Origin of the sequence: Ruegeria sp. HKCCA5929 (assembly GCF_013034525.1) — a bacterium.
Lineage (GTDB): Bacteria > Pseudomonadota > Alphaproteobacteria > Rhodobacterales > Rhodobacteraceae > Ruegeria.
Map to the genome: position 1 here is coordinate 115,344 of NZ_WQGE01000008.1, position 49,364 is coordinate 164,707.

A 49,364-nucleotide genomic window follows, 5' to 3' on the forward strand; every position below is an offset into this window, starting at 1 on the left:
GCCGGAAGGGCATCAAAGGCCAGGCCGGGGCGGATATCCACATCAACGTCGCCCCAGGATTTCCTGAAAGCCTCAAGAACCGGGAAAAGCCATTCAAAACAGGCGTGGCATTCAATGGCGATATGCATCCGCCCGGTACGCCCGTCCCGCAGCGAAGAAAATTCATGCTGAGCGGCCTCAACCTGCGGCAGGATCTGTTCAGCCAAGCGAAGCAAGCGCAACCCGGCGGCCGACAGTTTCATGGGTTTCGAGCGACGCAGAAAAAGCTCGACCCCCGCCTGATCCTCTAATCCTTTGATCTGATGGCTTAACGCAGACTGAGTAATGTTCAACTGGTCTGCTGCACGCGCCAGCCCACCGCATTCATGGATCGCTTTGATGGTACGCAGGTGCCGGAATTCAATATGCATTTCGAACAGCATTCATGTTGTTGTTGAATAATATGAGTTTGTCTCACATTGCCTGCCATGACACAAGAGGCTCAGATGATCCAGCGAGGCCGTTATGTCCAAACCTGAAATTTCCTTTGAGTTCTTTCCCCCAAAAACTCTGGAAGCCTCATTCCGTCTTTGGGACACGGTTCAGACTTTGGCCCCCCTGGACCCTCGCTTCGTGTCCGTTACCTATGGCGCTGGTGGCACAACGCGCGAGCTGACACGTGACGCAGTTTCGACCCTTCATAAGTCGTCGGGCCTGAACGTCGCTGCACATTTGACCTGCGTCGATGCCTCACGGCAGGAAACGCTGGAGATCGCCGACACATTCGCACGCGCCGGTGTGCAAGACATCGTTGCCCTGCGCGGCGACCCGCCAAAGGGTCAGGACAAGTTCGTACCGCACCCCGACGGGTTCGCCAGTTCGGTCGAGCTGATCGAAGCGCTGGCCGAAACCGAGATGTTCAGTATTCGCGTCGGTGCCTATCCTGACAAACACCCCGAAGCTGCCGATTTGGCTGCGGATGTGGATTGGCTGAAGGCCAAGCTTGACGCGGGCGCGGACGAGGCCCTGACGCAGTTCTTCTTCGAGGCAGAAACCTTTTTCCGGTTCCGTGACGCCTGCGCCAAAGCGGGCATCGACAAGCCGATTGTGCCCGGCATTCTGCCGATCGAGAACTGGGCAGGTGCCCGCAATTTCGCCAAGCGCTGCGGCACACATATTCCAGTCTGGGTGGAACAGGCTTTCGAAAAGGCAGTACGCGACGGACGCGAGGATCTGCTGGCAACCGCGATCTGCACCGAGCTGTGTTCAGATCTGATCGAAGGCGGCGTGGACAAGCTGCATTTCTACACACTGAACCGCCCGGAATTGACCCGTGATGTATGCTTTGCGCTTGGCATCACGCCGCGCGTTGAACTGGAAAACGTCGCCTAAGTCGGAAAAACTCAACGATTCGCCCGGGTTACGCTCACCTCGGGCGACTTTCGTTCTATTTTGTGTGAACTGTTTCACACTCATATTCGCAAAATTGCAGTTTTACAGGACAATTGAATCGCAAGATCGCGATTGTTGTCTGCACCCCCGCAAATCCACCCCGGAATTTGACAAAACTATGACCTGGGCGACACTGGGGGCGTGTAGTTTGTAACGAGTGTTTTGAGTATGGAACCTGTAGATAAAGTGCGGGCGCGCACTGATGCCCTTGCAGATTTGGGATTACCCCCATCTGCCAGTTCCAATGAAATCAGAGAGGCGTGGCGGCAGATCGCCTTTCATTCGCATCCCGATCACCGGGATGGGGACAGTTCCGGGTTCTCGCGCGCCAAGGCCGCCTATGATTTCTTACGCAACGAAGGATTGACGAAAAAGGGCGGTGGCAAAGCTGGCCAGGCTCAACCGCGTCGTCCGCGTTTGAAAAAGCGGATCATTGAGTTGCCGCAGGAAGACATCGCCGCCTGCAAAGCAATGCTGAGCCCTGAGGAAGTCTTGTCTCATGAGCACAGCCCAGCAGATGCGTTTGACGTACCCGAAGCGTGCATTTCGGACCATGTTCCAGATGCGGTAGGCTGTTACGGGCGGCATTTGACCTATTTCGTCACCACACCCGTGCATCACGGTGCAAATCGTGTGGCCTTGCCAACAACAGTCCTGAGCGGTGCGCGGCATACCGAGGCAGAGATTCTGAGCTTTCAGTCCAAGGACACCGGTGCCGGAGAGGTGGTGATCCCGGACACGATTTGCGAACGCAAATTTCCTGGCGCCAAGAGCGTGAAGATCCGGTTTGATGCCGATCAGGACATCCGCGATCAATTCTGGCTGGCGGGCTGAATGCAAAAAAGCCCGGCCAGATCAGCCGGGCTTTGAATTTTTCAATCCAAGGCGTCGATCAGTTTGTGACCGGGCCTTCCGAAGTGAATTTCGGGATCACACTTGTCGATGCGTCCGAGGACTCGATGCCCGGCCAGTTGCCTTCAGCGATGTTGATGTTGCCGGGCACATCTTCTTCCCAAAAGCCAACAACCACATCGGTGATGTTCAGGTACAGCTTGTCATCGACAATGCGCCACAAGTTGGGATTGGCCGGAACCTTACCGCCTTTTGACACGCCATAAGCACAGTGGCCATCATATTGCGGCGCATAGAAGGCCGGGTTTTCCAGGAACGTGTCGCGGTTTTCTTCGGTCGCAAAAGCCCAGGTTGCACCGTTGTATTCCGCTGTAATGTCGGCTTTTCCGCGCACGGCTTCGGGCTGCGATTGGCCGACCGGAACCTGATCCAGGCTGCGATATGCAACCACGTCGTAGCCCGAGACAGCAAAGCCGGTGCCATCAACATATTGAGGCCCGGCAAATGCCGGAACCGCCAGAGCCATGGCCGCAGCGAAGGTCAATGCAAAGCGTTTCATGTGGTCTATCCTTTTCGGGTCAACTGTGTCCGTGATGCCGTTGTGGCAGGTCTGACAAGACAATATGCGATTCCCGTGCAGTTCGTAGTCCCCCTAACGCCGCTGTGACCCGACACGAGAAAACGTGAGAGTTTGGACGGAGATTGTTACAGAATAAGCCAACAGCAGCGGGTTGGACTCGGCGGTTTGCAATATTAGCTTTAAGACAGCCCTGATAACGGCAAGAAAGGCAAGAGATGAGCGACCAATCCCCGTACACCCCCCCAGCGGTCTGGACCTGGGACAGCAAAAGCGGCGGCCAGTTCGCCAATATCAACCGGCCGATTGCCGGTGCGACCCACGACAAAGACCTGCCGGTCGGACGCCACCCACTGCAACTGTACTCGCTGGCCACACCCAATGGCGTGAAGGTTACGGTCATGCTGGAAGAACTGTTGGCGCTGGGTCACGAAGGTGCTGAATACAATGCCTGGCTGGTCAATATCGGCGAGGGCGATCAGTTCAGCTCAGGCTTTGTCGGAGCCAACCCAAATTCGAAAATCCCGGCCCTTTGGGACCGGTCCGGGGATACACCCACGCGCGTGTTCGAAAGCGCTTCGATCCTGTTTCACCTGGCTGAAAAGTTCGGCGCGTTCCTTCCAGCGTCGGGCCCTGAGCGCACCGAGGTGATGAACTGGGTGTTCTGGCAAATGGGCAGCGCGCCATATCTGGGCGGCGGGTTCGGCCATTTCTACGCTTACGCGCCCGAGAAGTGGGAATACCCGATCAACCGCTTCGCGATGGAGACCAAGCGGCAGCTGGACGTTCTGGATCGGGAATTGGCGCACAAGACCTATATTGCTGGTGACGAGTACACGATTGCCGACATGGCGATCTGGCCTTGGTATGGCCAACTGGTATTGGGCCGTCTTTACAGCGCCGCCGAGTTTCTGGACGTTGAATCGTACAAAAACGTCATGCGTTGGGCCAAGGAAATTGACGCCCGTCCGGCGGTTCAGCGCGGGCGTATGGTCAACCGCGCCTTTGGCGAGCCGCATACACAGCTGCACGAGCGCCACGACGCCAGCGATTTCGAGACCCGCACGCAGGACAAACTGGAACCAGCGGCGGAATAACTAATCCCGCTAGCACAACAACACGCGGCGCGGTCTGCGCCGCGTGTATGCGTTTAGATTTTTATTTCAGAATTGGCGGATTGTCCGGGTTACTGCCGGGGGCCTCTCTTACCTGCTTGACGCTTTTGGGCTCGGGCAGATTAAAGCGAAGTCCAACCTTGGCCAACAACGCAGCAGCAGGCTCGCCGGCGGTGAAAAAACCGACATCCATCGCGCCCGCTTCGATCCCGGAAAAGGTCAACGCCTCGGACGCGGCCTTGGCAAGCGCGGGCTCTGCCCCATCGAGCACGTCGACAAAACCCAACAAATGCCCCTGCGCGCCAGCTTCTGACTTGGTGGCTACCAAATAGGCCGCAGTGGCCAACCCGCCTGCGGTTGCCAGTTTGGTATCCAAAGCGGTCAGCAAATTATCAGGCAAACCAGACGGCGGCATGAACTCAGCCAGTTTTTCCTCGACCTCTTTTGGACTGTGTTGCAGCGTTTCGGCCAACCAACCCAATGCTTCTGCCGGGACCAGCATCGAGGATGGCGCAGTTTCCAGATTCAGGCCTAGCCCGATCCCCTGCCCTGCCAGCATCCCGGAAAGCACCCGCCCCGAAAGCGCCACGTAAGGTACAGGCCGACCTGCGAACTGCGCCAACCGTTCCTCTCGGTCAAAAGCCAGCACAAAGCGCCCGTCCGCAACGTCGAATAATTCGGGCGAGATATTCTCGTCCTGCGCTTCCTCGGTCAGCATCAGGAACAGCTCGCTGTCGGCCAGCCGCTCAAAAAATCGCAACCGGTCGGAATCGTTTTGCGGATCTGCCTGCATCGCGGCATGTGCTGCGTCCAACGCCGTGGGTTCAGTCATTCAACACCTCTTGGACCCGCGCGCGCAGAACCGGTAAAAGCTCGGCCTCGAACCACGGGTTTTTCTTTAACCATGCCGTATTGCGCCAGGACGGATGAGGCAAGGCAAAGACCCGCGGCGCATGGTCCTGCCAGCTTTGGACGGTGCTTGTGACCGAACCGCGTACGCCAAGGTGGTACTTATGCGCATGCCCCCCGACCAGGACGGTCAACGGCACCTGGCCCAGAACGCTCATCACCCGATCATGCCAGGTGTTTCGGCACAGGGCGGGCGGCGGAAGGTCGGCGCTGCGGGCATCATAACCGGGAAAGCAGAACGCCATGGGTACAATCGACACGCGGTCGCGGTCATAAAAGATCGTCTCATCAATCCCCAACCAATGCCTCAATCTGTCACCCGACGGGTCGGTGAACGGCCGCCCCGACTCATGCACGCGTGCACCCGGCGCCTGCCCTGCGATCAGAATTGGCGTGCCAGACCGAAACCAAACAACCGGGCGTGGTTCATGCGCCGTTGCTGTTTGTGAAAACCTGTCTGCGCACAGGCGACAGGCCCGAATTTCGTCGGCTAAGCTGTCCATCGGATGTCAAAACCTCTTTTGGCCCATGCGTCACGACGGGGAACATAAGGCCCGCCGGACACACCGCCAATCAGGTTGTCACAGGTTTTACCTCAACGCATTGATCATTTGTTTCATAATTCGACATAATGTAGCCAACATGGAACGGTAAAAATAACCTTCTCCGGCCGTCCCAAAGAACGGCAACACAACGGATCACGAGCAGCAGGCCCCGAATGTTAGAGTTCGACAATGTCAGCAAGTCCTTCTGGACCGGAACCCGCCGCAAGGTGATTCTGGATCAGGTCTCGTTCCGGGTCGAACTGGGCACGTCACTGGGGGTTCTGGCCCCGAACGGCACTGGAAAAACCACGCTAATCAATATGATGGCTGGTTTGGAAAAACCAGACGAGGGCGTGATCCGACGCGAATGCCGCGTTTCTTTCCCCATGGGGTTCACAGGTGGTGTGTCGGGGAAGCTGTCCGCTCTTGAGAATGCGCGCTACATCGCCAAGATCTATGGCATGGACCCGGATTATATCGAAGCCTATTGCAAATGGCTTTGTGGTCTGGGCGAATATTTCGATCAACCGCTGGCGACCTATTCTTCGGGGATGCGTTCCCGGTTCACCTTCGCTTTGATGCTGGCGTTGGATTTCGACATGTATCTGATCGACGAAGGGATGCCCGCATCAACGGATGTCGAGTTCAACGAAAAAGCCGGCTCGATCCTGAAAGAGAGACTGCGCACCACAACTCTGGTCATCGTATCACACAGCCCGTCCGTGTTAGAAAAGTTTGCCCAACAAGCCGCCGTCCTTTTGGACGGGCAATTGTACATGTTTGAATCCTTGGAAGAGGCTAAGCAGTTATATGACTACGAATCCCAAGGTTAGAAAGTACAACTGGCGCCGCACCCAGCAGGCCGACGGTTCCGCCGAAGCGCGGTCCGACGCAATTTCGCGCATTCGCAACGCAACGCAAGGCCAACCTGCTGCGGATCAGGCGCAGCCAGGAACACAGTTGGACGACATCAAACGCGAAGGTTTGACGGGGCGCCAATTGCGTATTGCGCGACGGTTGGCGCAGAAACATGGGCTGGCTGCGACCTCGGATTATGATGCGGTGCGTTTGTTGCGTCAAAAGGGCATTGACCCGTTCCAACGCACCAATCTTCTGGATCTTGCTGCCGCCAGGCCCTCGGCCAACGCCGAAGAGAACAACACCAAGGACAAGGTCAGTATCAAGCTTCCGCAGGCTGTGGGTGCGAAAAAGTCCAATTTACCAGGACCCGAGCTGAGCCCCGCTGAACGACGCAACCTTGAGATCGGGGAAATCCAGAAAGACATTGCACGCAGACGCAGGCGCAAACTGTTTGCCTTGTTTGCACGGCTGGCCGTCTTTGTATTTCTGCCGACCTTTGTCGTGGGTTTCTATTTCTACCGCATCGCGACCCCGATGTATGCCAGCGATTCAGAGTTTTTGATCCTGCAGGCAGACGGTGGACCGGGCAGTGTTGGCGGTTTGCTGGCGGGAACCCAGTTTGCCACAACGCAGGACTCGATCTCCGTGCAGTCCTTTCTTGAATCGAAAGAGGCGCTGCTGTTGCTGGATCAGGATGCGGGTTTTTCGGACGTCTTCAAACAGGACTGGATCGACCCGGTTCAAAGGCTGGCCGCCGATGCGTCACTTGAGGACGCGTACAAACTGTTCAACCGGATGATCACCATCGGCTACGATCCAACCGAAGGGGTTATTCGGATGGAGGTCGCGGCCCCGGATCCACAGACCGCGACCGAGTTCTCGGAGCGTCTGATCTCGTACGCCGAAAACAGGGTGAACGCGCTTTCCGGTAAAAAACGTGAAGACCAGATGCGTGATGCGGTTGAAAGCTTTGAGGCGGCTCAAGAGGCGCGCAAACAGGCGCAGGAAGAGCTGATTGAACTTCAGTTGCAGGGTGCTGTGTTGGATCCGGAAAACGTAATCGCCAGCCTTCGAAGTCGCATCAACGAGATCGAGATACTGGTTCAGGACAAAGAGTTGGAGCTAGCGGCTTTGCAGGACAATCTGCGCCCGAACAAAGCCAAAGTAGATGGCGTTCAGGCTGACATTGCCCGGCTGGAAAAGGTGCTGGAAGATTTGAATGCCCAAATGCAGGACGCCTCTGCCGGCGAAAATTCGCTGGCCCGGCTAAGCGTGCGCATACAGATCGCCCAGGCCGATCTGGCGGCTCGGGATATGATGCTGCAAACGGCAATGCAGCAAATGGAAACAACCCGGTCCGAGGCCAACCGGCAGGTTCGGTATCTGACTGTTTCGGTGAACCCTATTCCCAGTCAGGAACCCAGCTATCCGCGCAAGTTTGAAAATACGATTTTGGCATTCCTGTTATTTGCTGGTATCTACCTCATGATCTCGCTTACTGCGTCGGTCCTTCGTGAACAGGTATCCTCATAAGACCCATGAAACATGTAAAAATCTCCGACCTGACGGTCGGCAACGACCTACCGCTGACCATCATTGCTGGCCCCTGCCAGCTTGAAACAGCCGACCATGCGCAAATGATTGCAGGCAAGATGAAAGAAGCCTGTGACGCCGTCGGTGCGCAATATGTGTTCAAGGCGTCTTACGACAAAGCGAACCGGACGTCTCTGTCAGGCAAGCGTGGTATGGGAATCGATGCGGGCCTGCAGGTTCTGGATGACATTCGCAAAACGATGGGCATCCCGGTCCTGACAGATGTCCATACCGAGGCACAATGCGCCCTCGCAGCCGAGGCTGTGGATGTTCTGCAAATTCCTGCCTTTCTGTGTCGTCAGACCGACATGCTGCTGGCCGCTGGCAATACCGGTGCCGTGATCAACGTGAAAAAAGGCCAGTTCCTTGCCCCGTGGGAAATGCCAAACATCATTGCCAAGATCGAAAGCACGGGAAACCAGAACATCTTGCTGACCGAACGCGGTACGTCGTTCGGGTATAACACCTTGGTGGCCGATATGAGGTCATTGCCGCAGATGTCCCAGACCGGGTATCCGGTGGTGATGGACGCGACACACTCGGTGCAACAACCCGGTGGGCAGGGCGGCTCTTCCGGCGGTCAGCGAGAGTTTGCCCCCGTGATGGCGCGCGCAGCGGTCGCCGTCGGCACAGCTGCTGTGTTCATGGAGACGCATCAGGACCCCGACAACGCACCGTGCGACGGGCCCAACATGATTTACCTCGACCAAATGCCCCAACTTGTTGACACATTGATGCGCTTTGATGCGCTTGCCAAAGCGAATCCTATTCAAATTTAACGATTGAGACTTGTTATGACCAAACCCCTCCCCGAGGTGACACCCAACACCTGGAGTTTTCTACGCGACGCGATGATTAAGCCCACCGGGTTTCGCGAGTATGACGCGCGCTGGAAATACCCCGAAGAGATCAACCTGCCCGGCATGACCGCGCTTGGACTGGGTCTGGGCACCCAGATGCGCAAACGTGGGATTGAACCCGTGATCGCCGTTGGCAACGACTACCGCGATTATTCGCTGGCCATCAAAAACGCGTTGATCCTTGGTCTGATGCAGGCAGGAATCCGCGTTAAAGATATTGGCCCTGCGCTCAGCCCGATGGCTTATTTCGCGCAGTTTCATCTGGATGTGCCTGCTGTTGCGATGGTTACGGCCAGCCACAACCCCAATGGATGGACCGGCGTAAAAATGGGCTTTGATCGCCCACTGACCCACGGCCCGGACGAGATGTCGGAGTTGCGTGACATCGTGCTGAACGGTGAAGGCCAACAGCACGACGGCGGATCATACGAGTTCGTCGAGGGTGTGAAGGAAGCTTACATCGATGACCTCGTCGGTGATTTCAAAATGTCTCGCCCGCTGAAGGTGGTCTGTGCCACTGGCAATGGCACTGCCTCAGCCTTTGCGCCCGAAATTTTCGAGCGGATCGGGGTCGAGGTCGTGCCCAGCCACAACCGGCTGGATTATACCTTCCCGAACTACAATCCGAACCCCGAAGCGATGGAGATGTTGCATGACATGTCCGACACGGTGAAATCCAGCGGAGCTGATCTGGCGCTTGGGTTTGACGGGGACGGCGACCGTTGCGGCGTGGTCGATGACGAAGGCGAAGAGATTTTCGCCGACAAGGTGGGCGTGATCATGGCCCGCGATCTGGCCAAGCTGTATCCCGGATCGACTTTTGTCGCGGATGTGAAATCCACCGGCTTGTTTGCCAGTGATCCCGAATTGCAGGCTTTGGACGTCAAGGCGGATTACTGGAAGACTGGCCATAGCCACATGAAACGGCGCGTTAAGGAAATTGGCGCTTTGGCCGGGTTCGAAAAGTCAGGCCACTACTTCCTGGCCGAGCCTGTGGGTCGTGGATATGACTGCGGAATGCGCGTGGCTGTTGAGATCTGCAAACTGATGGACCGCAACCCGGATCAAAGCATGTCGGACCTGCGCAAGGCGCTGCCCAAGACCTGGTCGACCCCAACCATGTCACCTTACGCCGCAGATACCGAGAAGTACGATATCCTTCAGCGCTTGGTCGACAAGCTGGTCGCCAAAGGCGATGCGGGCGAAACCTTTGCTGGGCGCGCAATCAAAGAGGTTGTCACCGTCAACGGCGCGCGAGTCATTCTGGACAACGGCAGTTGGGGGCTGGTTCGGGCCTCGTCCAACACCCCTAATCTGGTGGTTGTGTGCGAGAGCAGCGAAAGCGAAGCTGAGATGCGCGCGATCTTTGCCGACATCGATGCTGTCATCCGAACCGAGCCGGGTGTTGGCGATTACGACCAGACCATCTGAATGTATCGGCTTGGAGCATCATCGTGCTCCAAGCCAAACAAGGTCAATCTCCGCCAAGCAGCTTGAGTAGACCTTTCTTGGCCTCGTCTTCCAGCTTCTTCTTAAGCGCATCTTCGATTTGATTGCTGTCGGTGATGGTTGTATCCAACTCACTCCCGACCTTCTCAAATACCTTCTGCTTGGCATCGTCTTCCAGTTCCTTGACCTTCACATCTGCCGCCGCCTCGATGACCTTGGTCAGGTCCGGCTTGATCGACGGGTTGCTCCACGGACCAACAATACGAACCGGCACCGAGATACCCTGTCCGGAATTGGCCCGAAGCGCTACGGGCGTGAAAAGGTAATCAATATCCCGCGCGCCAAGCCCAACTTGGCCCGCCCCATCAGCGCGATAGTTCTTCAGCGACATCAGCAGGTCATTGTTCGTCAGCACGCCCTGATCCATGGTGAAGCTGCCGGTCAGGCTGTTGAATACGGTCGTTCCACCCGATCCGGTCCCACGTCCCATCAGACGGTCCAGATCGAAACCGGAAATCACTCCTGACCCGACATCCAGGTTTCCCTTGCCGCTGAGCGAACGCATGATCTGATCCTCAGACTGGCCAACGCCCAGAAACTCCAGACTGCCCGCAGCCATGCCCGACAAGCGTTCAACACCGGCCAGTGTGGTCAACGCCTGTTTCAGATCGATACCGCTGGCCGAGATTTTGCCACCAACAGACAGGCCATTGCGATTATTGGCGACCACCTGCCCGTTCAACTGACCTGCAAACAGTATGGCCGGATGCATTTCCAATACCGCCCGAGAGCGATCCAGAGACAGAGTCAGATCGCTTTTGCCAAATTCCATTCCCGGGACAGCGATCGAGTTTGCCGTCAGGCGGATTTTCCCGTTCGCCAGTGCCAGAGCGGAGGCGTCAATTGGGTCTTGCGACCACCCGTCTACTGCTGAGGTACTCGGCTGAGATACACCGCTCGGCGCTGCACCTGATTCTGAGATCCGCGAAAGATCCAGATCACCCGCATCCAACCTGGCTACGATCTGTGGTGGGTCCGAAATGGTAATATCTGCCTCACCCAGAAATCGGTTGTCATCCAGTTGCGCGGTCATATCCCGTAACGATATGCGCCCGTCCTGCGTATAGGTCATATGGGCGGCGATGTCGGCCTTTTTACCCAAACCCGGCGGGATATGCACACCGGCCTGACCAAAAGCCGCAAACATCTTTTCGCTGTCCCGAGCCTCGACCCTTGTTGTACCGTCCATTTCACCGGCCAGATTGACACGTCCATCGAAACCGATCTCACCCCCTGGCGCAGCCAAAGACAGTTCCAGCGCCGTGACGTCGCCATTGGAAAAGGCAGGCAGATCCGGGATTTTCAAGTCAACTTCAACGGCTCCGCCGGGCACAGCCATTGTGGCTTGCATGATCATGGGAGATGTGACCTCGGGCCAGCTTGCGGCCAGTGTCACACCAGAAAAATCCATTTGTGTGACACCATTCTCGACGAAAATCAGCTGCGCGTTTGTCAGCTCTAGTTGGTCCAGGGTGACCTCACCCGTTGTTTCCGCAGGCACAGCGGCCCCAGAGGTTTCGGCAGGTTGGGTAGAACTCGGGGCGCCAAATTGCCAGTTCGCCCGCCCCTGTGATTGCTCCAGACGCAATATCGGGTTTTCAGCAAACACGCGTTTGATACGCAGATCTCCATTCCACAGCGCAGCAGCGTCCACACCGACGGCAAGACTGTCTGCACTCAGCATTGGCTCGGACGCTGCCCAGCTAGCATTGCCAAAACGTACCGGGCCGGTTTCCATTCCCAGCACGGGCCAGAAGGACAAGCGCACATCCCCGCTCAATGTCAAATCACGCCCGGTTTGCGCCTTCACCTGCTCGGCCAGAATCGCGCCCAGCTTGTCCCCGGGCATCAGCAAAAGCGCGCCAATGACGAGCCCGGCAACAGCCACAACAACAAATAGAATGCGCATCAGCCACTTCATGATCTGCTCTCCGCCTCTTGGCTTATCTTTGCCGTGATCATTCAAATCACACGTCACATTTGCAAGGGGAAGCGTTCCCCACTATATGCCGCGCCATGACAACGAACCCGCCAAACCTCCGCCCCGACCTGGCGCCCGCCGCCAGGATCACCGAGACGCCCCGTTCCAACCAGCCGACCATCGGCATGGTGTCGCTGGGTTGCCCCAAGGCGTTGGTGGACAGCGAACGCATCCTGACCCGGCTTCGCGCCGAAGGATACGGTATTTCGCCCGATTATGCCGGGGCCGATGCCGTCATTGTGAACACCTGCGGGTTTCTGGACAGCGCCAAGGCAGAATCGCTGGACGCAATCGGAGAGGCACTGGTGGAAAACGGCAAGGTCATTGTAACCGGCTGTCTGGGGGCGGAACCGGACTACATCCGGGAACATCACCCCCGCATCATGGCCGTCACTGGACCGCATCAATACGAACAAGTATTGGATGCGGTACACGTCGCCGTGCCGCCCTCACCCGATCCGTTTGTCGATCTGCTGCCTGCCAGCAGCGTGCAATTGACCCCGCGCCATTACAGCTATCTGAAGATCTCGGAAGGCTGTAATCACAAATGCAAGTTCTGCATCATCCCAGATATGCGCGGGAAACTGGCCAGCCGCCCGGCCCATGCGGTTCTGCGTGAGGCTGAAAAGCTGGTCGATAACGGTGTGCGCGAGTTACTGGTGATCTCGCAGGACACATCGGCCTATGGGCTGGACCGGAAATATGATGTGAACCCGTGGAAAAACCGCGACGTGCGCAGCCATATCACCGATCTGGCGCAGGAGCTGGGACAGTTGGAGGCGTGGGTGCGCCTGCACTATGTTTACCCCTACCCGCATGTCCGCGAGTTGATCCCACTGATGGCGGATGCGGGCTGCAACGTGCTGCCTTATCTGGATATTCCCTTCCAGCACGCGCACCCCGACGTTTTGAAACGTATGGCCCGCCCGGCCGCCGCAGCCAAAACACTGGACGAAATCCGGGCCTGGCGTGACATCTGTCCGGACATCACCCTGCGATCGACCTTTATTGTCGGTTATCCGGGTGAGACCGAGGCCGAGTTCCAAACTCTGCTGGACTGGATGGACGAAGCCCAGCTAGATCGCGTCGGCTGCTTTCAGTACGAAAACGTGGATGGCGCGCGGTCGAACGACCTGCCCGATCACGTCCCGGCCGAGGTCAAGCAAGAGCGCTGGGATCGCTTCATGGAAAAGGCCCAAGCGATTTCCGCAGCCAAACTGGAGGCAAAAGTCGGCCAAACCTTGCAGGTCATCGTGGATGAGGTCGATGACGAAGCCGCCACCTGCCGCACCAAAGCGGACGCGCCCGAGATTGACGGCAACCTGTTCATTGATGAAGGGTTCGAAGCACTTAATCCTGGCGACATCGTAACGGTTGAGGTGGACGAGGCCGGAGAATACGATCTTTGGGGCAAGCTCGCTTAGAACTGTTTCGCCTGCCCGTTTCACCACAGATGGGCAAAGCGTGAAGCGAGTTTATTGGTCCAACGCACCTAAAGACGCGATCTTAGACAGAAATCCATAAACGGAGGGTTTCATGTCTGGATACGACAAACTCGGCCTGAACGGCGTGGTTTTCCTGTTGGCCATGTTTTGCCTTGTAACACCTTCTTCCGCACAAACGGCGTCGGGCGGTCCAAACGGCTTGATCGTGGTTAGCGATAAGCAGCTCAGCTTTCACAAGACCGGCCACCTCAAGATAAAGCGCTATTATCTTGCGCCAAAATCCAAAGCACATGTCAAACAGCCGAAGGTGCACCACAAAAAGCACCACAGAACATATCGCTTTCACAGCCCGAAACGGCGGGTGATCGGGCATGTGCCCTACGGGCAGATCAAACGGCACAAGTTCAGTTCTTTCAGGTTCAAACACAAATACGGTTTCAGGAAATACTGAACCGCTGAATGGTGAGCACTTAGTACCAGCAAAAAAGCCGCCTCAAAGACGGCTGTCCATCGAGTAGTGGTGCAGGCGGCCCGGTCGTGGACCGCCTGCAAAAAGCTTACTGAGTAACCGGGTTACAGACAGTCTGGCCTGCTTCGGTTGTCGCCAGCTCATAGCCGCCCGGACAGCTGGGTGTGCCGGCTTTGTCATAGCTGGGTTGTACATAAACAGGTGTCGGTTCTTCCTGCTGCGCGCAAGCAGTCAGAATCAGGGCAAATGCGCCAACGGCAGCGAGTTTCAGTTTCATGTCCGTCAATCCTCTATTACTTTTCTGATATTGCCCAACTTTTCGGGGCCACATCCAGAATACGGGCTGAGCTTCGATCTGGCAACTGAATCGATCACGTCTTTGTGAGTCAAAGCGATTCCATGCCGGTTTTAGCTTTGGGAAAGGGCATTTACCGCTTCGAAACTACCTTTTTGGCCGCACTGCTCTACACTGTTGTCACGACATCAGCCAAAGACGGAGAAGCCACATGTCAGACGCGCCAAATATTGCCCAGAAATCACCGATTCCGGTCGAGGTTGTCGAAGGGAAGACCTATTTTTGGTGCTCATGTGGAAAATCTGCGCGACAGCCGTTTTGCGACGGGTCCCACAAAGACAGCGCATTTGAACCAATAAAATATACGGCGGATGCCAGTAAAAAGGTCTTTTTCTGCGCGTGCAAACATAGCGCAAAGCAACCGCTATGCGATGGCAGCCATAGTAAATTGTGATCAGGTCTTCAGACCATTCAGGGTCTCGGCATTTGCGCAAAAATCCGGGGCCTTTTCGACCAATGCCTGTTGATCAGCCAGCCACAAAGCGCATTGGCCGTCACAACTTGAAGCCCGACACCGTGTGACCAATTCTGCATAGCCCTCTGGTGTCAAACGACCGTCCGCCATCACCTCGGTTAATGAAATGCCCATACATCGCGAGACAGACCGCGTTAGCCAGAAATGCTTTTCAATTTCGCCCAGCGGGACCTGTGCCATCACACGTTCTCCAGCTGTTGCGCCTTAAGTGCCGCGAATCGCTCTCGGTTGGGGCAGCTGCTTGGAGCTTCATCGATCTGCCCCCTCTGCTCCAGCCATTCCGGGCAGTCATGAGCCCAGGCGCAACCCCGGCATTGTTGTACGATCTCGGCCCATTCTTCGTGATTCAAATGACCCTTGCGGTATGCCCCGGCCAGATCAGTACCGGTGGCTTGCCCCATTCGCAGCACAAGCCGCAAATGGGTCATGATGTTGCCTAGACGTGGCATGGCAAACCTTTAGGTTAAGGCATTAATTTATGGAGTAATTCCTGGTTCCGGCAATACTCAGGCGCCCGCTGTGCGGTTGCCGCCTGGCTCAACATAGCCTGACAATGTTGTGGGTTCGGGCAGTCTGTGCACCGTAAAACTGCCTCGGAAATCTGATCCACTGAAACCGAACCGCCAATGGCCGCTTCTTCAAGATCGATGTCCAGCATGCTGGCCATATCGTCCACCAAACCGGCGTGCAGTCGCAAGGTCTCTCGGGTGGGCATGGTGTTTTCCTTTCCCTTTCGCGCTTTGGCAAAAGGGTAGCGAATTTGCACCTTCAAACATTGACACAGGTCAAGATTGGACGCCGATGTGATCCAGATAGGCGCGGGTCGCATCCTGAACCCTGCGAAACCGGTCGCCGCCCAGTTTCTTGCCGCCATACCAACGGGTGACAATGATCACATGGTTCTGCAATTCCGCCCGTTCGATCATGCGCAGGATCACCATACCCGCCCCGCTTTCCCCATCATCCGCCTTAAGCGCGCCGGTCGGCAGAGTCGCGGCCCACGTGTTGTGGGTCGCCTTGGCATAGGTTTTGTCCGATTTCAGATCATTCAGAACACTGTCGATATCGGCCCGCGAAGCAACTGTCGCCCCGGACACCGCGTATTTCGAGCCGCGATCTGTCAGGATCACCCCAAGACGCACAAGGTCGCTCACTGTGTCAGGCCCAACTGTGCTGCAGTTTCAAGCACGATCTGAACGCGCTGCTCATTGGGCGGGTGGGTTCCCAGAAATTTGTCGCCGGGATCCGGGATCCGGTCAAAAAACTTCGCCCCAACCAACGGGTTGTATCCTGCATTGTAGGTGATGATCGTACCCAACTGGTCTGCCTCCAGCTCGAAATCCTTCAGGTAAGCTTGAACGCCAACCTTGGCCCCCAGCTTTTGCGCCTCTTCTATGGCGGCTGCATCACCGCCGCGCAACTGTTCTCGCCTGCCGAATTCTGCGGCGCTGGCGCTGGCGTTTTCACTTTGCCGGGCAATGTGCCCCAACACATGGTGGGCCGCTTCATGACCCATGACAAAAGCAAGCTCATCCGCGTTTTGCGCGGACCGGATCATAGACCGCGTGAAAACAATCACCGGTTGCCCGTTTTCGTCCAGAGTCTGATACGCGTTTGCCGGTGCCCGCGGGTTTAGATCAACCAGGATCCTAAACTCGCAATTCTGGCGCCTGGGTTGTTTCAGACATTGTTTTCGTGCTTCCGCACCAACAGCCTGGCTAACCTGCTGAAAGGTCTGCGCCGTCGGTTCGGCACCCGACGCATCACCCAGCCAGTCCTCGGGCGATTGTACACTGAAGACACCTTGTGCACAGGCCGACAACAGCAGTAACAGCGGTAAAACAAAGCATCTGCGCATGATACATCCTTTGGGCCAATCGGGCCGCCATTTCAACATAGTACGCCCCGTCAGCTGATGCCACTGCGCCGCTGGCAAGGAACGGCTTGCATTGCGCCTCGGCGACTTGCACTGTGGACACATGTTTTCGATTGAGCATGAATTCGACTCGACGGTCATTACACTTGTGGACGAAGGTGAAAAACCTTTGCAGGAAGATGTCGTGATCAACAATTTCGCCGAATGCGTCACGCTAGAGCAGCTGGATCCACGCACTGAACAGGTTCAGAAGATCACGCTGTCGCCGGAACAGGTACGCGATCTGGCTGCCGCGCTGGACCTGCCCGAAGGCGTTTATCAGATACGGGAAACCGGACCTCAGGGGTCATAGAGAAACACCTTGTTTCGCGCGGTCTGCCCCTGTTTCAGCGTCAGCGTCGAAGGGGCAACTCCAAGACATTTGGCGAGCAAACTCAGAACTGCCTGATTGGCCTTACCGTTCTGGGGCGCGGCCGTCACAAACATTTTGATCTGATCTTCTTCACAGATCACTCGATCCCGCGCTGCCTTGGGCGTCACCCTGACGCTGAATACCCTCCCGGGCGTTGCCAGCGCGCTGAGATCGGGCAGATCACGCAGTTTGGATTTCGCCATTGTCACCTCTTTTCCTTCAAAACCTTGCATGACAGGCGTCGGAATGAAAATGATCCACGCAATGTATCGGCACACCCTTGAATTGGGCGGGTTGCCGACCAAGATACAGAGTCGTGATGTAAAGGAAGTTAACATATGTCCCTGAAAAGCCCCGCCGCTCTGGAGTTTTTACTGTCGCGCCGGTCCCGCCCCGCCAAGACATTGATTGCTCCGGCCCCAACACGGGACGAATTGCTGCCCTTGCTCACCGCTGCGGCGCGCAGCCCCGATCATGGTAAGTTAGAGCCTTGGCGCTTCATCGTTTTGGAAAAGGGTGCCATGCCGCGCTTGGCAGATTTGACCGAAGCATGTGGTCAAAAGCTGGGGAAAAGCCCCGAGGACATCGCCAAAGCGCGCAGCCAGTTCGACATGGGGCACTTGGCGGTTGCGGTGATCGAAGTGCAAAAACCGTCCGAAAAGATCCCCGCTATCGAGCAAACCTATTCTGCCGGAGCTGTCTGTCTGGCCCTGCTGAATGCTGCGCTGGCGGCAGGATGGGGCGCAAACTGGCTATCGGGCTGGCAAACCCATGACCGCGACTTCTGCACCCAGGCGCTTGGACTGGCAGACAACGAAAGCGTGGCCGGGTTGATCCATATCGCGACCGAAGGATCGGCCCCGCCCGAGCGCCCCCGACCTGATGTGGCGGCCTTGACGGAATGGGTCAGCGAATGACAATCCTGAACGCCTTTTTCAACGCACTTGGCCAGATCGGAGACCCGAAATTCCGGGGGGTCTTGTTAAGGGGTGTCGGATTGACGATCCTGCTCCTGATCGCTGCCAGTGCCGGGGCAATCTGGTTGATCAACTGGTTGTCAGGCAATGAGATTTCCCTGCCCTTCATAGGTGCTGTCCCCTGGCTGAACGACGTTCTGAACTATTCTGGAATCGTGCTGGTCCTGATTTTGCCGGTTTTCCTGATGGTGCCTGTGGCCTCGGCCATCACGTCGATCTTTCTGGATGAAGTGGCCCAGGCGGTTGAGGACAAGCATTTTCCAACCTTGCCACCCGCGCGGCGCATCCCAGTGTCCGAAGCACTTATGGACGGTCTCAGCTTTCTTGGCGTGCTGATTGTCGCCAACCTGCTGGCGTTCATTCTCTATGCGATTTTCACCCCGCTGGCGCCCTTTATCTTCTGGGCGATGAACGGCTTCCTGCTGGGGCGGGAATATTTTACGTTAGCAGCCATGCGTCGGGTCGGGCGTGAAGGCGCGCGAAAGTTGCGCGCCAAGCATTCAACAACGATCTGGGTGGCGGGTACCTTAATGGCGGTTCCGCTTTCGGTACCGCTGGTCAATCTGGTGATCCCAATTATCGGGGCAGCCACGTTCACCCACATCTATCACGCAGTGTCAGGCCCACGGGCCTGACATTGGGTCAGCGGGGCTCTAGCTGGTTCAACCAGTCGAAATCCCGGACCGAGATCAATCCCGACAAAATAATACCTGCAATGATGGCCCACAAAACCACGGAAATACCGGTCGTGATCCACATCTTTTTCTTCATGTGATGCACTTCCGGGGCACCAGCATGAGTGCCCGGAACGATATCGCCCAGATCGCCTTGTGTTTTAATGCGAACGGGCAGCACGATCAGCAGCGTCAGGAACCAGATGACGGCGAACAGTACAAGTGCGGCAGTGATGGTCATTTCAAGCCCTCCGGCGCTGGGGGGTTATACCTGCTCAAGCTCGACAAGGCAGCCGTTGAAATCCTTTGGATGCAGGAACAAAACCGGCTTGCCATGAGCCCCGATCTTGGGCTCGCCCGAGCCAAGAACGCGGGCACCGGTTTCCTTCAGATGATCCCGGGCGGCGATAATGTCCTCAACCTCATAGCACACGTGATGAATGCCGCCCGACGGGTTCTTTTCCAGGAAGCCGTTGATCGGGCTGTCTTCACCTAACGGATATAGAAGCTCGATTTTGGTATTGGGCAGTTCAATGAACACAACCGTGACGCCGTGATCCGGTTCGTCCTGCGGTGCGCCGACCTTGGCGCCCAGCGCATTGCGATATTGCGCCGAAGCTGCTTCAAGATCCGGCACGGCAATGGCGACGTGGTTCAGACGTCCAATCATATCTCACTCCTGATGTCCTGCGTTGCATGGGTTATGGGGGCTGTTAGGCCAAAGGACAAGTGCGCCAAATCGCGCGTTAACGTCGTGTTAGCCAGAAGTTCCTAGCGTGAAGCATCTGCTGGATAGGAGAGCTGCCATGGACGATTCGGGCCTACTTGCCACCACCACCGTCACGCCCACCGCAACGCGGCCCTTGCTGGGTCAGACCATTTTGGTTGTTGAAGACAGCCGATACGCGTGCGACGCAATCCGACTTATGTGTCTACACAGCGGCGCACGTATTCGCCGCGCGGATTGTCTAAAGTCGGCCCGACGACACCTGCAGATCTATCGCCCCTCGGTCATATTGATCGATATGGGTCTGCCAGATGGGTCCGGGGCCGATCTGATCGCCGAACTGTCCGAGGCAACGCCCCGTATCAGCGTCATCATGGGCCTGTCAGGCGATGATGCCAACGAAAGTCAGGCACTGGCTGCCGGAGCGGATGGATTTTTGGCCAAGCCGCTAAAATCAATGTCCTACTTTCAGAAATCCATTCTGGAGCGGTTGCCCGAGGATCGGCGTCCAAGCGGGTTACATGCAATCCGGGACGAGGTCATCAAACCGGACCCGTTGGCCTATCAGGATGACATGGCCCATATCGCTGATTTCCTGACCGGACCCAACGATCAACACACTCTGGATTATGCCGCCCAGTTCCTCCAGGGCGTCGCACGAGAGGCCGGTGATAAACCGCTGGCCGAAGCTGCGCGCAAACTGGCTCTGTCACGTGCAAGCGGGGCACCGCTCACGGCACAGGCGGCGCAAGTCGCTGGGATGGTGCAGAACCGATTGGAACAGCGGGAAGCGATTTGAAATGATTACGGCTTATTTCATTACCGCAACACTTCTGTGTGTCTGGGCTTATCGTCAGACGCGCCAGACGGCACGCAGTATTCGGGTCAATCGGGATCATCTGGAAAACCCGCTGGACTGATCCGCGGAACGTTTCCTGCCGCCAAATGAAAATCGCCCGCTTACTGCGGGCGATTGTTCTTAGTCCTGGGGGATGATGCGCAGACCAAGTTCCATCAACTGATCTGAAGTTGGATCAGAGGGCGCATCCATCATAAGGTCTTCGGCACGCTGGTTCATCGGGAACATCATGACTTCGCGGATATTGGCCTCATCGGCCAACAGCATAACAATCCGGTCGATGCCTGCCGCGCAGCCCCCGTGCGGCGGTGCGCCGTAGTGGAAAGCGTTGAACAGAGCGCCGAAGCGGGACTTGACCTCATCCTCGCCATACCCCGCCAGTTCAAAGGCTTTCAGCATGATCTCAGGCTTGTGGTTCCGGATCGCGCCCGAGACCAGCTCATACCCGTTACAGGCCAAGTCATACTGGTATCCGCGCACGTCCAGAGGATCACCATTCAGCGCCTCCATGCCACCTTGCGGCATCGAGAACGGGTTATGTTCAAAATCGATCGCGCCAGTTTCTTCGTCTTGCTCATAAATCGGGAAATCCACGATCCAGGCAAAGGCAAAGCGGTCTTTCTCGGTGAGGTTCAGTTCTTCACCGATCACATCGCGGGCCTTGCCAGCGACCTTTTCAAAAGCTTTCGGCTTGCCGCCCAGGAAGAACGCGGCATCGCCGACGCCAAGACCCAGTTGCTGACGGATCGCTTCTGTGCGCTCGGGGCCGATGTTCTTGGCCAGCGGGCCAGCGGCTTCCATGCCTTCACCCTGATCGCGCCAGAAGATATACCCCATTCCCGGCAGACCCTCTTTCTGGGCAAACGCGTTCATGCGGTCGCAGAATTTGCGGCTGCCACCCGTGGGCGCGGGGATCGCGCGGATTTCAGTGCCGTCCTGCTCCAACAGCTTTGCGAAGATCGCAAAGCCCGACCCGCGGAAGTGGTCCGAGACCACTTGCATTTTGATAGGGTTCCGCAAGTCGGGTTTGTCGGTGCCGTACCACAACGCCGAGTCCTTGTAGGAAATCTGCGGCCACTCCTGATCGACCTTGCGACCACCGCCGAATTCTTCGAACACGCCGGTCAGAACGGGTTGAATCGTGTCGAACACGTCCTGCTGCTCGACAAAGGACATCTCAAGGTCAAGCTGGTAGAAATCGGTGGGCGAGCGGTCTGCGCGCGGGTCTTCGTCACGGAAGCAAGGCGCGATCTGGAAATACTTGTCGAAACCCGACACCATGATCAGCTGCTTGAACTGCTGCGGGGCCTGCGGCAGGGCGTAGAATTTACCGGGATGCAGACGCGACGGTACCAGAAAGTCACGCGCGCCTTCGGGCGAGGATGCTGTGATGATCGGCGTCTGATACTCGCGGAAGCCCTGATCCCACATACGTTTACGCATGGATGCCACAACGTCCGAGCGCAGGGTCATGTTCTGTTGCATCGCTTCGCGGCGCAGGTCCAGATAGCGATAGCGCAGGCGCGTCTCCTCGGGGTATTCCTGATCGCCGAACACCATCAGCGGCAGTTCGTCGGCCGCACCCAGAACCTCCAGCTCTCGCACATAAACTTCGATCTCGCCGGTCGGCAGCTTCGGGTTCACCAAGTCGGCATCGCGTGCTTTGACGGTACCGTCGATGCGGATACACCATTCGGACCGCACTTTCTCCAACTCGGCAAAAGCAGCACTGTCGCCGTCGCAAAGTACCTGCGTCACGCCGAAATGGTCACGCAGGTCGATAAACAACACGCCACCGTGATCTCGGACCCGATGCACCCAGCCGGACAGGCGGACAGTTTCACCGACATTGGCGGCGGTCAGAGCGGCGCAGGTGTGGCTGCGATAGGCGTGCATGGATCATATCCCTTCGGGCGCAGAATTCGTCGCGCCGATACACCCTGTCAGGCCCGGAAAGTCAAGGCGCGTCGCCCCGTCAAAACGGCCTTTGCACGTTGCCCGAGTAGAAATAGACACCCAGTCCCACTGCAAAGATGATATTGCCCGCGATTGCGTGCAACAGAACTGCATAAAAGAACGACCCGCGCCGTCGGTACGCCCACGTGAACAGCAACCCGCCCGCAAAGGTCATCACGGCGACGATCCAGCTCCAGTACATCAGATGCGCGAACGAGAATATGGCCGCGTTCAGCAAATAGGCCGCGCGTCCGTCTGGCAGGATCGCGTGATAGCGGCGGAAGAACAAAGGACGGAACAGCAGCTCTTGCGGCAGGGCTGACAAAAGCGGATAGCCAATCCAGATAAAGACCAGCATCTCGGGTCGGTGAATAGCCAGGAAAAACGCTGCATCCGGGCGTGTGATCTGGATCAGGCCGGTACAGAAGACGGCCATAACAACCGTGAACAGCAGTACTTCTCGCAAGGACCAGTTGGCCCACTCATACCGCAGTTCGGACCATTGAAAGCCCGGTGTCTGATGCAGCAATACGATGCCCAGCCCGGTCAGCGCGAACAGCGCCGGAAACATCCAGTTCGGTGGAAAGAGTACGGCAATCAGCAGTGGCAGTCCGATATAGAACAGCCCAAACTCCAGCCGCAGCCGCAACTGCGCCACAGGCGGGCCGATCAAAGTGCTGTCTTTGGTCACGTATCTATCAGCTCCACCCGGATCAACCCGCGCAATGAATTGCCCATATACACAGTCCGCGCGTTCTGTAGATCGGTCAAGGTCAGCACGGCCTCGGTCACTGTTTCTTTATCCAGCAGCTCTTCACGCAAAATACCCGGCAACAACCCGCAGGACAGCGCAGGTGTCAGAAACCGACCGTCGGTCATTTCAGCAAACAGGTTGGTGATGGTGCCTTCGCATAGCTCGCCAAGTTCGTTTTGGAACAACAGCTCGTCTGTATTTTCCGGCAGCGAGGCACGTGCCTTGTCATACAGCGCGCGGTGGGTGGTCTTGTGCCGCAACCACAGGTCGTTCGATGCCAGACATTCTTTGGACACGGCCACGCGCCAAATCGGCGGGTTTTCAGCCAAGTCACCAGTCGTCAGCTCGAATGCGCCGCTCGCATCCAGCGTCAGTCGACAGCGTAGTGGCGCATCCCCCTCGGCAGCGGCCAAGGTCTCACTTGCGGCATCCAAGTTGAAAGGAAGATCGAAAACCCGTGCCGTGCGGGCCATACGCGCCAGATGGCGGTCCTGCCGCACAAACCCCTGATCCGGCCGGAAAGCCAGTGTTTCGATTACGCGGAAATCAGGCTCATTTGACGGGCAAAGCGGGCTTTCCATAGCGCCTCCTCGTATTCTGAAGGGGCGGTGCTGTCCCAAACGAGACCACCACCCACATTCAGCGTGGCGTGATCATCCTCTCGCATCAGGGTACGAATGGCCACATTGAACTCGGACCGGCCATCCGGCGCGGCCCACCCGATAGTCCCACAATAGATGTCACGCGGCCAGGGTTCCAGGTCGGCCAGAATTTCCATCGCGCGAATCTTGGGTGCGCCTGTGATCGAACCGCACGGAAACAGCGCTGTCAGAATCTCACCCAGCCCTACATATTTGTGCAACTGAGCACGCACCAGCGAAACCATCTGGTGCACAGTGGCGTAGGTCTCGACCTTGAACAACTCGGGCACGTGAACAGATCCGGGCAATGCCACACGGCTGATATCGTTGCGCAGCAAATCTACGATCATCAGGTTCTCGGCGCGATTCTTTACGTCCGTGGTCAGAAAGGCCCGGCGCTGCGCGTCTTCTTCCGGGTCATCGCTGCGCGGTTGGGTGCCCTTCATTGGGCGGGTTTCGATCTTGCCCGCCTCATCTGTGCGAAAGAACAGTTCGGGCGACCGGCTGAGCAAATCGGGCAATCCGTCCTGTTGCACCAACGCTCCGTGGCCAACCGGTTGCCCTGCAGCAAGTGCTGCATACAGCGTTTCGCTGTCGCCCGAGACCGTCAGATCGATCGGAAAGGTCAGGTTGGCTTGGTAAATGTCGCCAGCACCGATAGCATCGTGTACGGCCTGAAACGCCTGCGTATAACGCGCCTCGTCCCAACGGGGTTCAAAAGTGCTGACCTCTCCTGCTGCTGCTGGCAGGGCAACACGATCCGGCGCGTCGTATACTCCAAAGCACAACAAAGGCAGGCGGCGATCTTTGGGCAACAGGTTCAGCAACCGGGGTTCCAGCGCATAACCAAGCTCGTAACTCGCATACCCCGCCACCCAGGAACCACCTGCGCGCACCTCATCCAGCGCCGCCAAAGCCTGGGGCACCTCTTCCGCAACATCCGCGCGGATGATTTGAGACGGACGCTCGAACCGGGTTCCACGCCCGGCCGGTCCTTGATCGAAACGAATACGCAATTGCATCCTCATTTGCCGTGTGGGGCGATATAGAGAATACTCTGCCAAGGGAAAGGGGGGAAAGCGGCAATTTCGCTTCTGTTTCCGATACCCCTTGAACCTTTTTGCGCGGTCCCTATAACGCACGACAATTTGGGCGCTTGGGCGGTGCCCGCGACTCATGCAAAATCGAAGGGGCCAGACCATGCCGAAGAGAACCGACATTCAGTCGATCATGATCATCGGGGCGGGTCCCATTGTTATCGGACAGGCTTGCGAATTCGACTATTCCGGTGCTCAAGCCTGTAAGGCGCTGCGCGAGGAAGGCTACCGGGTCATTCTGGTGAACTCGAACCCCGCCACGATCATGACGGATCCCGGGCTGGCGGATGCCACCTACATCGAGCCGATCACACCCGAAGTTGTCGCCAAGATCATCGAAAAAGAACGCCCCGACGCCCTGCTCCCCACTATGGGCGGCCAAACCGGCCTGAACACGTCGCTTGCACTGGAAGAGATGGGTGTTCTGGACAAGTTTGGTGTCGAGATGATCGGCGCCAAGCGCGACGCCATCGAAATGGCCGAAGACCGCGCCCTGTTCCGTGAGGCGATGGACCGGCTGGGACTGGAAAACCCCAAGGCGACCATCGTAACCGCGCCCAAACGTGAAGACGGTTCCACCGATCTGGATGCCGGCGTGCAGATGGCGCTGGACGAGTTGGAAGAGATTGGCCTGCCCGCCATCATCCGCCCCGCCTTTACCTTGGGTGGCACAGGCGGTGGCGTGGCGTATAACCGCGAAGATTACATCCACTTCTGCCGCTCAGGTATGGATGCTTCGCCCGTCAATCAAATCCTCGTCGATGAAAGCCTGCTGGGCTGGAAAGAATACGAGATGGAGGTGGTGCGCGACACTGCCGACAACGCGATCATCGTCTGTTCCATCGAAAACGTCGATCCGATGGGCGTGCATACGGGTGACTCGATCACCGTGGCCCCTGCCCTGACGCTGACGGACAAGGAATACCAGATCATGCGCAACGGCTCGATCGCCGTTCTGCGCGAGATTGGGGTCGAGACCGGTGGCTCGAACGTGCAGTGGGCGATCAACCCCGATGACGGCCGTATGGTCGTGATCGAGATGAACCCGCGCGTGTCGCGGTCTTCGGCATTAGCTTCCAAAGCAACCGGTTTCCCGATTGCGAAGATCGCCGCAAAGTTGGCGGTGGGCTATACGCTGGACGAGTTGGACAACGACATCACCAAGGTCACACCTGCGTCGTTTGAACCGACCATCGACTATGTCGTCACCAAGATCCCGAAATTCGCCTTTGAGAAGTTCCCGGGATCCGAGCCCTACCTGACCACCGCGATGAAATCGGTGGGTGAGGCAATGTCCATCGGTCGCACCATCCACGAATCGATGCAAAAGGCGTTGGCTTCGATGGAGTCGGGCCTGACCGGCTTTGATGAGATCGAAATCCCCGGCCTGAACGTGGGCGTGTGGGACGAAGCCGACGACAAGGCTGCCGTGATCAAGGCGATCAGCCAACAGACACCTGACCGCCTGCGCACCATCGCGCAAGCGATGCGTCATGGTCTGACCGATGACGAGATCTTTGGCGTCACGAAGTTCGACCCGTGGTTTCTGGCCCGCATCCGCGAGATCATCGAGGCCGAGCGTCAGGTGCGCAAAGACGGTCTGCCGATGACCGAAGACGGTATCCGCAAGCTGAAAATGCTGGGCTTCACCGATGCTCGTTTGGGCAACCTGACTGGCCGTGAAGAAGACAACGTCCGCCGCGCCCGCCGCAATCTGGGCGTCTCAGCCGTGTTCAAACGCATCGACACCTGCGCCGCCGAATTCGAGGCGCAGACGCCCTATATGTACTCGACCTACGAAGCACCCATGATGGGCGAGGTTGAATGCGAGGCACGTCCGTCTGACCGCAAAAAGGTCGTCATTCTTGGAGGCGGCCCGAACCGGATCGGTCAGGGCATCGAGTTCGATTACTGCTGCTGCCACGCCTGTTTCGCGTTGACCGAAGCTGGGTATGAAACCATCATGGTCAACTGCAACCCCGAGACGGTTTCGACCGACTATGACACCTCGGATCGTCTGTATTTCGAGCCTCTGACGTTTGAGCACGTCATGGAAATCCTGACGAAAGAGCAGGAAAACGGCACGCTGCACGGCGTCATCGTTCAGTTCGGCGGCCAAACACCGCTGAAACTTGCCAACGCGCTTGAGGCCGAAGGCATTCCGATCCTCGGAACCACCCCGGACGCCATCGACCTGGCCGAAGACCGCGAACGGTTCCAGGCGTTGGTCAACGATCTGGGCCTGAAGCAGCCCAAGAACGGCATCGCGTCTACCGACGAACAAGCGCTTGAGATCGCCGAAGAAATCGGCTTCCCCCTGGTCATTCGCCCCTCTTACGTGCTGGGCGGCCGCGCAATGGAAATCGTGCGCGATATGGATCAGCTGCGGCGCTACATCAACGAGGCCGTTGTGGTTTCAGGCGACAGCCCCGTTCTGCTCGACAGTTATCTGGCCGGTGCCGTGGAGTTGGACGTCGACGCGCTGTGCGATGGCACTGACGTCCACGTCGCGGGCATCATGCAGCATATCGAAGAGGCTGGCGTGCACTCGGGCGACTCGGCCTGTTCGCTGCCGCCCTATTCGCTGTCCGCAGAGATCATTGACCAGATCAAGGATCAGGCGTTCAAGTTGGCCAAAGCGTTGAACGTTGTTGGCCTGATGAACGTGCAGTTCGCGATCAAGGACGATGAGATCTATCTGATCGAAGTGAATCCGCGCGCCTCACGCACCGTGCCATTTGTCGCCAAGGCGACCGACAGCGCGATTGCCTCGATCGCAGCGCGCGTCATGGCGGGCGAGAAACTGTCGAACTTCCCGATGCGCCCTGCCTACAAGGAAGGTCAGGACACCAAGATCGCGGACCAGATGACTCTGGCCGACCCGGATATGCCGTGGTTCTCGGTGAAAGAGGCTGTGATGCCCTTCGCTCGTTTCCCTGGCGTTGACACCATTTTGGGCCCGGAAATGCGTTCGACCGGTGAAGTCATGGGCTGGGACCGCGACTTCCCGCGCGCCTTCCTGAAGGCGCAGATGGGCGCGGGGATGGTACTGCCGTCCTCGGGGCGGGCGTTCATTTCCATCAAGGATGCCGACAAAGGGAACGCCATGCTGGAAGCGGCGCAGGTTCTGGTGGATCAGGGCTTTACGCTTGTGGCGACCCGCGGCACGCAAAGCTGGCTGGACGAACAAGGCGTTGCCTGTGAGGTTGTAAACAAGGTCTACGAAGGCCGCCCGGATGTTGTGGACATGCTGAAAGACGGTCAGGTGCAGTTGGTGATGAACACTACCGAAGGCGCGCAGGCGGTCGAAGACAGCAAGGCCATCCGCTCGATCGCGCTGTATGACAAAATCCCCTACTTCACCACCGCCGCCGGAGCCAACGCCGCCGCGCTGGCGATCAAGGCGCAGGCCGAAGGGGATGTAGAGGTAAAGTCGCTGCAGGGGTGATCCACGTCGCCTGAGCTACAATCGGCTCATTCAAGAACATAAAGATACGCGCCCGTTGACCTGAAATCAGCGGGCGCGCATTTTTTGCAGAACTCAGGAGTACGAATAATGCGCACAATTCTGGTTCTCGCTGCACTCACAATTCTGGCCGCCTGTGATGTGCCGTTTGTTCCATTAATTTGATGCAACCGGGTCTGGGAGTTCAGCCGGACCCGGTTGCACCTTGACTTCAAGCTGCTTGCACCTCGCGTCTTTCATCCCGCTTGAAAAACAGCAGGTAGAAGACGGGTGCTGCGACCATTGTCAGAATGGTGGCAAAGGCCAGCCCGCCCATGATCGTCACGGCCATCGAGACAAAGAATGCGTCTGTCAGCAATGGTGCCATACCCAGAATGGTCGTGATTGCCGCCAGCATCACGGGACGCAAACGAGAGACCGAAGCTTCGACAATAGACTCACGCAGAGGTTTGCCTGTGGCGCGGACAAGGTCGATTTCTTCGACCAGAACGATGCCGTTTTTGATCAACATACCTGACAGGCTGAGCAGACCCAGCAGCGCGGTGAACGTAAACGGCAGCCCTGTTCCCAGCAGGCCGATGACCACGCCGTTCACTGACATCGGCACCAGCAGCCAGATGATGATCGGCTGACGGATTGCATTGAACAGCAGGACCGAGATCAGCACCATGATCAGCAGGCTCAGTGGCAATTGCTTGCCCAAGCTTTCCTGCGCATCGCGCGAGTCCTCGAACTCTCCACCCCATTCCATCTTGTAGCCCGGGGGCAGTTCGATGGCTTCGATGGCGTCGCGAACTTCGGCATGGACCTGAGCCGCCGTCAGATCGGGCGGAATGTCTGCTCCGACGGTGATCGTCAGAACACGGTCGCGGCGGTGAACAAGTGTGTTGAGCGACTTGTACTCGAACCCATCAACCATCTGTTCGATTGGGACAAACCGCTCGGTCTGATCCGAATAAACCACCTGATCGACAATCGAATAATCGCCATCGGCCGGGCGGCGCAGAATGATCGGGATCTGACGATCACGTTCGCGCAGCACGCCACCGGTGATGCCGTCGGTCGAGAATTGCAGTGTCGCGGCGATGTCTTCGCGCGTGACGCCGGCAGTTTGCGCACGTTCGGTGGCATAGATCGGTTGTACTGCCAGCTCCTGTTCACGCCAGTCGTGATGGACAAGCAGCGCGTTCGGCGATGCTGCAGCCATACGCTGCACCGCCTCGTCCGCAAGCTGACGCAACACAACCGGATCACTCCCCGAGAACCGAGCCTGGATCGGATCACCGCCGCCAGGACCAAAGATCAGACGTTTGGTTCCAAACTCACCTTCGGGAAACTGAACAGATCCGAACGCCTCAAGATCCGCCTGCAAAGCCGGTATGTCTTCAAGGCTTTCGGTGCGGATAATCATGTGTCCGTAGCTTGGGTTCGGCTTTTCTGCCGAATAGGTCAGCATGAATCGCGTTGCACCCTGCCCCACGAAAGTTGTGACCGAAACCACATCCTCACGTTCGGCCAGCCAGTCCTCGAACACCGCCATGTCCTGCGCCGTACGTGCAATCGGCGTGCCTTGCGGCAGTTTGTAATGCACAAAGAACAAAGGCGTGTTCGAATTGGGGAAGAACTGCTGCTTCATAAGTCCAAACCCGGCGTAGCACGCAACAGTCACGGCAATGAGGCCCGCAACGACCAGCCACCGGAACCGCAGTGCAAAATGCAAGATCGCGCCATAGATGCGGAACAGTATGCCTCCGTAAGCATCGATCTCACCTTCTTTGCCTTGCTTGAAGAAGTAGTGGCCCAACAACGGCGTGACGGTGATGGCCAACACCCAGCTCAGCAGCAAAGAAATACCGATCACCGCAAACAGCGAGAACAGGAACTCACCCGTTGCATCAGGGCTGAGACCGATGCCTGCAAAGGCCATGATACCGATTACGGTGGCCCCCAGCAGCGGGATTTGAGTTTTCGAAGCCACATCTTCGGCGGCATCGCGCGAGGACTTGCCGCGCAACATCGCGATCTGCATCCCCTCGGCTACCACGATAGCGTTGTCCACCAACATCCCCATGGCAATAATCAGGGCCCCAAGCGAAATTCGCTCCATCTCGATCGAGAATAACGACATGAACAGGAGCGTACCAACCACGGTAAGCAGCAGGGTCGAACCAACTACGATGGCGGCTCGCCACCCCATGAAGATACCCAAAACAGCAACCACAATGGCCACGGACATGGCAAGATTTACAAGAAAGTCGTTCGAAGCCTTCTCGACCACCACGTGCTGCTGATAGATCGGCAAGATATCGACGCCAAAGGGAATGGCCGTGTTCAGGTCTTCGAATTTGGCATCAACCCGTTTGCCCACTTCAACGATATTTTCCGTGGACAGCCCGGCGATACCGAGTGTGAAGGCTTCGGTCCCATTGTATCTTATCATGATGTCGGGGTCGTTCTGACGAGCACGATAGACGTTGGACATGTCGAACAGGTTGATCACCTGCCCCTGCGAGCCAACCGAAAGACCTGCGATGGCTGATACGCTGTCCGAGCCTTCTGCGGTCAGTATGGTTGTCCTGTCGCTGTCCGAACGCAATGAACCCGAGGAGTTCACCGAATCCGCATTGGCGATGGCTTCGTTGATCGCCTGAAGCGGAACGTTCTGGTTGACCGAGATCGCCAAATCCGGTTCGACAAAGATGGCCTCGTTCGGCAGACCCTGCACCTCAACGTCCGCCACACCGTTTACGGCCAACAGCTCGCGCCGAAGGAAAGTTGCCAGCTCATGTTTCTCAGCGTCGGAAAACCCTTCGGCAGTGACCGCGTAGAACAGGCCAAACACGTCGCCGAAACCATCATTTACGTAAGGTTGGCCAACACCGGAAGGCAGCCCACGCGCGGCATCGCGCACCTTGGCCCTGAGCCGGGTCCAAATGTCGGGCAATTCGCTTCCATCGTAAGTTGATTTGATCTCAACCTCGATCAGAGACTGTCCGGGCTGGTTGACCGAGGTGATAACGTCCACTTCACCCATCTGCTGAATGGCAGACTCAAGCGGCTCGGATACCTCAAGCGCCACCTGTTCCGCCGTAGCGCCAGGGTATTGTGTTGCGATAACCGCGTTTTTGATTGTGAAGGCCGGGTCTTCCAACCGGCCCAAGGACAGGAAACCCCAGATGCCGCCAAACAGGGCAATGAGGATGATCAGCCAAGTATACAGAGGCCGATCAATTGAGCCGCGAGCGATGTTCATCCGTCAGCCCCTTAATTCGCAAAACCTGTAAACCGGCGCACCGCTTGGCCGTCGGTCAACACAGCGCCTCCGGCGACGACAACTTCGTCACCATCAGAAAGTCCAGTTAGAACCCGTATATCGCCGGTTTGCGTGGGTTCTATGGTCACAGGTACACGGCGAACGGAGCCTTCGTCAGCGCCGGTCGGCGAGAACACCATGACGCTCAGCTCACCGGTGGCATCAACGACAATAGCCGTTGCCGGGACGACAATACCTTTACGTTCGTCCTTTACATGAACGTTTACGGTGACCGACGAGCCAGGGAGGATCTGCAGGCCCTCGGGTGGTGTCAGGCCGAACTGGATGCGGAAAGTCTGTCCGACGCTCGAGGTTTCCGCGTCGAATTCGCGAATCTCCAGCGGGAAGACCTCTTCACTAACCGGGAACTTTGCGGTGATCGCGATGTCTTCGTTCTGGTTCGAGCGTTGGAACAATATTTCGGGAACGTCTACCTCGATACGCAATTCGGACATGTCGTGAATGCGAACGATGGGAGAGCCCGACGAGACGGTGGTGAAGGCCTCGACCGCACGGCTGGAGACCAGCGCATCAAAAGGTGCGGTCAGTGTCGCATGTTCCAGATCATATTCCGCATCGCGCAGGGCAATCGCAGCCAATTGCGCCTCGGTCTCAGCATCATCGACGGCCACCTGGCTAGCGGCTGTACCCCGCAGACGTGAGAGGCGCGCAACGGTGCGATCTGCCTGTTCCTTTTGTAACCGCGCCCGATTCAGACGCAGTTCAAACGGTTCCTGATCCAAACGTGCGATCAGGCCGTCTTTCGGGATCACGAAACCTTCGTTGACAGGCATCTCGACGATCTGGCCTGCAACCTGAAAGGCCAGATCGACGGTTTGACGTGCGGCGACGCGACCAAAGAACTGGCGGGTAAAGCCCGGCGCCGTTTCGTGCACCTGCATAAGCTTTACTGGTTTCGGAGTGTCTTGCGCGGCAATGGGGCTTGCCAGAACGGCCAGAGCAAGGCCGATAGAGGTCAGGAGTTTCATTTCTTCAATCCCTCGGGAATTCCCGTTTTCAAAACGTTGTCACGGATCTTGCGCGCCAGGCGCGCGAATTCGGCAGTTTCTTCTTTGTTCAGACCAGAGGCTCTGTGGAAAAGTCCTCCGGCCTCATTGACCAGCATGTTGCGCGCCTCTTCACCTTTTTCGGTCAGCACCAAAAGCCAGGCCCGGCGGTCTTCGGGGTCGCGTTCGCGGGTCAGATAGCCAGCCTTTTCCAAAGCGTCGGCTGTGGCAGTGATCGTGGACGGGACGCTCAGCATATCGGCGGCCAGCACCCCCATGCGTTTCGGCTGATCCAGTTTGATCAACATGTGACATTCTGGATGGCTCAGATCTGTTTCGATACAGTCAAAGGTTTCTTCAAGCTTCCAGTATAGGGCATACACCCCCATGATCGCCTGAATCTCGGGGCTGAGGCGATTTAGCCGGACGCTGGTGTCATCTTGCATAAGTAGTCTCCGCGCGAGTCTGGGGGCCATATACTTCGAATTCTGAACTATTCAAGATATGAAGTTAGACTTGTGAACACATTCCCTTAAGTCAACATACCTTGATCAAATCACACCATGACTGCATTTTGGGCAGATCCGAAACATTCAGGGCTCGCCATGTATACCCCCGCCATCACCGGTACCGGTGTCTTTACGCCTCAGAACGTCATCACCAATGCCGAACTGGTCCAAGCGTTCAACGCCTATGCCGACAAACAAAACGAAAAGAACGCCGAGGCCATCGCGGCCGGTCAGATCGAGCCGATGCAGCATTCCTCGGAAGAGTTCATCGTCAAGGCATCGGGGATCGAGAATCGTTTTGTGATGGACAAGGCTGGTGTGCTGGACCCCGACGTCATGCATCCAGCCCTGCGCCAACGTAGCGATGAAGAACCTGGGATCATGACCGAGATGGCTGCTGATGCCTGTAAGAAAGCGTTGGCACAAGCCGGACGCACGGCTGCGGATGTCGATCTGGTGATTTGCGCCGCCTCAAACCACGAGCGTGCCTATCCGGCGATAGCAATCGAAATACAGCAGGAACTGGGCATCGATGGATTCGGCTTTGACATGAATGTCGCTTGTTCTTCGGCAACGTTCGGCATACAGGCAGCGGCGGACATGGTGCGGTCCGGATCGGTACGCGCGGCGCTGGTGGTCAATCCCGAAATCTGTTCGGGCCATCTGGAGTGGCGGGACAGAGACTGTCACTTCATCTTTGGCGACGTGGCGACGGCGACCCTGATCGAACGGATTGATGAGGCCAAAGGCCCGCATTTCGAAATCCTGTCAACGCGTTGCGCGACTGCGTTTTCGAACAATATCCGCAACAACAACGGATTCCTGCGCCGCTCGCGTCCGGATGGGATGATTGATCGACGCGACATGCAATTCATGCAAAACGGTCGAAAAGTGTTCAAGGAAGTGCTGCCGATGGTCAGCAAACACATCAGTGATCACATGGAAGCCGAAGGGGTCGGGAACACCGACCTGAAACGCCTTTGGTTGCATCAGGCGAACAAAACCATGAACGATTTCATCGGTAAAAAGGTTCTGGGCCGCACGCCAGAGGCGGATGAACAACCCAACATCCTTCAGGATTATGCCAACACCTCATCAGCTGGGTCGATCATCGCATTTTCGAAGTATTCGGATGACCTGCAAGAGGGCGATCTGGGTTTGATCTGTTCTTTCGGGGCCGGGTATTCGGTGGGCTCGGTGATTGTAAAGCGCCACGCCTGAACAACGTCTAATTTTCGGCCGTCACCTTGAAAATCTGGAACGCAGCGCCGGGTGCGCCCTGAATACTGCTGAGGTAATCAGGCACCTCGCCTTCGACCAGCCGAGTTTGTAGGCCACGCCCTTCCGACGCCCATGCCCAGAACTCAGCCCTTGGCGCTGACGTGCAGAGCATAACGTAGTCGACACCCAGCTCAGCCAAGCGCGGCGCGGCTTGCGAGGCTTCGATCCGGAACAGGTCAATTTGCGCCAGAATACCGGCCTGATTCCGATGGTAGTTTCCGCCCAGAACCGAATGGTCCGTGTATCGCAGCACATGTGCGGCAAAGTCGAAATCAACCAGAATCATGCCGCTGGGTAGACTTTGCAAAGCGGCGTAGGCTTGAGGTGTGCGGCAAGAGGCACCTGCTTCTGACGTATCCTGCCCAACAGCGGCGGTCGAAGCGGTGAACGAGGGTCGCGAAAGCGCGCCGATCTGTTCTTCCAAACTGATGCCGACTTTGGGCGAGGTACAGATTACAAACGCCACCATCGCCAGACCGGCAGCCATTCGGCGATCCCGTGCGTAAGACACATAAAGCACGCGGAGAATCTGTGCCTGAACCGCCACAAGCGAAACGCTCAGGAAGGTCATCATTCGGCTCTGGTAGAGGAACACAACGAAACCGGCAGCAATCAAGGCCAGAAACAAGGTGTAGTCCAATCTGGCCTGCGATCTTGCGGCGAAGGCAAGTGCCGCGCCCATCGAAAGAATGGACATGGCGATCAAAGCCACGGCTTCACCTCTGTGTCGCTCGAGCACGACTGAGATATTCTGAGCCTCAGCCACCTGGCTCAACCAGTAATCCCGCATATCCTGGGGCAGAGCGTCAATTGGATTGCTGAGACAATGCGGGGCAAACGCAAACGCGACGGCAAGTGTCACCACAGCAAGCGCCATGCAGGCCCCGAACCGACCCGGAACCGACCAGCCAGAGCCGATCCAGGCCGCAGCCAATAGTCCAAGCGCGGCAACACTTGCGGGCAGGGCCACGCTCAGGGTCAGTGCGTCACAGCTCGGGTAGAAAAACCCTTCTCGACCGGTTGTGACAAAGCTGGTCAGCGCAAGTGTCGCTGTCAACGCAGTCGCGAAGGTCATTGTGCGCTGACGAGAAGAGGCACCATTGGCAATCCAGTCGATGGCGCAGAAAACAGCGACAAGGGCGACCTGAAGGATCGACTCGGTACCGACGGACACTGAAAGCCCCAGGCAAACGCCTAGCAGCCCTGCCGCGTAAGACCTGTCTTTTCGCAGAACAAAAAACGCAAGCGCCGCTGCAAAAAGAAGGATCTGAAGATTGTGGTGATCGAACGAGAAATAATCGAACTTGCGAGAGTGTTCGAGTGTCAGAACTCCGATAACCAAAGCCGAGATAGCGCCCTCGCGTCCACCCAACACACCCCCTGTCACTGCAAAAGACCAAAGGGTTAGCGCGGCCAACAGCGCAGGCCAAGCAAAGGCCGTGATCTGAAAGGCGATTTCCGGTGCCATAACCGCGCTCAGCACACTATAGAGCCCGGCAATCGGGGCATCGACCAAACGCGACCAATGCATCAGGGTGCCGTCGTCGGGTCCCAACCGATGCTGATAGGGGTCAAACCAGCCCTGCCCTGCCGAAAGGTCACGCACACCAACCCAACGCATCACATCGTCAGATCCTTCGTAGTGGCCGCTGAGCGTCATCAGAACCACCAGCATCGCAAAGGCGCACAAGAAAGCCCACCGAACCAACGGGTCGGCGCAACTGCTATAACGCTTTTGCGATATCTGCATGCTTTTTAATCCTCGACAGCACAGTTTGCGCCAGAACTCTATCGCATGGGCGTGACTGAATTGAGGCACGCTGCACCGTGTGGGACCATGTTTTGACCGTAAATCAGTGTCACGCCATGAGGCCAAAGCAACCGGCGGTTTTCAGCCAGTGCGCGAGAACTCACCTAAGACGGTAAGCTCAGCTAACGCTTTCTTCTTCCAGGTGCAACTTCATCTCAATCAGGACCTGTTGCAACAGACTGGTTTCTTTCAGCAGCCGTTTGGCCTCGTTCACGGTAATAATGCCGTCTTCGATAGCAGCCTGATATTCTGTCATCAGCATCGCAAACCGCTGGCTGAGCGCGATCACGTCCGAATTTACACCACCTGTGCGTGGTTCGTCCGAGTTGCGATCACCATATGAAAGAGTGATGTTCTTCAGGTCAGCCAAAGCAGATGTCACATGCGGATAAGACGCTGCATTTTCAAGGCGAGCCACTGCATCCACAGGCATGAATCTGTCCGCATGTTCAGCATTGTCGGAGTAATATCGCCCTAATGTGGCCTTCGATTTCCCCGTAATTTCACATGCGGCCTCGATTCCGACGTCCTTGACCAATGCTTCAGTGTGCTTCTTCAGATAGGCCCCGATATCTGCCATTTTTTTACCTTTGTTACCTGCAAACGCCCGCCCGATGTCCAAACGGGGGAAAGCGTCGGGAAATTTCCCATAACTGAGTCATAATTGAAATGTCATACATTGACTATCCCTCAGATAAGCGGGGGATTTTGTGAGTGAGTGGCGGCAGTTCAAGCCGGTAATGAGTGATTGCGAGGTGGTATTGTTTGGCCTCGCTGCGTTTTGGCCACATGTTGGCCGACGGCGTCGCTGTTGCAGATGTGGGGGTTCCATCCCCTAGAGCGTAGCTCGGCCTCTGCAGAAACAACGGCGACGTCGCTCCATCAAATTGATTGCTGTCTTGTTCCTTTCCACCAAGCGATTTAGACCCGCGCCATGGCAAAGCTGTATTTCAACTATTCGACCATGAACGCGGGCAAATCGACCGTGTTGCTGCAAGCCTCGCACAACTATCGCGAGCGCGGGATGCAGACCTATCTGATGACTGCTGCTATTGACGGGCGTGCGGGTGCCGGTCGGATAGCCTCGCGTATCGGCATCTCGGAGCAAGCCGACACCTTCACTCCTGACGACGATGTATTCACTATGATTCAGAATCGCCTGAACAAAGGCGAGGTGGCGTGCGTGTTCATCGACGAGGCCCAGTTCCTGTCCGAAGAACAGGTCTGGCAGTTGGCACGCGCAGTCGATGATCTGAAAGTGCCAGTTTTGGCCTATGGGTTAAGGGTGGATTTTCAGGGAAAACTGTTCCCCGGATCAGCCGCCTTGCTGGCCCTTGCAGACGAGATGCGCGAGGTGCGCACAATCTGCAAATGCGGCCGTAAGGCCACAATGGTGATTCGTCAGGACGAAAACGGGAATGCCATCACCGAGGGTGCTCAGGTACAGATCGGCGGCAACGAGACCTATGTCTCGCTCTGCCGCAAGCACTGGCGTGAGGCGATGGGCGACTAAACCGGATTGGGCAGCGCCCTGCCTGCGACAAAGGCCGCGATGTTGTCCAGCGCCATGTGCCCCATGCTGCTGCGGACTTCTTCGGTGGCCGTACCCAGATGGGGCAGCAAGGTGACGTTTTCCATATCGCAGAGGGCCTGGGGTACTTTGGGTTCAAACTCGTAGACGTCCAGCCCCGCCCCTGCAATCTGACCGGATTGAAGCGCCGAGATCAGGGCCATTTCGTCCACGACCTCGCCCCGCGCAATGTTGACCAGGATGGCCGAAGCGCGCATCGCTTCAAGGACCTGAGAGTTGACCAGATGGCGAGTGTCGGCCCCGCCAGGAACCGCCAGCACAAGGAAGTCGACCGAGGCGGCCAGAGCCTGCAAATCGGGGATGAACTCTGCCGGAAAGTCCAAGTCCTTTGCGCTGCGGGACTGGTATGCCACCTGCATTCCGAACCCGAAATGACAACGCCGGGCAATGGCCTGCCCGATGCGGCCCATCCCAACAATGCCGACGCGCTTGCCGGTAACGTGATGTCCCAGCATCTGCGTCGGGTGCCACCCCTGCCACTGGCCCGATCGGACCAGCCGCTCGCCTTCGCCTGCGCGACGCGCCGTGGTCAGCAGCAGGGTCATAGCGATATCTGCCGTCGCGTCGGTTACAGCGCCAGGCGTGTTCGTCACCTCGACCCCTTTTGCGCGCGCGGCTTCGACGTCGATATGATTGTAGCCAACGCCGAAATTGGCCAACAGCTTGCAGCGCACTGTACCCGCATCTGCAAAAACCTGCGTTGAAAACAAATCGCCCAGTGTTGGTACAACAACGTCGAATTCCGACAAAGCAGACAGCATTTCCCGCTGCGACAAGGGCAGAGTGTTTTCACGTATCTCTACGTCGAACTCTGTACGGGCGCGGGCCTCGACCGCCGGTGTCATTGGGCGCGTGATCAGCAGTTTCATCAGTGCATCCGTCCGCCAATTGGAACTTTGCCATCCGGTCCGATCAGAACGATCTCACCGTTTTCATCGGGCAGACCCAGCACCAGAACTTCGGACATGAACTTGCCGATCTGGCGCGGTGGGAAATTCACAACCGCCATGATCTGTTTGCCCACCAGAGCCGACGGTTCGTAATGCGCCGTGATCTGAGCCGAGGTTTTGCGCTCGCCAATTTCGTCACCAAAGTCGATCCACATCTTGATCGCAGGCTTGCGGGCCTCGGGATAGGGTTCGGCGCGGATCACCTCGCCCACACGGATGTCGACCTTGAGAAAGTCGTCGAAAGAAATCTCACTCACGTGACAGCTCCTTGGATCGGTCAGTTGCGGCTTTGACGGCACGGTGCAGCAGGTCAGGGAACCCCTGTTCATCATGCATTAGCACCTCAAGCGCAGCTTGTGTTGTTCCGTTCGGGGAAGTTACGTTGACGCGCAGTTGCGTTGGATCATCCTCAGCCGCCATGGCCAACGCACCGGCCCCCGCGACCGTGGACTTGGCCAGTTTCATCGCCAGTTCTGCAGGCAAACCCTGCGCCTCACCCGCTGCGGCCAGAGTTTCGATCAGGTGGAAAACATAAGCCGGGCCAGAGCCGCTGAGGCCGGTCACGGCATCCATCTGCGCTTCATTGTCCAGACGAACGGTCTCGCCCACCGCCGACAGCAGGCTTTCAGCCAGTGTCAGATCATCTCCTGAGGCTTGGTTGTTGCCGATCAGTGCCGTGATACCCTGGCAGATCGCTGCAGGCGTGTTGGGCATCGCGCGAATGATCGGAGTGTCGTTGCCCAGAACGGTTTCAAATGTGGCAATCGATGTGCCTGCTGCCACCGAAACAAACAGGCTTTTACCACCGCCCAGCGCCTGAATGGCTGGCAATGCCTCGCCCATCATTTGCGGTTTAACGGCGACAAGTACCACAGCGGGCGCTTCGGGCAGTGGGGTGTTGATGTTGACACCCTGCGCTTTCAACCAGTCTGACGGGTACGGATCGATCACCCAAACGGACGCTGGCGGAAGGCCGTGTTCCAGCCATCCCGCCAGCATTGCGGACCCCATCTTTCCGCACCCCAGAAGCACAAGCCCCTGTTCGGCCACACGCGTCATGTCCATTTGCCCCTCCCGCGTTACATATCGGTTTGGGGCAAAGCTTTACGCCCGGCCGTAGGCCTCTGCAATGGCCACTTGCATGGCTTCTTCTGGCTCTCGATTACCCCAAGTCACCAGTTGGATCGCCGGATAATACCGCTCGGCGCTCATGACAGCGGCGGTGATCATCGTGTTGATCTGATCCGCGCTGGCTGTCTGTCCCCCTGCAAGGACCAGCCCATAGCGGTAGACCATCAGCTTTTGGTTTGCCCAATAGGTAAAGGCGCCTGCCCAGCACTGGTCATTCATCTTGTTGAGCAGCTCATAAAGCTGCATTTCACGCTCGGCCGGCGGCTCCATTTCGAACGAGCACACCATGCGCAGCGTTTCGTCATAGTTGGACCAGGCCAGAGTGATCGAATATGTCCGCCACTGGCCTTCGACGGCCATGGCAATCTGATCGTCCCCAATGCGATCAAAATCCCAGTCGTGATGTTCGGCCAGATGTTCAACAATGTCGATCGGATGAATGTCTTCTTCGAGATACTGCTCGGAAAGGGCCATAATGCCACCTCACTAATCTCTAGCATTTTGGGGCTGGCAGCGCCCCAGCGCTAGTTGCCTGCTCTACAAGCCGGGCTTCCCCCGTGGGCCTGTACTAAATATGGTGCGATGTGGCGTGAGTTCTGGCAACCCTATTTCTTGGGGATAACAGCAATAAGTTGTGGACAGTCGGCAACGGCGATCAAAATATTGGCAGTCGCACCAGCTTTGTCTTGATTAAATTCTGCGACGCGTCAAAATACACGTCACCGCACAATCCGGGCTGGATTGCGCGGCTTTAAGCTTTGTCCAGACAATTTGAAAACGGAAAACGCCCGGGCGTTATTTATCCAGTTTCGCCTCGAGCGCAGCAATGCGGGCTTCGAGCGCTGCGTTTTCTTCGCGCGCTTTCTGGGCCATGGCGCGGACAGCGTCAAATTCTTCGCGGGTAACGAAATCGCGGTCGGCCAGCCAGCGGTCGATCATCGACTTCATCGCGTTCTCGGCCTCTTCCCGCGCGCCTTGCGCCACGCCCATGGCGTTGGTCATCAGTTGGGACACGTCGTCCAGGATCTTGTTGCGGGTCTGCATGTGTACACTCCGGTCTCACAGTTTATCTGTATATGGGCAAAGAATGGCGCAGGCTCAAGGTTGACTTGCCCTGCAAACCCCGGGCAATGAGACGCACATGCAGGCTGTTCTGAACTTCCCCGATCTGTCGCCCGAATTGTTCTCGATCTCATTGTTCGGGATGGAGTTCGCGTTAAGGTGGTATGCGCTGGCCTATATTGCCGGGATTCTAATCGCCTGGCGACTTGCCGTTGTGGCGCTGCGGCGCCCTGCCCTATGGCCCGCGGATTCCCCTCCGATGAAACCGGATCAGCTGGAGGATCTGGTCACCTGGATCATTCTGGGCGTGATTCTGGGTGGCAGGCTTGGCTTTGTGCTGTTTTATCAGCCGGCCTATTACTTATCGAACCCTTTAGAGATTCTGAAAGTCTGGCAAGGCGGCATGGCGTTTCATGGCGGCCTGCTGGGCGTTATCCTTGCGTCCTACCTGTTTGCCCGCCGACATCAGATCCCCGCCCTGTCGCTGGGTGATCTGGTCGCCTACACCGTTCCGCCCGGCCTGCTGTTGGGGCGGCTGGCCAACTTCGTCAATGCAGAACTGTGGGGCCGACCAAGTGAGCTACCTTGGGCCGTGATTTTCCCCGGCTTCGCCGCGCAGGATTGCCCCGGCGTGGTTGCGGGAATGTGCGCAAGGCACCCGTCACAACTTTATGAAGCCGCGCTTGAGGGCGTGTTGCTGGGCGCATTGCTGCTGTGGCTGGTCTATCGCAGAGGGGCCTTTAAAAAACCGGGCATGATCATGGGCCTGTTTCTGGCGGGATATGGCGCGTCGCGTTTTATTATCGAGTTCTTCCGTCAACCGGATGCTCAGTTCGTGTCACCCGGCAACCCGCTGGGGCTGGCCTGGCATGTGGGCGGCTATGGCCTGACCATGGGTCAAATCCTGTCGCTGCCGATGATCGCGATTGGCCTTTGGTTTGCGCTGCGCGCGCGGCGGGCGGCATGACCCTGACCGATCATCTGGTCGCCCGCATCCGGCAGGATGGGCCGATGAGCGTGGCAGACTACATGGCCGAATGCCTGTTGCACCCCACGCTGGGCTATTACACAACCCGCGATCCACTCGGGTCCAAGGGGGATTTCACCACCGCGCCTGAGATCAGTCAGATGTTTGGAGAACTGGTTGGGTTGTCTTTGGCGCAATGCTGGATGGATCAGGGAAAGCCTACGCCGTTTACCTTATGCGAGCTGGGTCCGGGGCGCGGCACACTTATGGCCGACATTCTACGCGCGACGCGGGGAGTACCCGGGTTCCACGATGCCGCACAAGTGACACTGGTCGAGGTCTCACCGGCGTTGAAACAGGTGCAGGCCGAGACCCTGAAGGATTACGCGCCGACCTGGATAGACAGCGTCGCAGACCTGCCGGACCAGCCTCTGTTCTTGGTGGCAAACGAATTCTTTGATGCCCTGCCTATTCGTCAGTTTCTGCGTTATGGCGACGGGTGGAGTGAACGCTTGGTGGGTGAGCGGGACGGCACGCTGTTGTTTGGGCGGGGCCCAATCGGACCGCAAGCGGCGCTGAAGGACAGGCTTGCGGACACTAAAGACGGTGATCTGATCGAGCTATGTGCGGCAGCGATTCCCATTTTGACCGTGATTGCTGGTCGGATCGCGAGCCATGGAGGTGCGGCTCTGATCGTCGATTATGGCGACTGGCATTCGCTGGGCGACACGTTGCAGGCCCTGCAAAACCACGAACGCACTGATCCTCTGGCGGCACCGGGTCAGGCCGATCTGACGGCACATGTGGATTTTGAGCCTTTGGCCGAAGCAACCCGTGCCTGTGGGTGTCGCCATACACGCGTGACACCTCAAGGCGTGTTTCTGGAGCGGCTTGGAATCACAGCGCGCGCGCAGGCATTGTCCAAGGCGCTGAGCGGTTCTGAGCTGGATGTATTGATTGCCGCGCATCGCCGGTTGACGCACCCGGATGAAATGGGAAATCTGTTCAAAGTGATGGGCCTTTTCCCGGCCTATGCCGCCCCACCGCCAGGATTAGAGCCATGACACTGGAAATTCTGACATCAGACTTGCTGTCGCCAATGCGTCATGGGTTCTTTACCCGTCGCGGCGGGGCCTCGTCCGGCATCTTTGGCGGTTTGAATTGCGGCTATGGCTCGTCTGACCAGACTGAGGTCGTGGCGTTGAACCGCAAGCGGGTGGCGGACGCAATGGAGGTTACACCCGAGGCGATGATCGGTGTGCATCAGGTCCATTCTCCGACAGTTCTTACAGTTGAAGGCCCGGTTCAGGGCGAACGGCCCAAGGCGGATGCCATCGTCACCGCGACCCCTGGCCTCGCGTTGACGATTCTCACAGCGGATTGTCAGCCGGTTCTGTTTGCGGACCCAAATGCTCGGGTAATCGGTGCCGCCCATGCGGGCTGGCGCGGTGCGTTGGACGGTGTGCTAGAAGCCACGCTGGATGCCATGGAAACACTTGGCGCCAATCGAAACGACATTCGTGCCGTGATCGGCCCCAGCATTTCGCAACGCGCATATGAAGTGGGCCCCGAGTTTCTGGACGCATTCATCGCCGAATCTCCAGATAACACCCGGTTCTTTGCAAACGGACAGGATGACCGGCTGCAATTCGACCTGCCTTCTTTTGGCCTGCACAGGCTGCGGCAGGCTGGCGTTGGGCAATCAGAGTGGACCCGACATTGCACCTATTCCGACCCGGATCGGTTCTATTCTTATCGCCGTGCGACGCACAGGAACGAGGCCGATTACGGCAGGCTGATCTCAGTCATAAGATTGTGATTCAAACCCAGATTTAGGCACGCCGCCACTTTTCCGCCACATTTGTTGTGTTTACCAGACTCAAGATTCGTAACGAGTTTTGCCAGCAATCAGATGGGTATCTGACGTTCGTGTTTTGAACGCTGGCGTGTTGAGTGAAAGGACTGCGCCTATTTATTTCTTGTCTGCAAAACATCCCTGTTAAGCCTTATCCGTGCCGCAAATCGCCGTCACAAAAGGTTCATGAAGGATGTGGGAATGACCTTCCCGCGCAATGCAGGACCAGAAACATGAAACCCAAATCCCGCTTTCTCAAAGCCATGGTAGCCGCCACTCGGGACCATAAGCTGGAAATGCCGTGGAAACGGGTATCAAGCCATTCTGCCAGGGTTGCCAGCCGTATTGCGGCCCGGCGATGAAGCAGGAGAACCCCAAGACCAAGCTGCCGGTCTGAATACGGGGTAAACGCAAAACGGGCAGGCTCCGGCCCGATGTCGCGTAAGTCGTAAGTAAAAATTTGCGACTTTTTTCAGGAGTTTGTGTGTGTGCGGGCAATTGCCGCCCGTGAAGTACGAGTTTGTCTGGGGGGTCAATGTGTTGACCATTGGAAAGCGAGATTTGTCGCCATGCGGGGCCAGAACGGTCACCGTCCGAGGGTCTTCCATTCGTTTCAAGACAAAGAACCTGTTCGTCAGGTGGGCCTGTACGGGGGTACGCCAGGCCTGTTCGGACATTTGAGGGGACGGAATATTAATGACTATTCCTAATTCATTGGCCCGTGCGGCCAGAAATGCCATCGAAACGTCGGCCATGTTGCGGGAAGCACCGCGGCCGGTCGCAAAGCCCAAGGCGCAGCTGCGCCGATACGAAGTCAGCAGCCTGCTGCCAAACGGAGACGTGGCTCAGACCCGTCACATCGCACCTGCTCTGCCGATGTTTGAGGACGCCTTTTGCGCCTTTTCGCGTGGATCGCTGGTTGAAACGGAACACGGACCGATTGCGATCGAGGACCTGATGCCAGGCGATACGGTTCTGACGCAGGATGGCAGTTCGCAAACTGTATTGTGGAAGGGGTCGGTCACTCTGATCCCGGGGCGCGAGGATTCACGTGGGCGGACCCGCCCGCTGACTCGGATCATGGCTGACACGTTTGGGATGCAAAAGCCGATGTCGGGCGTAATCGCCGGACCAGCGGCGCGAATCGTCGGGTCTCCGGGGCATTTGCGGCACCTGCATGGCGGGGAACCGATTCTAACGCCGGTCTCTGAATTTCAGGACGGTATGGGCGTGATTGAAACAATGCCGCCAACGCCAGTCGAACTGTTTCACATTTGCCTCAAACGGCATTCCGTTATTCGTGTAGATGGTTTACAGTTCGAGACATATCACCCAGGTGTGAACGCGGTTCGCATGATCAGCCATTCGTTGCGGTCGATTTATCTGAACCTGTTCGCTCACATCGAGTCGCTCAACGATTTTGGTCCGCTGCTGATGCCGCGCGCCGGAGATGGTGAGATCGACGCGATGTCAGCCTGAGTGTGATAATAGGTACTGCATTATGGGGGGCATCATGCAGCTGGTACTAAGTTGGGTTCTATCCCTTGCGGTGGCTGCGATGCTGCCGCCAAACACCGCACATCCGAAACGTGTCGGCGTTACGCCATCCGGTTCATACGGTCTTCAAGAACGTCGAACGGCACGCCTGGCTCGTCTTTTGCGCCGCGGATAACAAGCGAAGTCTTGACGCTGGCCACGTTCGGCGTGGTCAGCAGTTCGCCGGTCAAAAACTGCTGGAAACTGCTAAGATCGGGTGCGACGCATTTCAGAATGAAGTCCACTTCGCCATTTAGCATGTGGCATTCCCGAACCAGCGGCCATTCGCGGCAGCGTTCCTCGAACGCGCGCAGTTCGGTTTCGGCCTGGCTGTCCAGCCCGACCATGGCAAACACCTGCACTTCGAATCCAAGCTCACGTGAATTGACCTCGGCATGATAGCCGGTGATATAGCCGGATTCTTCCAGTGTGCGCACCCGGCGCAAGCAAGGTGGAGCCGAGATGCCAACCCTTTTGGCCAGTTCGACATTGGTCATGCGACCGTCTGCCTGCAATTCCGCCAGAATCTTGCGATCAATTTCATCCAGCCGAGTCGTGACCATAAAATGCTCCTGATTTTTGCGGTTCTTATATCAGCCCCCTAGGCGCGCGCAATAATGTTTCGCACATGCGCAATTTTCTTTGTTTTCAAATCTCTCAATTCCTTCCTGTGCAGTGCACAGGGCCATGATCAGGATGGGGGTTTAAGCCGGGTCGGTCGGGCGCTATATCGGGGCAACGGGCTAACGGCCCAATTCAAGCAATTCGAGCGGGGTTAGCATGGCCGACACACGACACACCAAGGTTCTGATCATCGGGTCAGGGCCCGCAGGATACACCGCAGGGGTTTATGCAAGCCGCGCCATGTTGGAGCCTATTCTGGTTCAGGGGATCGAACCCGGCGGCCAATTAACCACGACGACCGAAGTTGAAAACTGGCCCGGCGATACCGAGGTTCAGGGCCCGGACCTGATGGTGCGCATGCAGGACCATGCAAAGGCGATGGGTTGTGAAGTGATCGGCGACATCATCAGCGATCTGGACCTCAGCCAGCGCCCCTTCACCGCCAAAGGCGACAGCGGCACAACATACACCGCAGATGCGGTTATCCTGGCCACAGGCGCGCGCGCCAAATGGCTTGGCCTACCGTCCGAAGAGAAATTCAAAGGCTTTGGGGTATCGGCCTGCGCCACTTGTGACGGGTTCTTCTATCGCGGGCAGGAAATCGTGGTGATCGGCGGCGGCAACACTGCTGTGGAAGAGGCCCTATTCCTAACCAACTTCGCCAGCAAGGTCACTTTGATCCACCGCCGGGATGAGTTGCGGGCGGAAAAGATCCTGCAAGACCGGCTGATGAAAAATGAAAAGATCGAACCGTTGTGGTTCCACGAGTTGGACGAAGTGATCGGCACTGACGCGCCTTTGGGTGTGGAAGGCGTGCGCGTCAAACATGTCAAAACCGGCGAGATTACAGAGATCCCGTGCAAAGGTGTTTTTGTTGCCATCGGTCACGCCCCGGCGAACGAGCTGGTCAAGGACACGCTGGAAACCCATATGGGCGGCTATGTCGTTACCAAGCCGGGCACTACTGAGACTTCGGTTCCGGGTGTATTCGCGGCAGGTGATCTGACAGACCACGTTTACCGTCAGGCCGTCACTAGTGCCGGTATGGGCTGCATGGCCGCGCTGGATGCCGAACGTTTCCTGGCCGAAAACGAATAATAGCGATCTTTGGTCCCCGACACGGGTTGGGGACCACGCCATGCCGCCTTGACCCTGTCACAGTGCCGTATCAGGATTGTCGAAAGACAGGCGAAAAACGGGTGAGCTTTTGAACAACGCTCTTTGGCGCGGCGGGTGGGCAACCCGACTTCGGATCGGCAGCGGCCTGATCCTGTTTGTCTTTGCGTTTTTTCACTTCATCAATATCGGCCTGGGCCTGTTTCATACCGATTATCTGCACGGTATGCAGGATGGCCGGAAAGAGGTGACGCGCCACGACGCCATGAGCGTACTTCTCTACGCGGCGCTGTTCGTTCATGCCGGTCTTGCCCTCGTGTCTATCGCGCAGCGCAGGACATTGCGCATGCCATTCAGCACAGCACTTCAAGTCGTGCTGGGCCTGCTGATCCCTTTGCAACTGATCTCGCACATTATTCACACACGGGTCGCGCATGAGGTTTATGACGTCAATGACGAGATGGGATACATTATCATCCTGATGTGGCCCAGCATTGCGGTCTGGATGCAAAGTGCGCTGCTTCTGATCGTCTGGGTGCATGGGTGCATCGGCCTGCATATGTGGCTGCGACTGACCAAATGGTGGTCGCGTTCCGTACCTTATCTGATCGGCGTCGCGGTCTTTGTTCCACTGTTCGCACTGGCTGGCCTGCTGACCGAAGGGCGCCGCATCTGGGCCGACTTTGCAGACGAGTTTCTGCGCGAACAGTATATCGAGCACTATAACTGGCCGTCCCCCGAAGCCTTTCAGACGCTGTTCAGCGTCAAAGACAACGCCCTGATGGCCTTTTGGATGGCTTTGGGCGTAACGGGCCTCGTGTTCATTGGGCGTAAATTATGGCGGCGCAGGCATTCCGTACGTGTCTCCTATGCCCGAGGACCCGAAGTGGTCGCGGAAAAGGGCATGACATTGCTTGAGATTTCCCAGGCCAACGGCGTCCCCCATGCGGCCTTGTGTGGTGGCAAAGGACGCTGCACAACATGCCGTGTCATAGTCGAAGACGGCGGCAACGCGTTGCCGCCACCCAGCGAGGTCGAGGCGCGCAGTCTGGCTGCGGTTGGCGCTTCGCCCCAGACGCGGCTGGCATGCCAGATCCGCCCCACAGAGCGGACCACCGTTTTCCGTGTCTTCCGACCAGATGGAGGACGCATTCGTGGACACGCCAGCCAGGGAGAGGAACGTCAATTGGCGGTTCTGTTTCTGGATATGCGAGGCTTTACCGCCCGCACAACGGGGCAGCTGCCCTATGACATCGTGTTTTTACTGAACCGGTTTTTTGATGCGGTGGTGCCCGCCATTACAGACGAAGGCGGAATCGTGGATAAATATATGGGCGACGGGCTGCTGGCGGTTTTTGAAAAACGCGATGCGGCAACCTCGGCCCGCGCCGGGTTAAATGCGGCGATCGCGATCAGCCGGGCGCTGGATCTGTTCAACGAACAGCTTGAGGCTGAAGGAAGCCTCGGAATACGCATCGGTATGGGATTGCATCTTGGCGATCTGGTCGTGGGCGAAATCGGCGCGCAAGGTCACGCCGCAAAAACAATCATCGGTGATGCAGTCAATGTGGCCAGCCGCCTGGAAAGCGAAACCAAAGCGCTGGGCGTCGAACTGCTGGTTTCCGACGAATTGCTGCGCGCCGCAGGTGTGGATGTGGCACAAGCAGAGATCAGAGCTTTCGAACTGCGTGGTGTCTCAGAGTCGATTCCCGCCCTGCCAGTGATGCGCGCCTCGCAACTAGAGCCAAACGGGCAAAAACAGGAACAGTCATACTCTGACTGAGGGAATTCATTCCATTTCGAAGAACCATGTCACTCGGCGTGCTTCCAAGTTAGAAATTCCTTCCAATTGAGGAAAAATCAGCGCATATCCTCCTTTGTTTCGTTAACGCTGGTGGACTTTGCCCAACAGTCGGTGCAAATGCCCCGAAAAAGACTGATACCCACCGGCTAATCAACACTGCGATAAGAGTTTTCTAATGACGATGTTAAGCAATCTGGCCCCAATCCCTGAACTCTATGTGTCTTATGACTCGGCACAGAAACTGAAGGTTGAGGCGGCGGATCTGACCAGCCATGACCTGAGCCCGCGCCAGATCTGCGATCTGGAGCTGCTGATGAATGGCGGCTTCAACCCTTTGAAGGGCTTCCTGACCGAGGCCGACTATGACGGTGTGGTCGAGAATATGCGTCTGG

Annotated in this window: 53 protein-coding genes and 1 pseudogene (1 of these 54 only partly in view); 24 read left to right on the forward strand and 30 right to left on the reverse strand. The window is 57.2% G+C overall.

Going from position 1 to position 49,364, the window contains the following annotated elements; genetic code table 11:
• A protein-coding gene (locus GOV90_RS17725; RefSeq protein WP_171091577.1) for a LysR family transcriptional regulator crosses the window boundary here: on the reverse strand, positions 1-410 show its start. 496 nt of this gene lie to the left of the window's left edge; the window shows 410 of its 906 coding nt (coding positions 1-410); it begins with the start codon at positions 408-410; the stop codon falls past the left edge of the window.
• 94 nt (positions 411-504) lie between these two features.
• Between GOV90_RS17725 and metF the strand changes: the two genes are divergently transcribed.
• Positions 505-1,371: a methylenetetrahydrofolate reductase [NAD(P)H] gene (metF, locus tag GOV90_RS17730; protein WP_171091579.1), complete on the forward strand. Its 867-nt coding sequence runs from the start codon at positions 505-507 to the stop codon at positions 1,369-1,371.
• Between the two features lie 228 nt (positions 1,372-1,599).
• The gene (locus GOV90_RS17735; RefSeq protein ID WP_171091580.1) at positions 1,600-2,265 is read left to right on the forward strand and encodes a J domain-containing protein; all 666 of its coding nucleotides are present in this window, start codon (positions 1,600-1,602) and stop codon (positions 2,263-2,265) included.
• 58 nt (positions 2,266-2,323) lie between these two features.
• On the opposite strand, the gene GOV90_RS17740 is transcribed toward GOV90_RS17735, so the two are convergent.
• Positions 2,324-2,842 (reverse strand): YHS domain-containing (seleno)protein, encoded by a 519-nt coding sequence (locus tag GOV90_RS17740; RefSeq protein ID WP_171091582.1) that lies wholly within the window; start codon positions 2,840-2,842, stop codon positions 2,324-2,326.
• Between the two features lie 236 nt (positions 2,843-3,078).
• Between GOV90_RS17740 and yghU the strand changes: the two genes are divergently transcribed.
• A complete protein-coding gene (gene yghU, locus GOV90_RS17745; protein WP_171091585.1) occupies positions 3,079-3,957 on the forward strand; it encodes a glutathione-dependent disulfide-bond oxidoreductase in 879 nt (292 codons plus the stop codon).
• Positions 3,958-4,018: 61 nt separating this feature from the next.
• On the opposite strand, the gene GOV90_RS17750 is transcribed toward yghU, so the two are convergent.
• Both GOV90_RS17750 and GOV90_RS17755 read right to left on the reverse strand, forming a co-directional pair.
• A complete protein-coding gene (locus GOV90_RS17750; RefSeq protein ID WP_171091587.1) occupies positions 4,019-4,807 on the reverse strand; it encodes an SseB family protein in 789 nt (262 codons plus the stop codon).
• Complete coding sequence (locus tag GOV90_RS17755; protein WP_171091595.1) at positions 4,800-5,387, reverse strand: uracil-DNA glycosylase family protein; 588 nt, start codon at positions 5,385-5,387, stop codon at positions 4,800-4,802. The genes GOV90_RS17750 and GOV90_RS17755 overlap by 8 nt, the downstream gene beginning before the upstream one ends.
• A gap of 215 nt (positions 5,388-5,602) precedes the next feature.
• Here GOV90_RS17755 and GOV90_RS17760 point away from each other — a divergent pair, with 215 nt between their 5' ends.
• From GOV90_RS17760 to GOV90_RS17775, 4 genes are read left to right on the forward strand one after another with little or no spacing between them, the layout of a single operon-like run.
• Positions 5,603-6,262: an ABC transporter ATP-binding protein gene (locus GOV90_RS17760; RefSeq protein ID WP_171091597.1), complete on the forward strand. Its 660-nt coding sequence runs from the start codon at positions 5,603-5,605 to the stop codon at positions 6,260-6,262.
• A complete protein-coding gene (locus GOV90_RS17765; protein WP_171091599.1) occupies positions 6,240-7,823 on the forward strand; it encodes a capsule biosynthesis protein in 1,584 nt (527 codons plus the stop codon). The genes GOV90_RS17760 and GOV90_RS17765 overlap by 23 nt, the downstream gene beginning before the upstream one ends.
• A gap of 5 nt (positions 7,824-7,828) precedes the next feature.
• On the forward strand, positions 7,829-8,662 hold the full coding sequence (gene kdsA, locus GOV90_RS17770; RefSeq protein ID WP_171091601.1) for a 3-deoxy-8-phosphooctulonate synthase: 834 nt from the start codon (positions 7,829-7,831) through the stop codon (positions 8,660-8,662).
• Positions 8,663-8,677: 15 nt separating this feature from the next.
• Entirely contained in the window at positions 8,678-10,174 is a 1,497-nt protein-coding gene (locus GOV90_RS17775) for a phosphomannomutase/phosphoglucomutase (RefSeq protein WP_171091603.1), read from the forward strand.
• A 43-nt stretch (positions 10,175-10,217) separates the two neighbouring features.
• On the opposite strand, the gene GOV90_RS17780 is transcribed toward GOV90_RS17775, so the two are convergent.
• On the reverse strand, positions 10,218-12,173 hold the full coding sequence (locus tag GOV90_RS17780) for an AsmA family protein (protein ID WP_171091605.1): 1,956 nt from the start codon (positions 12,171-12,173) through the stop codon (positions 10,218-10,220).
• Positions 12,174-12,268: 95 nt separating this feature from the next.
• On the opposite strand from GOV90_RS17780, the gene rimO reads away from it, so the two are divergent.
• Both rimO and GOV90_RS17790 read left to right on the forward strand, forming a co-directional pair.
• Entirely contained in the window at positions 12,269-13,657 is a 1,389-nt protein-coding gene (gene rimO, locus GOV90_RS17785) for a 30S ribosomal protein S12 methylthiotransferase RimO (RefSeq protein WP_171091607.1), read from the forward strand.
• 112 nt (positions 13,658-13,769) lie between these two features.
• Positions 13,770-14,129 (forward strand): hypothetical protein, encoded by a 360-nt coding sequence (locus tag GOV90_RS17790; RefSeq protein ID WP_171091609.1) that lies wholly within the window; start codon positions 13,770-13,772, stop codon positions 14,127-14,129.
• Positions 14,130-14,235: 106 nt separating this feature from the next.
• Here GOV90_RS17790 and GOV90_RS17795 read toward each other — a convergent pair whose 3' ends face one another.
• Complete coding sequence (locus tag GOV90_RS17795) at positions 14,236-14,424, reverse strand: hypothetical protein (RefSeq protein ID WP_170346096.1); 189 nt, start codon at positions 14,422-14,424, stop codon at positions 14,236-14,238.
• A 229-nt stretch (positions 14,425-14,653) separates the two neighbouring features.
• Between GOV90_RS17795 and GOV90_RS17800 the strand changes: the two genes are divergently transcribed.
• The gene (locus GOV90_RS17800; RefSeq protein ID WP_171091611.1) at positions 14,654-14,896 is read left to right on the forward strand and encodes a CDGSH iron-sulfur domain-containing protein; all 243 of its coding nucleotides are present in this window, start codon (positions 14,654-14,656) and stop codon (positions 14,894-14,896) included.
• On the opposite strand, the gene GOV90_RS17805 is transcribed toward GOV90_RS17800, so the two are convergent.
• Genes GOV90_RS17805 through GOV90_RS17820 form a run of 5 tightly spaced genes read right to left on the reverse strand, consistent with a single transcriptional unit; the run spans position 14,897 to position 16,835 of the window.
• Positions 14,897-15,157, reverse strand: coding sequence for a DUF6455 family protein (locus GOV90_RS17805; protein ID WP_171091612.1), 261 nt, complete (start codon positions 15,155-15,157; stop codon positions 14,897-14,899).
• Complete coding sequence (locus tag GOV90_RS17810) at positions 15,157-15,426, reverse strand: DUF6455 family protein (protein ID WP_171091614.1); 270 nt, start codon at positions 15,424-15,426, stop codon at positions 15,157-15,159. The genes GOV90_RS17805 and GOV90_RS17810 overlap by 1 nt, the downstream gene beginning before the upstream one ends.
• Positions 15,427-15,440: 14 nt before the next feature.
• Positions 15,441-15,851 carry a DUF6455 family protein gene (locus GOV90_RS21415; protein ID WP_371732487.1) on the reverse strand — a complete coding sequence of 137 codons (411 nt, stop codon included), beginning with the start codon at positions 15,849-15,851 and terminating at the stop codon, positions 15,441-15,443.
• Entirely contained in the window at positions 15,763-16,131 is a 369-nt protein-coding gene (locus GOV90_RS17815) for a YigZ family protein (RefSeq protein WP_171091616.1), read from the reverse strand. Before GOV90_RS17815 ends, GOV90_RS21415 begins: the two co-directional genes overlap by 89 nt.
• Complete coding sequence (locus GOV90_RS17820) at positions 16,128-16,835, reverse strand: M48 family metallopeptidase (protein ID WP_171091618.1); 708 nt, start codon at positions 16,833-16,835, stop codon at positions 16,128-16,130. Before GOV90_RS17820 ends, GOV90_RS17815 begins: the two co-directional genes overlap by 4 nt.
• Positions 16,836-16,956: 121 nt before the next feature.
• Between GOV90_RS17820 and GOV90_RS17825 the strand changes: the two genes are divergently transcribed.
• Positions 16,957-17,205 (forward strand): hypothetical protein, encoded by a 249-nt coding sequence (locus GOV90_RS17825; protein ID WP_050604775.1) that lies wholly within the window; start codon positions 16,957-16,959, stop codon positions 17,203-17,205.
• Here the strand turns inward: GOV90_RS17825 and GOV90_RS17830 are convergent.
• On the reverse strand, positions 17,193-17,468 hold the full coding sequence (locus tag GOV90_RS17830; protein ID WP_171091620.1) for a DUF167 domain-containing protein: 276 nt from the start codon (positions 17,466-17,468) through the stop codon (positions 17,193-17,195). The two genes, GOV90_RS17825 and GOV90_RS17830, sit on opposite strands and share 13 nt — an antisense overlap.
• Positions 17,469-17,603: 135 nt before the next feature.
• Here GOV90_RS17830 and GOV90_RS17835 point away from each other — a divergent pair, with 135 nt between their 5' ends.
• Together GOV90_RS17835 and GOV90_RS17840 are read left to right on the forward strand one after the other, a co-directional pair.
• Positions 17,604-18,182, forward strand: coding sequence for a nitroreductase family protein (locus tag GOV90_RS17835; RefSeq protein WP_171091622.1), 579 nt, complete (start codon positions 17,604-17,606; stop codon positions 18,180-18,182).
• Positions 18,179-18,877: an EI24 domain-containing protein gene (locus GOV90_RS17840; protein ID WP_171091624.1), complete on the forward strand. Its 699-nt coding sequence runs from the start codon at positions 18,179-18,181 to the stop codon at positions 18,875-18,877. Before GOV90_RS17835 ends, GOV90_RS17840 begins: the two co-directional genes overlap by 4 nt.
• A 7-nt stretch (positions 18,878-18,884) precedes the next feature.
• On the opposite strand, the gene GOV90_RS17845 is transcribed toward GOV90_RS17840, so the two are convergent.
• Both GOV90_RS17845 and mce read right to left on the reverse strand, forming a co-directional pair.
• Positions 18,885-19,157 (reverse strand): DUF1467 family protein, encoded by a 273-nt coding sequence (locus GOV90_RS17845; protein WP_171091626.1) that lies wholly within the window; start codon positions 19,155-19,157, stop codon positions 18,885-18,887.
• Positions 19,158-19,181: 24 nt separating this feature from the next.
• Positions 19,182-19,586 carry a methylmalonyl-CoA epimerase gene (gene mce / locus GOV90_RS17850; protein WP_171091628.1) on the reverse strand — a complete coding sequence of 135 codons (405 nt, stop codon included), beginning with the start codon at positions 19,584-19,586 and terminating at the stop codon, positions 19,182-19,184.
• A gap of 136 nt (positions 19,587-19,722) precedes the next feature.
• Between mce and GOV90_RS17855 the strand changes: the two genes are divergently transcribed.
• Entirely contained in the window at positions 19,723-20,442 is a 720-nt protein-coding gene (locus GOV90_RS17855; RefSeq protein ID WP_171091630.1) for a response regulator, read from the forward strand.
• A gap of 180 nt (positions 20,443-20,622) precedes the next feature.
• Here GOV90_RS17855 and aspS read toward each other — a convergent pair whose 3' ends face one another.
• From aspS to GOV90_RS17875, 4 genes are all read right to left on the reverse strand, one after another.
• Complete coding sequence (gene aspS, locus GOV90_RS17860; protein ID WP_171091631.1) at positions 20,623-22,398, reverse strand: aspartate--tRNA ligase; 1,776 nt, start codon at positions 22,396-22,398, stop codon at positions 20,623-20,625.
• A gap of 79 nt (positions 22,399-22,477) precedes the next feature.
• On the reverse strand, positions 22,478-23,149 hold the full coding sequence (locus GOV90_RS17865) for a CPBP family intramembrane glutamic endopeptidase (RefSeq protein WP_256367943.1): 672 nt from the start codon (positions 23,147-23,149) through the stop codon (positions 22,478-22,480).
• Complete coding sequence (locus GOV90_RS17870) at positions 23,146-23,793, reverse strand: aminotransferase class IV family protein (protein WP_171091633.1); 648 nt, start codon at positions 23,791-23,793, stop codon at positions 23,146-23,148. Before GOV90_RS17870 ends, GOV90_RS17865 begins: the two co-directional genes overlap by 4 nt.
• Complete coding sequence (locus GOV90_RS17875; protein WP_171092017.1) at positions 23,748-24,875, reverse strand: aminodeoxychorismate synthase component I; 1,128 nt, start codon at positions 24,873-24,875, stop codon at positions 23,748-23,750. The genes GOV90_RS17870 and GOV90_RS17875 overlap by 46 nt, the downstream gene beginning before the upstream one ends.
• Before the next feature lie 178 nt (positions 24,876-25,053).
• On the opposite strand from GOV90_RS17875, the gene carB reads away from it, so the two are divergent.
• Complete coding sequence (gene carB / locus GOV90_RS17880; RefSeq protein WP_171091640.1) at positions 25,054-28,398, forward strand: carbamoyl-phosphate synthase large subunit; 3,345 nt, start codon at positions 25,054-25,056, stop codon at positions 28,396-28,398.
• Positions 28,399-28,627: 229 nt separating this feature from the next.
• Here carB and GOV90_RS17885 read toward each other — a convergent pair whose 3' ends face one another.
• From GOV90_RS17885 to GOV90_RS17895, 3 genes are read right to left on the reverse strand one after another with little or no spacing between them, the layout of a single operon-like run.
• Complete coding sequence (locus GOV90_RS17885) at positions 28,628-31,669, reverse strand: efflux RND transporter permease subunit (protein ID WP_171091642.1); 3,042 nt, start codon at positions 31,667-31,669, stop codon at positions 28,628-28,630.
• Positions 31,670-31,680: 11 nt separating this feature from the next.
• Positions 31,681-32,718: an efflux RND transporter periplasmic adaptor subunit gene (locus GOV90_RS17890; RefSeq protein ID WP_171091644.1), complete on the reverse strand. Its 1,038-nt coding sequence runs from the start codon at positions 32,716-32,718 to the stop codon at positions 31,681-31,683.
• Positions 32,715-33,182: a MarR family winged helix-turn-helix transcriptional regulator gene (locus GOV90_RS17895; RefSeq protein ID WP_171091646.1), complete on the reverse strand. Its 468-nt coding sequence runs from the start codon at positions 33,180-33,182 to the stop codon at positions 32,715-32,717. The genes GOV90_RS17890 and GOV90_RS17895 overlap by 4 nt, the downstream gene beginning before the upstream one ends.
• A gap of 159 nt (positions 33,183-33,341) precedes the next feature.
• On the opposite strand from GOV90_RS17895, the gene GOV90_RS17900 reads away from it, so the two are divergent.
• On the forward strand, positions 33,342-34,466 hold the full coding sequence (locus GOV90_RS17900; protein WP_171091647.1) for a beta-ketoacyl-ACP synthase III: 1,125 nt from the start codon (positions 33,342-33,344) through the stop codon (positions 34,464-34,466).
• A 7-nt stretch (positions 34,467-34,473) separates the two neighbouring features.
• Here the strand turns inward: GOV90_RS17900 and GOV90_RS17905 are convergent, their stop codons facing one another.
• Both GOV90_RS17905 and GOV90_RS17910 read right to left on the reverse strand, forming a co-directional pair.
• Complete coding sequence (locus GOV90_RS17905) at positions 34,474-36,276, reverse strand: hypothetical protein (protein ID WP_171091649.1); 1,803 nt, start codon at positions 36,274-36,276, stop codon at positions 34,474-34,476.
• 178 nt (positions 36,277-36,454) lie between these two features.
• Positions 36,455-36,916 carry a hypothetical protein gene (locus GOV90_RS17910; protein WP_171091651.1) on the reverse strand — a complete coding sequence of 154 codons (462 nt, stop codon included), beginning with the start codon at positions 36,914-36,916 and terminating at the stop codon, positions 36,455-36,457.
• A gap of 354 nt (positions 36,917-37,270) precedes the next feature.
• On the opposite strand from GOV90_RS17910, the gene GOV90_RS17915 reads away from it, so the two are divergent.
• Positions 37,271-37,849 (forward strand): thymidine kinase, encoded by a 579-nt coding sequence (locus tag GOV90_RS17915; protein WP_171091653.1) that lies wholly within the window; start codon positions 37,271-37,273, stop codon positions 37,847-37,849.
• Here GOV90_RS17915 and GOV90_RS17920 read toward each other — a convergent pair.
• From GOV90_RS17920 to GOV90_RS17940, 5 genes are all read right to left on the reverse strand, one after another.
• Positions 37,846-38,796: a D-glycerate dehydrogenase gene (locus GOV90_RS17920; RefSeq protein WP_171091655.1), complete on the reverse strand. Its 951-nt coding sequence runs from the start codon at positions 38,794-38,796 to the stop codon at positions 37,846-37,848. The two genes, GOV90_RS17915 and GOV90_RS17920, sit on opposite strands and share 4 nt — an antisense overlap.
• Positions 38,796-39,134, reverse strand: a complete 339-nt coding sequence (locus GOV90_RS17925) for a tRNA-binding protein (protein ID WP_171091657.1) — start codon at positions 39,132-39,134, stop codon at positions 38,796-38,798. The genes GOV90_RS17920 and GOV90_RS17925 overlap by 1 nt, the downstream gene beginning before the upstream one ends.
• Entirely contained in the window at positions 39,127-39,942 is an 816-nt protein-coding gene (gene proC / locus GOV90_RS17930) for a pyrroline-5-carboxylate reductase (protein ID WP_171091659.1), read from the reverse strand. Before proC ends, GOV90_RS17925 begins: the two co-directional genes overlap by 8 nt.
• 39 nt (positions 39,943-39,981) lie before the next feature.
• Positions 39,982-40,482 (reverse strand): YbjN domain-containing protein, encoded by a 501-nt coding sequence (locus tag GOV90_RS17935; RefSeq protein ID WP_171091662.1) that lies wholly within the window; start codon positions 40,480-40,482, stop codon positions 39,982-39,984.
• A gap of 321 nt (positions 40,483-40,803) precedes the next feature.
• Positions 40,804-41,052 carry an accessory factor UbiK family protein gene (locus GOV90_RS17940; RefSeq protein WP_050604795.1) on the reverse strand — a complete coding sequence of 83 codons (249 nt, stop codon included), beginning with the start codon at positions 41,050-41,052 and terminating at the stop codon, positions 40,804-40,806.
• 97 nt (positions 41,053-41,149) lie between these two features.
• On the opposite strand from GOV90_RS17940, the gene lgt reads away from it, so the two are divergent.
• The 4 genes from lgt (at position 41,150) to GOV90_RS17960 (ending at position 45,371) form a co-directional block, all read left to right on the forward strand.
• A complete protein-coding gene (gene lgt / locus GOV90_RS17945; RefSeq protein ID WP_171172876.1) occupies positions 41,150-42,037 on the forward strand; it encodes a prolipoprotein diacylglyceryl transferase in 888 nt (295 codons plus the stop codon).
• Positions 42,034-43,101 carry a class I SAM-dependent methyltransferase gene (locus GOV90_RS17950; RefSeq protein ID WP_171091666.1) on the forward strand — a complete coding sequence of 356 codons (1,068 nt, stop codon included), beginning with the start codon at positions 42,034-42,036 and terminating at the stop codon, positions 43,099-43,101. The genes lgt and GOV90_RS17950 overlap by 4 nt, the downstream gene beginning before the upstream one ends.
• The gene (gene pgeF / locus GOV90_RS17955) at positions 43,098-43,856 is read left to right on the forward strand and encodes a peptidoglycan editing factor PgeF (protein WP_171091669.1); all 759 of its coding nucleotides are present in this window, start codon (positions 43,098-43,100) and stop codon (positions 43,854-43,856) included. The genes GOV90_RS17950 and pgeF overlap by 4 nt, the downstream gene beginning before the upstream one ends.
• A gap of 732 nt (positions 43,857-44,588) precedes the next feature.
• Complete coding sequence (locus GOV90_RS17960) at positions 44,589-45,371, forward strand: Hint domain-containing protein (protein WP_171091671.1); 783 nt, start codon at positions 44,589-44,591, stop codon at positions 45,369-45,371.
• Positions 45,372-45,490: 119 nt separating this feature from the next.
• Here the strand turns inward: GOV90_RS17960 and GOV90_RS17965 are convergent, their stop codons facing one another.
• A complete protein-coding gene (locus tag GOV90_RS17965; protein ID WP_171091673.1) occupies positions 45,491-45,991 on the reverse strand; it encodes an Lrp/AsnC family transcriptional regulator in 501 nt (166 codons plus the stop codon).
• Between the two features lie 217 nt (positions 45,992-46,208).
• Between GOV90_RS17965 and trxB the strand changes: the two genes are divergently transcribed.
• A complete protein-coding gene (gene trxB / locus GOV90_RS17970; protein ID WP_171091675.1) occupies positions 46,209-47,150 on the forward strand; it encodes a thioredoxin-disulfide reductase in 942 nt (313 codons plus the stop codon).
• A 70-nt stretch (positions 47,151-47,220) separates the two neighbouring features.
• Here the strand turns inward: trxB and GOV90_RS21255 are convergent, their stop codons facing one another.
• Complete coding sequence (locus tag GOV90_RS21255) at positions 47,221-47,469, reverse strand: hypothetical protein (protein ID WP_253284647.1); 249 nt, start codon at positions 47,467-47,469, stop codon at positions 47,221-47,223.
• A gap of 45 nt (positions 47,470-47,514) precedes the next feature.
• Here GOV90_RS21255 and GOV90_RS17975 point away from each other — a divergent pair, with 45 nt between their 5' ends.
• Positions 47,515-48,951: an adenylate/guanylate cyclase domain-containing protein gene (locus tag GOV90_RS17975; protein WP_253284648.1), complete on the forward strand. Its 1,437-nt coding sequence runs from the start codon at positions 47,515-47,517 to the stop codon at positions 48,949-48,951.
• A gap of 196 nt (positions 48,952-49,147) precedes the next feature.
• Positions 49,148-49,364 (forward strand): annotated as a pseudogene (locus GOV90_RS17980) (adenylyltransferase); the annotation flags it as partial.

Excerpts from the sequence above, each read along its gene's own strand:
- GOV90_RS17825 (WP_050604775.1), top strand. The coding sequence starts at position 16,957 with ATGTTTTCGATTGAGCATGAATTCGACTCGACGGTCATTACACTTGTG.
- GOV90_RS17755 (WP_171091595.1), bottom strand. The coding sequence starts at position 5,387 with ATGGACAGCTTAGCCGACGAAATTCGGGCCTGTCGCCTGTGCGCAGAC.
- GOV90_RS17775 (WP_171091603.1), top strand. The coding sequence starts at position 8,678 with ATGACCAAACCCCTCCCCGAGGTGACACCCAACACCTGGAGTTTTCTA.
- lgt (WP_171172876.1), top strand. The coding sequence starts at position 41,150 with ATGCAGGCTGTTCTGAACTTCCCCGATCTGTCGCCCGAATTGTTCTCG.
- GOV90_RS17750 (WP_171091587.1), bottom strand. The coding sequence starts at position 4,807 with ATGACTGAACCCACGGCGTTGGACGCAGCACATGCCGCGATGCAGGCA.
- GOV90_RS17800 (WP_171091611.1), top strand. The coding sequence starts at position 14,654 with ATGTCAGACGCGCCAAATATTGCCCAGAAATCACCGATTCCGGTCGAG.
- GOV90_RS17780 (WP_171091605.1), bottom strand. The coding sequence starts at position 12,173 with ATGAAGTGGCTGATGCGCATTCTATTTGTTGTTGTGGCTGTTGCCGGG.
- GOV90_RS17810 (WP_171091614.1), bottom strand. The coding sequence starts at position 15,426 with ATGCCACGTCTAGGCAACATCATGACCCATTTGCGGCTTGTGCTGCGA.
- GOV90_RS21415 (WP_371732487.1), bottom strand. The coding sequence starts at position 15,851 with ATGGCGGCAAGAAACTGGGCGGCGACCGGTTTCGCAGGGTTCAGGATG.
- GOV90_RS17960 (WP_171091671.1), top strand. The coding sequence starts at position 44,589 with ATGACTATTCCTAATTCATTGGCCCGTGCGGCCAGAAATGCCATCGAA.
- GOV90_RS17855 (WP_171091630.1), top strand. The coding sequence starts at position 19,723 with ATGGACGATTCGGGCCTACTTGCCACCACCACCGTCACGCCCACCGCA.
- carB (WP_171091640.1), top strand. The coding sequence starts at position 25,054 with ATGCCGAAGAGAACCGACATTCAGTCGATCATGATCATCGGGGCGGGT.
- metF (WP_171091579.1), top strand. The coding sequence starts at position 505 with ATGTCCAAACCTGAAATTTCCTTTGAGTTCTTTCCCCCAAAAACTCTG.
- GOV90_RS17895 (WP_171091646.1), bottom strand. The coding sequence starts at position 33,182 with ATGCAAGATGACACCAGCGTCCGGCTAAATCGCCTCAGCCCCGAGATT.
- GOV90_RS17890 (WP_171091644.1), bottom strand. The coding sequence starts at position 32,718 with ATGAAACTCCTGACCTCTATCGGCCTTGCTCTGGCCGTTCTGGCAAGC.
- GOV90_RS17790 (WP_171091609.1), top strand. The coding sequence starts at position 13,770 with ATGTCTGGATACGACAAACTCGGCCTGAACGGCGTGGTTTTCCTGTTG.
- GOV90_RS17965 (WP_171091673.1), bottom strand. The coding sequence starts at position 45,991 with ATGGTCACGACTCGGCTGGATGAAATTGATCGCAAGATTCTGGCGGAA.
- GOV90_RS17835 (WP_171091622.1), top strand. The coding sequence starts at position 17,604 with ATGTCCCTGAAAAGCCCCGCCGCTCTGGAGTTTTTACTGTCGCGCCGG.
- pgeF (WP_171091669.1), top strand. The coding sequence starts at position 43,098 with ATGACACTGGAAATTCTGACATCAGACTTGCTGTCGCCAATGCGTCAT.
- GOV90_RS17765 (WP_171091599.1), top strand. The coding sequence starts at position 6,240 with ATGACTACGAATCCCAAGGTTAGAAAGTACAACTGGCGCCGCACCCAG.
- GOV90_RS17905 (WP_171091649.1), bottom strand. The coding sequence starts at position 36,276 with ATGCAGATATCGCAAAAGCGTTATAGCAGTTGCGCCGACCCGTTGGTT.
- GOV90_RS17935 (WP_171091662.1), bottom strand. The coding sequence starts at position 40,482 with ATGGCCCTTTCCGAGCAGTATCTCGAAGAAGACATTCATCCGATCGAC.
- GOV90_RS17885 (WP_171091642.1), bottom strand. The coding sequence starts at position 31,669 with ATGAACATCGCTCGCGGCTCAATTGATCGGCCTCTGTATACTTGGCTG.
- rimO (WP_171091607.1), top strand. The coding sequence starts at position 12,269 with ATGACAACGAACCCGCCAAACCTCCGCCCCGACCTGGCGCCCGCCGCC.
- GOV90_RS17950 (WP_171091666.1), top strand. The coding sequence starts at position 42,034 with ATGACCCTGACCGATCATCTGGTCGCCCGCATCCGGCAGGATGGGCCG.
- GOV90_RS17940 (WP_050604795.1), bottom strand. The coding sequence starts at position 41,052 with ATGCAGACCCGCAACAAGATCCTGGACGACGTGTCCCAACTGATGACC.
- mce (WP_171091628.1), bottom strand. The coding sequence starts at position 19,586 with ATGATTGGACGTCTGAACCACGTCGCCATTGCCGTGCCGGATCTTGAA.
- GOV90_RS17900 (WP_171091647.1), top strand. The coding sequence starts at position 33,342 with ATGTATACCCCCGCCATCACCGGTACCGGTGTCTTTACGCCTCAGAAC.
- GOV90_RS17870 (WP_171091633.1), bottom strand. The coding sequence starts at position 23,793 with ATGGAAAGCCCGCTTTGCCCGTCAAATGAGCCTGATTTCCGCGTAATC.
- proC (WP_171091659.1), bottom strand. The coding sequence starts at position 39,942 with ATGGACATGACGCGTGTGGCCGAACAGGGGCTTGTGCTTCTGGGGTGC.
- GOV90_RS17760 (WP_171091597.1), top strand. The coding sequence starts at position 5,603 with ATGTTAGAGTTCGACAATGTCAGCAAGTCCTTCTGGACCGGAACCCGC.
- GOV90_RS17975 (WP_253284648.1), top strand. The coding sequence starts at position 47,515 with ATGCCATTCAGCACAGCACTTCAAGTCGTGCTGGGCCTGCTGATCCCT.
- GOV90_RS17820 (WP_171091618.1), bottom strand. The coding sequence starts at position 16,835 with ATGCGCAGATGCTTTGTTTTACCGCTGTTACTGCTGTTGTCGGCCTGT.
- GOV90_RS17735 (WP_171091580.1), top strand. The coding sequence starts at position 1,600 with ATGGAACCTGTAGATAAAGTGCGGGCGCGCACTGATGCCCTTGCAGAT.
- GOV90_RS21255 (WP_253284647.1), bottom strand. The coding sequence starts at position 47,469 with ATGAACGAACAGCGCCGCGTAGAGAAGTACGCTCATGGCGTCGTGGCG.
- GOV90_RS17910 (WP_171091651.1), bottom strand. The coding sequence starts at position 36,916 with ATGGCAGATATCGGGGCCTATCTGAAGAAGCACACTGAAGCATTGGTC.
- GOV90_RS17875 (WP_171092017.1), bottom strand. The coding sequence starts at position 24,875 with ATGCAATTGCGTATTCGTTTCGATCAAGGACCGGCCGGGCGTGGAACC.
- GOV90_RS17795 (WP_170346096.1), bottom strand. The coding sequence starts at position 14,424 with ATGAAACTGAAACTCGCTGCCGTTGGCGCATTTGCCCTGATTCTGACT.
- GOV90_RS17740 (WP_171091582.1), bottom strand. The coding sequence starts at position 2,842 with ATGAAACGCTTTGCATTGACCTTCGCTGCGGCCATGGCTCTGGCGGTT.
- GOV90_RS17845 (WP_171091626.1), bottom strand. The coding sequence starts at position 19,157 with ATGACCATCACTGCCGCACTTGTACTGTTCGCCGTCATCTGGTTCCTG.
- aspS (WP_171091631.1), bottom strand. The coding sequence starts at position 22,398 with ATGCACGCCTATCGCAGCCACACCTGCGCCGCTCTGACCGCCGCCAAT.
- GOV90_RS17805 (WP_171091612.1), bottom strand. The coding sequence starts at position 15,157 with ATGGCACAGGTCCCGCTGGGCGAAATTGAAAAGCATTTCTGGCTAACG.
- trxB (WP_171091675.1), top strand. The coding sequence starts at position 46,209 with ATGGCCGACACACGACACACCAAGGTTCTGATCATCGGGTCAGGGCCC.
- GOV90_RS17840 (WP_171091624.1), top strand. The coding sequence starts at position 18,179 with ATGACAATCCTGAACGCCTTTTTCAACGCACTTGGCCAGATCGGAGAC.
- kdsA (WP_171091601.1), top strand. The coding sequence starts at position 7,829 with ATGAAACATGTAAAAATCTCCGACCTGACGGTCGGCAACGACCTACCG.
- GOV90_RS17830 (WP_171091620.1), bottom strand. The coding sequence starts at position 17,468 with ATGGCGAAATCCAAACTGCGTGATCTGCCCGATCTCAGCGCGCTGGCA.
- yghU (WP_171091585.1), top strand. The coding sequence starts at position 3,079 with ATGAGCGACCAATCCCCGTACACCCCCCCAGCGGTCTGGACCTGGGAC.
- GOV90_RS17920 (WP_171091655.1), bottom strand. The coding sequence starts at position 38,796 with ATGAAACTGCTGATCACGCGCCCAATGACACCGGCGGTCGAGGCCCGC.
- GOV90_RS17915 (WP_171091653.1), top strand. The coding sequence starts at position 37,271 with ATGGCAAAGCTGTATTTCAACTATTCGACCATGAACGCGGGCAAATCG.